Origin of the sequence: Roseovarius lutimaris, assembly GCF_900115165.1 — a bacterium.
GTDB classification, from domain to species: Bacteria; Pseudomonadota; Alphaproteobacteria; order Rhodobacterales; family Rhodobacteraceae; genus Roseovarius; species Roseovarius lutimaris.
In genome coordinates this window covers 1-51963 of record NZ_FOVP01000024.1, presented here as the reverse complement: position 1 = coordinate 51963, position 51963 = coordinate 1, and the positions used below count along the sequence as shown (strand labels likewise).

The following is a 51963-nucleotide window of genomic DNA, read 5'->3' as shown; positions in this document are numbered from 1 at the left end:
GGACAATGGGCCGGAATTTATCGCTCAGAAGGTGCGGGACTGGATCGCTGCCGTCGGTGCCAAGACGGCTTACATCGAACCCGGATCACCTTGGCAGAACGGATATTGCGAAAGCTTCAACGCCCGTTTCCGCGACGAATTGCTCAATGGCGAAATGTTCTACACCTTGCGCGAGGCACAAATACTGATCGAGCAATGGCGAATCCACTACAACACCGTCAGGCCGCACAGCGCATTAGGTCATCGACCGCCCGCGCCAGAAAGCATCGTTCCGATAGACCAGAGGCCCACAATGCACTAACAATTAACCTGGACCACCCGACGGGGGCACGCCAATAGCCCTTGGAAAGGTGCTTGGGCTTGATGGCAGTGATGATTGTTAGGTTTGCGGGCACTTTGGACGTGTTTTTCTCTTGGGTCATACCTTTACACCGAGTCGACGGGCTCGGCCCGCACGAGGTGACAGGTTCTGACGGCCATTACTCAAAGTAGGGGCGTGCGTATCGAATTGGCCGTAGCCAGTACAGAAAGCGGGTTTGCCGGTCATTGTCCGGCTCCCCAGATCAGGCCAGAGACCGTGTTCGCCTGCGCTTCGGTCAGACCATGGAGCCACACCAGAAGTTGGATTTGAAGTTTTGTCATTTTCTTATTGCCTCGGAATTCACCGAAAGCAACGGGCAGTGCTAAGTTCAGAGTGAAGGTGTCCAAACCTCAATCTTGCTAAGCCCCCGCGGTCGCTTCGGTGGGGGGGGTACTTGGCGGAAGCGGCGCGACGTGTTTCCCACGCTTCGATTTCCGACAACTTCCAGCGCGAGCACTGCGGCGACAGTTTCACCGGCTTGGGAAAAGTTGGGTCGGTGTTAGTCCAACGCCACGGGGTTGAGCGATGAACGTTATAGCGAGCGGAAAGGTGATGATCAGAAAGGTAGGTTTCGGCCATTGCGGCTCACTCCAATCAGTTGCGATTGGAGCCAACTTGGATCGTATATTATGCGCTGTCGTTTGTATTTACTTGCGACTGTTTTTACACAGATTCAGGGAAAGATAGCGAGCTATGCCCGAAAGTTGACGGGGCGGTAAAAAGTGGTCACCTGAGCGTTGGTTGTGCCCGCTTTTTGACTTTTCGATATTGCGCTTACCGTTTTCTTTCATGCCAGCGCCGAAGATCAGGGCGAAAGACAGGCTCGGCTTTACGCCTGAACTGCCGCACATCGGCGGACATTCAGGCTGAGGGCGCGCAGATTGACCGTGTATCGCATGGTTGGCATGCCCCGAACCCGCAAATACGCAAGGTTCATCTGGTGCTTCAGCCGTGACATCGTCGCTTCGATCCCGGTGCGCCAACGATAGGCCTCGCGGCAAGGATCGCGGCTTTCGTAAAGTCGTCGTTTCCGGTTTTTCGCCCGCGTTGGCGTGTATTGAAAGCGAGCGAATTGCCCGTCATGTTTCTCGGCCTGCACAGGACAGCGTGCCCTGTCGGGGCATTCTCTGCAGGTGGCAAGATCGAAACGCGCCAGTAGTTTCGCAGTTGACGCAGAGGTCGAGACCGATGCGACGCTGGCACAGCGTGACGCTTGCTGGTGCGATCCACAACGCAGATACAGGCATGAACCCGGAAGTCAGATCACTCATAGAAGGTCAGAAGGTCCTTCAAAAAGAATGCTTGGCACTAGATGCGTCTAATCCACATTGCTACGAAATCTGTCGTCGGGAAGACGATTTGGAGATCGAGTCCTTGGTTGGTGCAGTGCCAGAACTTAGGTTTGCTCGATGCGAGAATTATCGTTGGCTTGTAGTGAAGCGATAGATAGGGTGCGAAAACATTACGCAACCCGTAGCACGCAAGCGCAATCCAGATGGCGGGTTTTTCGACGGGTTGCGCCGAGTCCTCACATTAATATAGATTTAATAACAGACAGTTATAATTTTATTTGGAGCGGGCGACGGGAATCGAACCCGTATCATCAGCTTGGAAGGCTGAGGTCTTACCATTACACAACGCCCGCGCTCAGGCCGTTGTTAGGACAGTGCGATTTCATCGTCAAGCGGGTTATCGGGGCGCTAGTAATTCTGCGCGCGCCGGATCTTGGTCATCCGCCCCTCTTCGGCGATCGCCCCGCCAAGGGTGGTCACCCCCTTGGCCCGCAGCAGGCCAAGCATATGCACGAACACCTCCGCCGTGGCCAGGGTGTCGCCCATGGCGGTATGGCGGGCCTCGGGCGGGATGGTGATACCAAAGCGATCACAGAGCGCATCAAGCGTATGCGCACCGGTGTGATCGAACAGCCCCGCCGACATCAGCACCGTGCACAGCACCGGATTGTCAAAGCGGCGCTCCATCACCTCTTCCTTGAGTCGCAGAAAGGCCAGATCGAAGGGCGCATTATGGGCCACCAGAACCGAGCCTTTGCAGAAATCGTGAAACCGCTGCCCGGCGGATTTTATATCGGGCGCATCGACGACCATCTCGTCGGAAATGTGATGCACCCGTGTCGAGGCGACGGGAATCGCGCGGCCCGGATTGACCAGCGTGTCAAAGGTCTCGCCGCGCAGGATACGGCCATTGACGATGCGAATGCCCGCGATCTGCACGATCTCATCACCGCCACGCGGCGACAGGCCGGTGGTTTCGGTGTCAAACACCACAAACGACAGATCCGACAGCGCCCGTTCCGCCAGATCGCCAAGCGGTGCGTCGGGCAGGTTGAAATCATAAAACTCGGGGCGGGTATCGCCGGGGCCAAGCGGCGGTGCGCCCGACACCAGCGGCAGAACGATCCGGTGGCCGGTGGCTGTGGGTTCGCACCACAGATCGCTCTGATGCCCGCTCAGGGCATCGCGGCTTGTGTAATCGCCATAAGCCGTCGAGAGCGGGCGCGCCAGCCAGCCGGCGATCTCGCCGTCATTGACCGCCTGCCCCTGCCAGCCGAGGATCAGGCGGGTTTCCTCGCCCTCGACCTCGGCGGAAAGTGCAAGATCGTGGCGGGCGCCCGTCTCGGTCAACCCCACGATCACCTGCGCCAGAAGCGCGGTGATGGCAAAGCCGTCACAGATCAGCGTGGCGTCGGTTCGGGCCTGCGCCAGCGGCACATCGACCTGCGCGCTCAGCCCGTCAAAGATATGCGCGACCGCCACCGGCGACATCGGCCAGCGCCGCGATCTGGCCGCCGAATGGCGTTTGCCCATATCGTCAAGACAGGCGAACAGCCGCCCGACCTCATCCTCGATTCCCTGACGGAACCGCGCGCGGGCCTCGGGCGGCAGGTCATCTTCCGATTGCAACACATCCAGAAGCGCGCCAATGGTGGCGGCGGGACGGCGCACGCCCTCAAGCAGGCTGTTGAACAGGTGATCGTGATGGGCATGCGCGCTCAGGTCATCGGTGGCGTCACGAAAGATAAGCACATGCCCGGTCAGTTCTTCATCCGACAGGATCGGGCTGACGCGACCCAACAGAAACCGCGTGCCATCGGCACTCGCGGCCAGAAAGGTCTCGGCGCCGATCCGGCCCCGGACGCGGGCCTCCTGCATACGTTTGAGCGCGTCCATCACCGGCTCGGGGCGCAGGAAGGCCGAGAGCGGGCGATCCAGACCGATCTCACCCAAAAGCTGCTGCGCCATGCGGTTATAGAGCATCACCCGGTTGTCGGGCGTGGCCACCACCGCGCCTTCGCCAAGGTCGCGAAACAGGGCCTCAAACAGGGCCTTTTCACGGTTGATCCTTGCGGTTTCCCGCTCGACCGCGCGTTGCCGGGCGGCGCGGGCCTCGGCGAGGGCGGCGTTGATGGCATTGGCGGCGGGGGCCAGCGTGCTCAGGTGTCTGGCCTGGGATTCGTCAATCTCCAGATCGACATCGGCGCGCGCCCGCGTGGTCAGATCAGAGGCGAGCGCCAAAATGGGTTTGGCGACGTTTTCGTCAAACAACAGCCCGATCCATGCGGCAAGGCCCAGAAGGCCAAGCGAGGCGACAAGCCCGGCCAGGATATAGCCCCCGACATCGCCGCCGCTGCGCGCATGGCCGAACCACAGAGCCGCCACGATGATCGCCACCCCGCCAAGCCCGAGGGCCGCAAAGAAGAGCGCAAAACGCAGCCGCAGGCCCAACCGCTCAGCCATTCCTGACCTCGCCCAGCAATTGCCCGATCTGCGTACACAGATCGCGGGTGGCGAAGGGTTTGGTCATGAACGCATCCGCCCCCACCGCCAGCCCCTTGCGCCGTTCGATCTCGCCGCCGCCGGCGGTCATCATCAGAACCTTGATGCCCTTCAGCGCGGCATCGTTGCGGATCATCTGACAGATTTCATAGCCCGAGCGCTCGGGCAGCATCACGTCAAGCACCACAAGATCCGGCGGGTCTTCGGCAAGCGCGGCAAGGGCCGCATTGCCGGTCGCGACGCGGCGCAACCGATAGCCTTCGCGCCCCAGAAGATGTTCAAGGGCCAGCGCGATATTGTCCTCATCCTCGACCAGAAGAACCGATTTTTGGGACATGGGCAGGCCTCCTCCTGATGATTTAGGTACGCGTCATTTGGCGCAAAGCGCGGCAATCAGCGGGTCGCTGTCATCGACGTCGCGCCAGATCGCGGTGGCGGGATCGCTGAGCGCGCCCTTGGTAAGGTCGGCGCGGGCGGATGTGGCACAATTGACCAGCTGCGGGCGCTTGGCGGGCGGTGTCCAGCGGGCGAAAAAGTAAAGATCGGCGAGCTGCACATCGGGCGCATCCGCGTTGGTCTGCACGCCCGCGCGATCAAGCGCCATGATCCGCGTGGTTTGCGGCACCACATAGGTCCAGGGTTTCCAGAAGCGGGTCTCGGTGACGCTCACCAGAACCTCGACCCCCTCGGGCAAGGCGGCGGTGGTGCGCCCGGCCCAGGAATATTCCGACCAGATCGCATAGCCAAGCATCGCCGCGCCGGCCGCCACGGGAATGAACCAGCGCGGCAAACGCCCGCCACTCAGGTGCCCGGCGGCAAGCGCCATACCAGCGGCGGCAATGCCTGCGGCGAAGGTGGCGATCAGTTCAAAAAACATGTGCTATCCCGGTGTTCCGCGGCTCTGCTGAAGGGCCGATTGCATTGTCTTGACCACCATAAACGCATCGCGCAGGTGGTTGCGCTCTAATTCTGATAGATCCGTGGGCGCCATGAAATTGTCAGGCGCGCGCCCTGCCCTGATCTGGGTTGCCTGATGGCGCAGGCGGGTTTCGCCGATCAGGTCATAGGCATCCAGAAGATCGCGTGCGCCGCTCTCGGAAATTACGCCGCCCGCGCGCGCGCCTTCGATCCGGTCGCGGGTGCCCGCCACCTCAAGCTCGCCCAAAAGCGCATAGATCCGCCCCAGATCGACCACCGGCACCACGCCGGTATGCTTGAGATCAATGGTGTTCTTGTGCTCGCCCGATCGGATAAGGGCAAAGCCGCGAAACAGACCCAACGGCACCGTATGCTTGAGAGAATTCGAGATCATATGCGCCACGAAAATCGAGTTTTTGCGCGCCCGTGTCAGAACCTCGTTTTGCAAATCGTCAAACAGCGCCGCCTCGCCCGCGATCGGGCGCAGGTCGAACATCACCGAAGCCAGCATTTGCGCCTCATTGTCGGGTTGTCTGATCCAGCCCGCGAAATACTCGCGCCAGACATGGCGGGGCTGGCGCCATTTGGGGTTGGTGGCCATCATGTCGCCCGGACAATAGACAAACCCGCAGGCATCAAGCCCGTCCGAGACGACCTTTGCGAGGGCGGCGAAATAGGCGTCATGCTCGGGCAGGACCGCATCATCGAGGATCAGGCAGTTGTCCTGATCCGAAACGCCGGTCTGTTCGCGCCGTCCCTGGCTGCCGCAGGCGGCCCAGAGATAGGGCACGGGCGGCGCGCCCAGCTCGGCCTCGGCCAGATGCAACAGGCGGCGGGTGATCGCATCGGTGATATCGGTGATGCGGCGGGTGATGGATTGCGGCTTGGCGCCGCCATGCACCAGTTGCGCCAAAAGGCCCGGCACGCGCTCCATCACCTGCGCCATGGCCGTTGCGTCATCGGCATGGGCGATATCGGCGACCATATGGCTGGCAGTGGTGGCCTGCTGGCGAAACAGGTCGGTCTTGCCGATCATCCCCACCACGCGGCCATTTTGCGCCACCGGCAGGTGATTGACCCCAAGTTCCGACAGCTTCATCAGCGCATCAAGCCCAAGCTGATTGGGCGCGATGGTCACCGGGTCGGGCGTCATGATCTGCGCCACAGGCACCGCGCCGGTCAACCCTTCGGCCAGCACCTTGTTGGTCAGGTCATGCGCGGTGATGATCCCGGCAAGGCGCGCGCCCTGCATCACCACGACCGATGAAATCACGTGGTCGCGCATCAGGCGCGCAACATCCGTGATCGTCGCATCGGGCGCACAGGTGATCGGCGTCTGCGCCATCATGTCCGACACCTGAAGCGCCGTGAGGCCGGTGGCATAGGGGCCCTCGTCGCCAGAGGTCTCTGAGGGGCGGGCGCGCTCGAACCACTCCGCGACGGCGGGAGAGTGCTCCATCAGGTTCAGAAAGCGGTCCTTGGGGATCACCACAAGGCGGCTTGGCTCGACCGCGCGGGCGGTCAGCATGGCATTGCCATCCCGCAACAGCCCACGCTCGCCCATGATGTCACCGACCCCGCGCCGCGACACAAGATCGGCCTGACCGGTCTCGATATCAAGCGCGCCGCTTTCCACCACGTAAAGCCCGGCCAGCGGGCCGCCCTTTTGAAACAGAACCTCGCCGGTGGCGATCTCAAGCAGAGCCAGATGCGGGCCAAGCTCTGCGCGCAGGGCTGCGGACAATGCCGCGAAGGGTGCGTGACGGGTCAGCGCCTCAAGCGGGTCAGGTCTGGGATCACTCATGGCTTTCGGTATCCCTTTCGTCTCGTCAGGAAATCTATCTAAAAGCGCCCGTTGTCCGGAAATATCGGGGGCGTTGGAAAAGACGGGGGCGACAGATGCCGCCCCCACCGATGTGTTTAGTGGTCGGTCGCGGCACCCGCACCTTTGGGAACACGCACGCTTTCCACAAGATCCTTGATCTCTTGCGGGGTCTCTTTGGTCATGCTTGCCACCACATAGGCCACGGTGAAGTTGATCATCGCGCCGACTGCACCGAAGGATGTCGATTTGATCGTGCCCAGAAGCGGATCGGCATCGGTGAAGCTGTTGGTGTCAGGGATGAAGAACCAGCCCTTGTGCAGGAAAATATAGATCAGCGTCACGAGCAGACCGGCGAGCATGCCGGCAACCGCGCCGTGATTGTTGATCTTGGTCGAGAATATCCCCATCATCAGCGCCGGGAAGATCGACGCCGCCGCCAGACCAAAGGCCAGAGCAACAGTCTGCGCCGCGAAACCCGGAGGGTTGAGGCCAAGGTAAGTGGCCACGACAATCGCAACACCCATGGCAACACGCGCCGCCATCAGCTCGTTCTTTTCCGAGATATTCGGGTTCAGCTGACCTTTGATAAGGTCGTGGCTGACCGCCGAAGAAATGGCCAGCAAAAGACCCGCCGCCGTTGACAGGGCTGCCGCAAGGCCACCCGCGGCCACAAGGCCGATCACCCAACCAGGAAGGTTGGCAATCTCGGGGTTGGCAAGCACAAGGATGTCACGGTTGAACTTGGTAAGCTCATTGCCGGTCCAGCCGTTGGCGGTCGCTTTTTCCTGCATGGCAGCGTCTGCATCGTTATAGTATTGGATGCGGCCGTCGCCATTCTTGTCTTCCCAGTCCAGCAGGCCGGTTTTCTGCCAGGTCTGCATCCAGTCGTATTTGGGATCGCTTGCGATGTCTTCGACCGACACGGCCTGTGCATCGGTGCCATTGGGCCACATCAGCTCGGTGATGTTCAGCCGGGCCATGGCGCCCACAGCCGGAGCCGTGAGGTAAAGCAGCGCAATAAAGACAAGTGCCCAACCAGCCGACCAACGTGCATCGGCGACGCGCGGCACGGTGAAGAAACGCATGATGACGTGCGGCAGACCCGCCGTACCGATCATCAGCGACAGCGTGAACAGAACCATGTTCAGCGTGTCAGAGTGATGCGTCGTATATTCGGCAAAGCCCAGCTCGGCCACAATCGAATCCAGCTTGGCCAGAAGCGGCTCGCCACTGGCGACATGATCGCCAAACAGGCCAAGCGCCGGAACCGGGTTGCCGGTCAGTTGCAGCGAGATGAAGATCGCCGGAATGGTATAGGCCATGATCAACACGACATATTGCGCAACCTGCGTATAGGTCACACCTTTCATGCCGCCGAAAACCGCATAGGCAAACACCACACATGCACCGATCAACAGACCGCTGGTGTTGGAGATTTCAAGAAAGCGGCCAAAGGCCACGCCAACGCCGGTCATCTGGCCGATCACATAGGTGGTCGAGGCCACGATCAGACAGATCACGGCAACCATGCGGGCGGTCTTGGAATAGAACCGGTCGCCGATGAACTCGGACACGGTGAACTTGCCGAATTTGCGCAGGTAGGGCGCAAGCAGCAGAGCCAGCAGAACATAGCCGCCGGTCCAGCCCATCAGGAAGGTCGAGTTGTCATAGCCGGTAAAGGCAATGAGGCCCGCCATCGAGATGAACGAGGCCGCCGACATCCAGTCAGCCGCAGTCGCCATACCGTTGGTGACGGGGTGAACGCCGCGACCCGCAGCGTAGAATTCACTGGTCGAGCCTGCGCGCGCCCAGATTGCGATGCCGATATAGACCGCGAAAGACGCGCCTACAAACAGCAAGTTAAGTGTAAACTGATCCATCATTCCTGTCCCTGTTATTCTTCGCCGACGCCGTGTTCGGCATCAAGTTTGTTCATCCGCCAGGCGTAGAAAAAGATCAGCGCCAGAAAGACCAGAATCGAGCCTTGCTGTGCGAACCAAAAACCAAGATCAGAGCCGCCGACGGCGATCCCCGACAGCATGGGACGCAGCAGAATGCCAAAGCCGAATGAGACAATAGCCCAGATCAGCAGGCTCCACAGAATAAGACGCACATTGGCTTTCCAATAGGCGTTGGATGCTTCTTTATCGGACAAAGCGTGCCCTCCCTTTTTACAGGTTTCCTCCTGCCCGCGCGGGACCATCCCGGCGCGGGTTTTCCCTTACGCAAGCGTCGATGCGACGAGTGCGTTCAGTTCTTTGGCGACATCCCCGATCGGGGCCATCGCATCGACGCGGGCCAAGACCCCGCGCGCGTCGTAATAAGAAATCAGCGGCGCGGTCTGCGCGTGATAGGCCACAAGCCGCTGTGTGACGGTTTCGGCATTGTCATCGGCGCGCCGCTTCATATCGGTGCCGCCGCATTTGTCACATTTGCCATCCACCGCCGGGGTCTTGAAGCTGTCGTGATAGCCCTCGCCACAGCCGCCACAGGTGTAGCGGCCCGAAATTCGGGTCACCATCGCGGCGTCGTCGACCTCAAGGCTGATCGCGGCGCGGATGTCCTGACCGAGATCGGCCAGCAACCCGTCAAGCGCCTCGGCCTGCACGGTGGTGCGCGGAAAGCCATCAAGGATCACGCCACCGACGCAGTCAGGCTCGGCCAGACGGTCGCGCAGGATCGCGATGACGATCTCGTCGCTGACCAGATCGCCCGCCTCCATCACCGTCTTGGCCGCGCGTCCGGCCTCGGTGCCCGCGGCAACAGCCGCGCGCAGAAGGTCGCCGGTTGAAAGTTGAACCAGGCCAAAGGTGTCCTCAAGCATGCGCGCCTGTGTGCCCTTGCCGGCCCCCGGCGGCCCCAGCAGGACCAGATTGGCGGCGGTTTGCGGTGTCTCGGTGCCGTCCATCATCATCTTTCCCCCTCAGGCCAGTGCGGTGCGGTTGGTGATCAGATCGTCCACGACCGACGGATCGGCCAGGGTCGAGGTGTCGCCAAGGCTGTCGTAATCGTTCTCGGCAATCTTGCGCAGAATGCGGCGCATGATCTTGCCCGAACGGGTTTTCGGCAGGCCCGGCGCCCATTGGATGACATCGGGTTTGGCAATCGGGCCGATCTCGGTGCGCACCCAGGTGGCAAGCTCTGTGCGCAACTCATCCGTGGGTTCGACCCCGTCCATCAGGGTGACATAGCAATAGATGCCCTGACCCTTGATGTCATGCGGATAGCCGACAACGGCAGCCTCAGAGACGGTGGCATGTGCCACAAGCGCGCTTTCCACTTCTGCGGTGCCCATCCGGTGACCCGAAACGTTGATCACATCGTCAACGCGCCCGGTGATCCAGTAATCGGCATCTTCATCACGACGACAGCCGTCACCGGTAAAATAATAGCCTTTGAACATCTCGAAATAGGTCGAGACGAACCGCGCGTGATCGCCCCAGACGGTGCGCATCTGCCCCGGCCAGCTATCCTTGATGCAAAGTACGCCCTCGGTGGCACCGCTCAACTCGTTGCCCTGATCGTCAAGAATGACCGGCTCGACCCCAAAGAACGGCTTGGTGGCCGATCCGGGCTTGGGCTTGGTGACGCCGGGCAGCGGCGTAATCAGGATGCCGCCGGTTTCGGTCTGCCACCAGGTGTCAACAATCGGGCATTTGCCCTTGCCGACATTGTCATTGTACCAGTTCCAGGCCTCGGGATTGATCGGCTCGCCGACCGAGCCGAGAATACGCAGGCTGCTGAGGTCGCTGCCTTCAACCGGGCCGGTGCCCTTGCCCATCAGGGCGCGGATAGCGGTGGGCGCGGTGTAGAATTGCGTGACTTTGTGCTTTTCACAAACCTGCCAGAAGCGGCCCGCATCGGGATAGGTCGGCACGCCCTCAAACATCACCGTGGTCGCGCCATTGGCCAGCGGACCATAAACGATATAGCTGTGGCCGGTGACCCAGCCGACATCGGCGGTACACCAGTAGATGTCACCCTCGTGATAATCGAAAATGTATTCATGCGTCATCGCGGCATAGGTCAGATAGCCCCCCGATGTATGCACAACGCCCTTGGGCTGCCCGGTCGAGCCAGAGGTATAGAGAATGAACAGCGGATCTTCGGCGTTCATTTCCTCGGGCGGGCACTCGGCGCTGACCTTTTCGGCCTCTTCGTGCCACCAGAAATCAAGGCCGTCGCGCCATGCGATCTGACCGCCGGTACGTTTGACCACAAGGCATTTCACATCGTCCACATCATGCAACAGCGCTTGGTTGACGTTATCCTTGAGCTTGGTCGCCCGACCACCGCGCGGCGCGTGATCTGCGGTGATCACAACCTTGGCGTCACAGCCATTGACCCGCGCCCCAAGCGCATCTGGGCTGAAACCGGCGAAAACGATGGAATGAATGGCACCGATGCGCGCACAAGCCAGCATCGAATAGGCGGCCTCGGGGATCATCGGCAGATAGATCACCACCCGGTCGCCTTTGCCCACGCCCATGGATTTCAGGACATTGGCCATCTTGCTGACCTGGCTGTGCAGCTCTTTATAGGTGATGTGCAGCGCCTCGTCTTCCGGGCTGTCGGGCTCCCAGATGATCGCGGTCTGATCGCCGCGGGTCGCAAGGTGGCGATCGACGCAATTGGCGGCGACGTTCAGCGTGCCATCCTCGAACCACTTGATCGACACATCGTCATAGGCAAAAGAGGTGTTCTTGACGCGGGTATAGGGCTTGATCCAGTCAAGCCGCTTGCCGTGTTCGCCCCAGAACGCAGCCGGGTCATTGATCGACTCCGCATACATGCGGTCATAGGCCTCTGGATCAATGTGAAAATCGGGTGCCTTTGCACCTGCGGTGTTCGATGATTGTACCATAGCTTGAATTCCTCCGTCCCAGTGTCCACTTGAAAGCCATTCAAGTTGAATTTTGTATTCCACGGCATACCTTACCTTGAAATGCGAAAAAAATTAACAGTTCCCGCCTATACACCTGTAAATCAGGTGAAAAGATTGCCTTTTTTATGGGCGAATCTGTAAATTACTTTACAATTCGCCGTTTTATTGAAGTTCCGAGCGGTTTAGCGCTATCACCTGTACGGCCACGCCGCGCCCCTCCCCCTGTCGATGCATGTCGTCAGGGCATGCTGCGGCAAAATGCCCTCCTTCACAACCTGACGCAGCGTCACATTCCCAACACCGCAGAACACCGAATCGCCTTAAGCGGGTGCTCGACGGCGCAAAACCAAAGTATGCGGGGTTTACGGCATGGCGTGAAGACTTAAACCGATCTATGCAGATACGATGGCGCGCTGACCGGACAGTCGACCGAAGCCACGCCCGTGTTTGGGGTTGAACCCCCGCGCAAAGATCACAAATGTGAATCCAGCCCGAGGATCGCCCATGCCCTATGCCCATTCCGATAAAACGCCCTCTGTTCTCAACAGTCCCGCGCCCGAGGCGGCCCGGCGCCCCAAGCTTGAGGGCGGCAAGCGCTTTGTGATGGCCACCGACTATGAGCCCGCCGGAGATCAGCCAACGGCGATTGCAGAATTGTCGCAAGGCGTGTTTGACGGGGAACGCGATCAGGTTCTGCTTGGCGCGACCGGCACCGGCAAGACCTTTACCATGGCCAAGGTTATCGAAGAAACCCAGCGCCCCGCAATCATCCTTGCGCCGAACAAGACGCTTGCCGCACAGCTTTACGGTGAGTTCAAGGGATTTTTCCCCGATAACTCGGTCGAGTATTTCGTCAGCTTCTACGACTACTATCAGCCCGAGGCCTATGTGGCGCGCTCCGACACCTATATCGAGAAAGAAAGCCAGATCAACGAACAGATAGACCGGATGCGCCACTCGGCCACCCGCGCGCTTCTGGAGCGCGACGATGTGATCATCGTCGCCTCGGTCTCGTGCATCTACGGCATCGGGAGCGTCGAAACCTACGGCGCGATGACCCAGGACCTCAAGGTTGGAAGCGACTATGACCAGCGCAAGATCATGGCCGATCTGGTTGCCCAGCAATACCGCCGCAATGACCAGGCATTTCAACGTGGCAGTTTTCGGGTGCGCGGCGACAGCCTTGAGATTTTCCCCGCCCACCTTGAAGATCGTGCCTGGCGGCTATCGTTCTTTGGCGAAGAGCTTGAGAGCATCACCGAGTTTGACGCTCTCACCGGCGAAAAGACCGATACCTTCGAACAAATCCGCGTCTATGCCAATTCGCACTACGTGACACCCAAACCGACCATGCAACAGGCCCTGATCGGCATCAAAAAGGAACTGCGCCAGCGTCTGGATCAGCTGGTCAACGAGGGCAAGCTCTTGGAGGCGCAGCGACTGGAACAGCGCTGTACGTTTGATCTTGAGATGCTTGAGGCGACCGGCGTGTGCAACGGGATCGAGAATTATTCGCGCTACCTCACCGGGCGCGCACCGGGCGAGCCACCCCCCACCCTGTTTGAGTTCATCCCGGACAATGCGATTGTCTTTGCCGATGAAAGCCATGTCTCGGTGCCCCAGATCGGCGGCATGTATAAAGGCGACTATCGCCGCAAGTTTACCCTGGCCGAGCACGGGTTTCGCCTGCCGTCCTGCATGGATAACCGGCCGCTCAAGTTCGAGGAATGGGATGCGATGCGCCCGCAATCGGTGTTTGTCTCGGCCACCCCCGCCAAATGGGAGATTGAACAGACCGGCGGCGTCTTCACCGAACAGGTGATCCGCCCCACCGGCCTTATCGACCCCGAGGTGGAAATCCGCCCGGTCGGCACCCAGGTCGATGATCTTCTGGATGAAATTCGCCGGGTCAGCGCCGAAGGGTATCGCACGCTTGTCACCACTCTGACCAAGCGCATGGCCGAGGATCTGACCGAATACCTGCATGAACAGGGCATTCGCGTGCGCTATATGCATAGCGATATCGACACGATTGAACGGATCGAAATCCTGCGCGATCTGCGGCTTGGGGCGTTTGACGTGCTGATCGGGATCAACCTCTTGCGCGAGGGGCTCGATATCCCCGAATGCGGGCTTGTGGCCATTCTGGATGCCGACAAGGAAGGCTTCCTGCGGTCTGAAACCTCGTTGATTCAGACCATCGGGCGCGCCGCGCGCAATGCCGAGGGCCGGGTGATCATGTACGCCGACCGGATCACCGGAAGCATGGAGCGCGCCCTGGGCGAAACCAACCGACGGCGCGAGAAACAGATCGCCTATAACGTCAAACACGGGATCACCCCGACGACGATCAAGAAAAACGTCGATGATATTCTGCAAGGACTCTACAAGGGCGATGTGGATATGAACCGGGTGACCGCCACGATCGACAAACCGCTTGCCGGCGCCAATCTTCAGGCGGTGCTGGAGGGTCTGCGCACCGACATGCGCAAGGCCGCCGAGAACCTTGAATTCGAAGAGGCCGCCCGATTGCGCGACGAGGTTAAGCGTCTTGAGGCGGTCGACCTCGTGATCTCCGACGACCCCCTCGCGCGGCAACAGGCGGTGGCCAAGGCCAGCGCCGAAGCGGTCAAAGGGCGGGGGCGCTCAACGGCTGGCAGGCCGGGGCAGCATGGCGGGAATGTGAAGCGGCGGGGGCGGTGAGGGTTTGGCAAGCAAAGTCCTGCGAAATCCATTACGGTTAACCCCACTTTAACCAACCGCACGGCATTTTGCCCGCATGCAAAACCGCAACTCTCCCCTATCACCCGAGGTCTGGCTGCACGACCTCTTCACGGCCAAGGCCGTGCAAGAGGGCGCCGTCATCCGACGCAAGGTGCGCGATGTTGAGCGCTTCGTGGGCATGGAACGGTTCATGCGTGAAATCCAAAGACGAGGTTACCAGGTGGTGGAGAATTCCGGACAGTTCATCATTTTCTGCAACCGCGCGCCGGTGCGCTGGCTCACCCCCGGCGACCCCTCGATTTCTTTAAAAGAAATCGGACCGAAATCTTTTAAAGATTTCGACGCGCGCGATCGGCATTGATGCTTAACTCGCCCGCCCTCTGCGACCGATACGGGCCGCGAGCCAGGCGCCCAGAAACGCCCCCAAACCATCCGCCAGCCAATCACCCCATTCGGCACTGCGCCCCACGTAGGGCTGGATAAGCTCGATCAGCCCGCCATAGGACGCCGCGACCAGAACGATCCACAACATGGGAAAACGGCCGGTATAGGCCATCGGCATCGCAAGCACCGCGAAGGTGAGAAAATGCATAAGCTTGTCACCCCCCGCAATCCCCGGCTCGGACGCACCTGGCGGGGTCAGGGTAAAGGCTGCGATCACCAAGGCAATGACAAGGGTAAGCTTCAACATCATGCCCTGCCCTTAGGCGGGACAGGCTAATAGATCAACCGCCCGAGGCCGCGCGTTGATCAGAAATCAAACAACTCCTCCAGAAAACCACCACGCTTTTTGCGCGGCTTTTGCCCTTTGTGATGCCCGTGATCGTCATACCCCTGTGGCGCTGCGGTAACGGCGGCCGAGCGGTCAATGATCTTGTCAAGTTCCCCTCGGTCAAGCCAAACCCCTCGGCATTGCGGGCAATAGTCGATCTCGACCCCGGCGCGCTCAGCCAGAACAAGCTGTCTTGGCGCCGCCCCGATACAAGGGCGGCGTCAACGCAGGCAAAAACCCGCCTGAAATCAACGGATCACATGCACCGCACATTTGGCGTGGCGCACCACCTGATTGGCGGTCGAGCCAAGCAACAGATCTTGCATGCCGGGGCGGTGGCTTGCGATCACGATGCAATCGGGTTTATTCTCTTCCGCCCAATCCAGAATTGTGCGCCCTGAATGCCCCTCAACCACATCTGCGGTAGCATTGGGCAGACTATCAGCCAGATCGGACAACTCCTTCACAACTGCCTTGCGCGCCTCGACCAGGTAATCCTGCGGCATGTAAGAGATTGCATAGGCCGGGATGTGCTCGATCACGTGAAGCAAGCTGATCCGGCCATCCTTTCCGGCGAGCACCTGAGCGGCGCTTACGGCGCCCGCTGCGTCGCGATCATTATCAAACGAAATCGGCACCAGAACATGCTTGTACATACGGTTTCCTTTCCTGTTGCGTTTCCCGAGGATTGCGCAAATCAAGACCATATGCCTTGATTCAGATCAGGTGCGCTGCGGCCACTATTGCAGTTCGCCCATCTGGCGGGCGATTTCGGCGGCCCATTCACCGATGATCGGCAAAAACTCGATCTGGCTCAGCGCCCAGACAAGAACCGACAGCAGCATCGACGCCCCCAACACAGTGCCAAGCCCGACCGCCAGACCGCGCGCGAAATTGAACGCAAGCATGCGCGGCATCGAATTATGGACCCGGATAAAGCGGTGGCGGTTGAGACGGCGCAACTCGACACGCAGCGCATGCACTTCTTTTGTCAGATCGTCAGAGGACGGCATGTCATCCTTCATGCAAATGTCGCCGCGACGTCATACATAACCGGCTCGAAGCTTTTGCACAGCTCGTTGATCTGGCGATTGCGCACGCGCATCTCATTGGTCCGAAGCATCGCCTGAAAATCCTCGCGTTTGCGCCATTGCGAATAGCTGGCGATCCGGGTCTGGGCATCGTTCACATGCAGGCCGACCGCAACAAAGCCCGGCTGTTTACAAATGAAATCCTGATAGGCCGCAGTCAGAAGATCAAGCAGATCCTGACAGGTGCCCGGGGTGACATCAAATGTGGTGATCACCGTCTGATGGCTGGTGTTTTGGGCGATTTTGGGCATGACGCACCTCCTTTGCCAAACCAGCCTATCACGCGCAGGCAGGGGGGTAAATTCTTAGCCGCCTTAACCGTCGCTTTACCCTTTTTACCGAGGGTTAACGCAGAGGTAACCATGCTGCGACGGCTCATTCTCACGTTGATCCTTTTGCCATGTCTGGCCATTATGGCACAGGCGGGGGCGTGGCCGCGCGAAAAGGGCAAGACCTTTCTCGCAAACTCCGGTCAGATCGAGGGCCCGGATGCCTTCGGGTTTTACCACCCATTTGTTACTTTATATGCCGAGCATGGATTGACCGACCGCGTGACGGCCGGGGCTGATCTGGGCGGGGATGGTGTGCGCATGTCCAAGGCTATCGGATTTCTGCGCTGGCCGCTCGGGCAAGCCGAACGGCCCCTGAAACTCGCCTTCGAACTGGGTGCCGGACAGATTGCAGGCAAGAACGCCCTGCGCCCGGGCCTATCGCTCGGGCGCGGCATTTCGCTTTGGGATCGCAATGGCTGGCTTGCCGTGGATAGCCGTGCGATTCTATTCAAGCATGGCGATATGGCCCTTGAAGGTGATTTCACCTTTGGCCTATCCACCACCCGCAAAACCAAACTGATCCTCCAGGTGCAGACCGGTCAACCGGATACCGGCAGCAGCTATGCCCGCTTTGCCCCCTCGTTCGTCTACGAGACAAAACCTGGCAAGCATATCGAATTCGGGATCAGCCAGATGTTTCATGGCGGGCGGGCGCATGGCGTCAAACTGGGGCTCTGGCAGAGCTTTTAACAGCGCCGCCAGAGCGCTTTTTCAGAGCGGGTCGTCGATCCGCACCTTGAGAATGACACTTCCCGAAACCGCCAGCGGCCAGCGCAGGTTGATCTGGTCATTGTCCGCGCCCTGATTGGCCTGGTAATAAGGTGTCACATATTGCACCGCATTGGCGCTACTGCGCAGCGGCCCGGCCGCCACAACCGATTCCACCACCTGCGCCCAGGCCCCGAACGGCAACCGTGGCGCTGGCTCCACCACCCATGTGCTTGCGGCGCTGGCCTCGGTATGTTCCATCACAAGCGGGCTGGCCGCAGGTGTCTGGATGTTGTGAAAGGCATTGTCGTCAAAGGTGACATTGCGGATCCGGTTGTAATCAAGATCGGCTAAGCTCGTATCCACCGTCTCGACCCGGTCGATGGTGCCGCCAATCCCGCGGAACGAATTGCCATTCACCGACACGCCATTCAGGAAATGCCCGGCCCCATGCGGCTTGACCAGAATAAAGGTGAACCACGGCGCCACATCGCTGGCCAGGAACACGTTATCGGTGATGCTCAACGCGCTGAACGAAAACTCACCAGAGAAACCGGGCGCCTGATCATGCTCATTGCCCCATTCGATAAAGCAATTGTCAATATAATTGCCGTTGATCGTGCCCCGATTGTTGGTGCGCGTCAGAACAAACCCACTGGTGCGAATGCCGTTAAGGGCGGAATCGCCCTGAAACACGTGGTTGCCTGAAATGATCGAACTTGACCCGCCAATCACCCCGAAATGCCGGAAATGCACCACGCGATTGTCGCGCACCTTGATGTCGTTTGCATTGGCATTGAACCCGATCGAAACACGCTCAGTCGACAAAAGCGGGCTTTCATCGGACAGGAACTGACAGCGGTCGATCATCATGCCCTGATCTCCTTCGCCGTGGCTGCTGACGCCACGGTCCTTGGGCCGGGTGATAAAGCAATCGCGCAGATGAAACCCGGTGCCCGTGGGCGGCAAAAGGATGGCGCTGCAATCACCACTGCATTGAAACTCGATTTCGGACATGACCATGCGTGAAATCTGCTCGAATCCGCTGAAATCAAGCATGTATTTGAAGCGCCGGAAGGTGAACACCTGCGTGCCTGCCGCATCGAACAGCGGTTGACTGATATCCAGCCGTTGCGCTGCGATGTTGCGATCAGTGACATAGACTTCGCGCCCCACACCGTTGCCGGTGATTACCGATCCGACAGGGATATTGGCAACATTCTCGACATTGACAAGCCGCTTTGAGTTACGCGGATCATATGTCGCCTGCGATGTCGCGACATCGGTCTCCCAGGCGGCACCGGGAAACACAGAAAACTGCCCGTTTTCAATCACATGACGCTGTTTGTAAGTGGTCTTGTTATTGACCGCCGCGGCCATGTCCACCGGCGCCCGCAGCGCCACCTTGCGCCCGCCCAGATCAAGCGTGACGTGCCCGGCATTGTTCAATAGCGCCTGATAGGCCTTCTTGAAGGCAAGCTCACTTTCCTCAAAGGCGTCAATATAGGCCGGTAGATCGAAATTCTTGGTGAGCGCCAGAATGCTGCTATCCGCCATTTCAAGCGTGCCCTCAAAACGGACACGGTTCTGAATGGTGGTGCTTTGGCCAAGAAAATAGGTGCCCGCCGGAACAATGATCTCACGCCCGTTTGCGGCGGCATCGGCGGCCTCAAAGGCTGCATGATCGTCGCGTACCCCGTCCCCCACGGCGCCAAAATCGCGCACATCCACCGCGCTGACAATATCACGCAGAAAGAACCGGCTGACATCTTCGATGACGATATCGTCGATGCGCACCACGCCGCCGCTCGGCCCGCTCAGGTCAAGCCCGAAGTGCCCGAAAAGCGCCTGCGTCCCCCAGGCCATATTGACCCCGTTGCGCGCGCCAGTGCCGACAATCGCCGTCACCTCAACCACATCGCCATAGGTGGTCAACGTGACCTGCGGACCAGTCAACGTCACCCCGGTAACCGCCACACCGCCGGCCCCGCCGGCCCATGCCGCAATCCGCACATTCGGCAGATTACCCGAAATTGCCTTGACCCGCGCCCGGACCTGAAGATAACAGCCCGGCAAAATCGGGGTTTCCCCCATATAGCGCAGCCGTTGCACTGCATCGACCTTCTGAAGCTCCAGCGCACCGCCAAAATCCTGATCGGCCGGCACAAAGGCCGCATTCACGGCATTCGCATAGGTATCCGATTGAGGCGTGCCATTGCCGCTGGACCATTGATCCAACCCCGCCGCAAAAGGTTGAGGCATGAAAACGATGCCGTCGGTAATTGCCTTGTTCATATGGTTCCCTTTCCACATCCCGCGTCACGCGCGCATGTCCCGTGCCTGTCCCGGCACGGCGCACCGCATCCGATGGAATAGGGAAGTATCAACAGGGGGTTAACCGGCTCTCACACCACCGTCACGGTGCCCTTCTCGCGCCCCGCAGATGCCGGTTTCTTCTGGCCATAAATATCCCAGGGGAATCGCCTCTGGGCGATGGGGGCAGCGCCCCCTGATCCGCACTCTCCTCAGACTGTACCGCCAGGCGTTTTTCGCACCCGCACGGCATTGATCTTCCAGCCGCCCTCGCCTTCGATCATCTGGTACTCGACCACGTAAAGCGCGCCACCGGCATCGCGAACGAGCACGTTTTGCCAGAGCTTTCCGGCAATCACCTCACTGTCCCAAAACGTTACCTCAGAGGGGCGCCAGACCATCGGATACCCCTTTCGGACCATGGTGCCAAATTGCGCGGACGATCCAAAACGTTGCTGAATGGTCGGGCTGGCATACCCCCATGCGCGGTCCACGTCATTGGCCAGGAAGGCCTCGATCTGGGCGGAAATCACCGCTTTTACCGCACTCTCATCGGCGCGTGCCGGTCCAGACAGGCCAACCGCCAGGATCAGGCTCGTTAACAAAAGTCGCATGGGGCACCTCCCTGTAAAAGGTATCTAGCGCCCGCAAGCCGCCCTTCAAGCACCCGCCTTAGCGGGTCTGAAGGCTTTGCAGATAAGCCAACAGATCGACCATCCGCCGACTGGTCTTGATCTGCGCGCCCTCGTCGATCTTAAGCACGACATCACGCCCCTCGAAGAAATCGCCATAAACCGGCATCGGCTCGCCATGGGCCACCATCGGATCGCGCCCGTCGATCTGGCGCACAACACGGGCCAGCGGAAAAGCCCCGCGATTGGTCTGGGCCAGAACCCGAAGGTCAGGCGGCGCCAGGGCCAGAACCGGGCGCATCGGGCCATTGCCGCTGGCATCCACACCATGACAGGCCGCGCAATAGCGCTCATAGGTCTTTTGCCCAAGGCGCAGATCCTGCGCCACCAAGATAGTCGGCAGCCATAGTACGGCCACTATACCGGCCCATATTCCAATCCGCATTTGCACCTCCCTTATCGCCCTGTCAGCCCATTCGATCCACATTTTCGACATCGCGCCATGATCTGCATCAGTCGCCCGACAGCCCAGCCCCTAACCGACCAGTTCCGCCACCTGCGCCCAAAGCGTGTCCGGCACCTCGACGGGATCGGCCTCGCGCTTGCCCTGCCCCGGCATGCGTGCGCCTTCGTCAAGCGCGACGCCTTCGGCGATTTGCGCAAGGCGGTCATAAAAGGCGCCCGAGGTATCGGGGTCCATCAATAGATAATACTGCCCAAGATCATGCGGCGCGCCTTCGGGCGCCTTCAGCGGTTTGACATCACGGCTGACCACACCCGCGGTCATGCCGGCGGTCAAAATCTCGGCCATCAACCCAAAGCCCCAGCCCTTGTAGCCCCCCATGCTGACCAGCGATCCGGCAAGCGCCGCTTCGGGGTCGGTCGTCGGCTGGCCGTTTGCATCCAATGCCCAGCCTTCTGGAATACGCTCCCCGGCCGCCTTGGCCATGGTGATCTTGCCAAGCGCCACGGTGGTGGTCGACTGGTCAAACTGCATCGCGACCCCGCCCTTGCCGTCGGGCACCGAAAAGGCGATCGGATTGGTGCCGATCACCCGGCTCTTGCCGCCCGGCGGCGCCACGATCGGCGAGGCGTTGGTCATGCCCAGCCCGACAAGCCCGCGTTTGGCGATCTGTTCGGTGAAAAATCCAAGGCTTGTGCAGGTATGCGCATGCCCAACCGCAAGGCTGGCCACGCCACAGGCGCGCGCCGCCTCAACCGCCCGGTCAAGCGCACGGGCAAAGGCGGGCTGGGCAAAGCCAAAGCGCGCATCCACAACCACCGCGCCGGGCCTCGGCTGGCTGACAACCGGCTCGACATCGCCTTTGACACGGCCAGTTTGCAACTGCTGACAATAGCTCTCCAGATAGTAAAGCCCGCAAATCCAGTTGCCGACGCTTTCCGCCTTGCGCACCGCAAGGCCACCTCGCCCGCCACCCGATCGACCGCGCCATGGCGCATCAGCGCCGCTTTGGTTCGTGCTTCGATCTCGTCAAGCGATACCTGTGCCATATGGCCTCCGTCTATTCGCGCGCAGTGTGTCTGCACGGCGCAATATGGTCAATCGCAACCGATCTGAAATGGCTGCGTAGGGTGGGTGAAACCCACGCTCCGTCCTTGGCTCGCGTCAACAAGACGACCCTGATCAAGTCGCAGCACCCGGTCCATTTTCGCCGCCAGTTCAAGGTTATGCGTGGCAATCAATGCCGCAAGGCCGGTGCCGCGCACCAACCCTTCCAAGGCGCCAAACACCTGATCCGCAGTGCCGGGATCAAGATTGCCCGTCGGCTCATCCGCCAAAAGAACGCTGGGGCTGTTGGCAAGCGCCCGGCAAAACGCCACCCGCTGTTGCTCGCCGCCCGACATCGCCGAGGGGCGATGTCCGGCGCGCGCGCCAACCCCGACCTGATCCAGCAACTTCTGGGCCCGTTCTTCGGCGGTTTTGCGTGCCACCCCATCGGCAAGCTGCGGCAAAACGATGTTTTCCAATGCGCTGAATTCGGGCAGAAGGTGGTGAAACTGATAGACAAAGCCCACCTCCTGGCGTCGCAGCGCGGTGCGCCGCCGGTCACTCAGCCCGGTCATATCCTCGCCCGCGATCGCGACCCGCCCCGCATCGGCGGTGTCAAGCAATCCGGCGATATGCAACAACGTCGATTTCCCGGCCCCCGAGGGGGCCACAAGCGCCACCATCTCGCCGCGCGCAAGCGCAAGATCGACACCGGCCAAAACCCGCACTTCGCCGGTTTCGCCCTTGTTATAGGTCTTTTCAACCCCCGAAAGGCGCAGCATCACATCACTCATAGCGCAGCGCCTCCACCGGGTTCATCCGTGCCGCGCGCCGCGCCGGAAAGATCGTCACCACGAACGACAGCCCCAGCGACAACGCGACCGCCGACATCACATCGCCCACCTGCAACTTGGCCGGCAAATGATAGATCCCCCGGATCGACGGGTCCCAGACCTGCCCACCCATCAGCACATTCACAAAGCTGAAAATCGGGTCGATATAAAGCGCGAAAAGACAGCCCAGAACAACACCCATCGCCGTGCCGATCAGCCCGGTAAAGGCGCCACAGATGAAAAACACCCGCAGGACCGAGCCCTGGGTCAGACCCATCGTGCGCAGGATGCCAATATCGCGGCCCTTGTTCTTGACCAGCATGATCAACCCGCTGGTGATATTCATCGCCGCGATCAGCACGAGGATCGACAGGATGATGAACATCACGTTATCCTCAACCTCAAGCGCGCGCAGAAAAGAGCCGCTGGCATCCTGCCAGGTCCAGACCTGCGCCCGCTCGCCCGCCGCGCGCAACAGCGGCAGGGCAAGTTCATCCACATTCTCGGGCGCGCGCACCATCACCTCAAGCTCATCGGCGCGTCCTTCGCGGTTAAAAAAGCTCTGCGCCTCTTCAAACGGCAGGTAAACCCGCACCCGGTCGATGTCATAGCGCCCGGCGGAAAACACATAGACCACGTCATAAGCGTTGATCCGCGGGCTGGTGCCAAAGGCGGTCTTGACGCCATTGGGTGAGATCAACTTGATCCGGTCACCAAGGCCGACGCCAAGCTCCTGTGCCACGCCCGAGCCAATCGCGATGCCTTGGGGAAAGCTGGCGATATCGCCCCGGCTGGTTTCGGGGTCGGCGACGCGCGGAATGCCGCGCAGATCCTCCGGCGCGATGCCAAAGACCTGCACCCCGGCATTGCGCTCGCGGGCATTGGCCATCACCTGCCCCTTGATCAGCGGCGCGGCGCGGGTCACGCCCGGCACCGCGCGCACCCGCTCGGCCATCGCCTCGTAATCCTGAATGGTGCGGTCGATCCGTCCGCTCTGCGCATCGACCTCACCGGCGTTATAGATCGTCACATGCGCATTCGCCCCTAGGATCGTGTCGACGAATTCGGCCCGAAACCCCGACCGGACCGCAAGCGTCGCGATCAGGGCAAAGACCGCCAGGGTGATGCCAACAAGGCTGATCCATGTCATCACGCTGACACCGCCCTCGGCCCGCTTGGCGCGCAGATAGCGCCAGGCGATCATCCATTCAAACGGGGCAAAAGGGGCGGGCGTTCTGGCCATTCTGACACCTTGGTAAATTTGCGCGGACAGTGGGGTTTTAGGGTACGGGCGTCAAGGGAGGCGTTGGCCCCAGGCGATGAGCCGCGCGGCCCGTCCGAGGGGGCGGACGCAAGCCGCGCGGCGGCGCATTGGTGCTTGGGATAAACGTCCGCTCAAGACCCTCTTCTACAGGCTTGGCCGCAACACATGCCCCGCATAGATCAACGCCAGCCTTTCCACTGCCTGTTCGGGCGGCAATTCTTCGCTTTCCCCGGTGCGGCGACAGGTCAGCTCAACCACCCCGTTCTTGAGGCCGCGCGGCCCCACGGTGATCCGCCAGGGCAGGCCGATCAGGTCCATCGTGGCAAACTTGCCGCCTGCCCGCTCGTCGCGGTCGTCATAAAGCGGCTCTAGGCCTAGCGCGTTCAGCGAGGCATAGATCGCCTCACAGGCCGCATCGGCCTCGGCGTCGCCCTGTTTGACGTTCACGATACCCGCGTGATAGGGCGTCACACCCTCGGGCCAGATGATGCCCTTGTCGTCATGGCTCGCCTCGATGATCGCGCCTACAAGGCGGCTGACGCCGATGCCGTGACTGCCCATATGCACCGGCGTGGATTTGCCATCGGGGCCCTGAACCGTGGCGCCCATGGCATCGGAATACTTGGTGCCGAAATAGAAAATCTGACCCACCTCGATGCCACGGCTGGTCTTGCGCCGGGCCTCGGGGATGGCGTTGAAGGCCGCCGCGTCATGGGTCTCGTCGGTGCGCGCATAGGGCGTGGTCCATTCCTTGACAATGGCCGCGCAATCCTCCCAGCTATTGTAATCCACCGTGCGCTCGCCAAGGCTCAGATCGGTGATCGCGCTGTCATAGAACACCTCGGATTCGCCAGTCTCGGCGAGCACCAGAAACTCATGCGTGTCATCGCCGCCAATCGGGCCAGAATCGGCACGCATCGGGATCGCCTGCAATCCCATCCGCTCATAGGTGCGCAGATAGCTGACCATATGGCGGTTGTAAGCATGCAAAGCATCCTCTTTGGTCAGATCAAAGTTATAGCCGTCCTTCATGAAAAACTCGCGACCGCGCATCACCCCAAAGCGGGGGCGTACCTCGTCGCGAAACTTCCACTGAATATGATAGAGCGTCAGCGGCAGATCCTTGTAGCTGCCGACATGGGCGCGGAAAATATCGGTGATCAGCTCTTCGTTGGTCGGCCCATAGAGCATATCACGCCCATGCCGGTCGGTGATCCGAAGCATTTCATCGCCATAATCATCATAGCGCCCGCTTTCACGCCACAGATCGGCGGATTGCAGCGTCGGCATCAGCATCGGGATATGGCCCGCACGCACCTGCTCTTCATGCACGATATTTTCAAGCTTGCGCAGGATCTTGAAGCCCAGAGGCAACCAGGAATAGATCCCAGCAGTCGCCTGCTTGATCATCCCCGCCCGCAACATCAGGCGGTGCGAGGCAATCTGTGCCTCGGCGGGGGTTTCCTTGAGCACGGGCAGAAAATAACGGGACAGGCGCATATGAGACCTCTGGCAAAGGATATTTGCCCCCGTTTATGGCTTTGCGGCGGTCCAGACAAGGGAGGATCACGCTTTCGCCCCCCGCCCCCTTGAAACCGGGGGCTGCATGGGCAATGTGAAAGGGTCAAAGGGTTCGGGACGTATCACATGGCACTACCGGTCAAACAACAGCTTGGATATTGGGGCATCGCTACGGCGGTGTTCCTGATTGTGCTGTGGTTTCTTGGCGATGTGATCCTGCCGTTCGTTCTGGGCGGGGCGATCGCCTATTTCCTTGATCCGGTGGCTGACCGGCTTGAACGCCTGGGGCTTGGCCGCGCCGCCTCGGTCGTGGTGATCACGCTGGTGGCGCTTTTGATCTTTGTGCTCATGGCGCTTTTGGTGGTGCCAACGCTGGTTGAACAATCAATTGCCCTTTTCGACATCGCCCCCCAGCTTGCACGCGATTTGCAAGGCTTTCTGTCAGGTCATTTCCCCTCCATGTTCGAGCCGGAGTCGACGCTGCATAAAATGCTGTTGTCGCTTGGCGAGACGATCCGCGATCGCGGCGGTGAGGTCCTTCAAACCGCGCTTAGCTCGGCCGCCTCGCTCCTTAATCTGGTGCTGCTGTTCGTGATCGTGCCGGTGGTGGCCTTTTACCTGCTTTATGACTGGGATCACATGGTTGAGAAAATTGATGGGTTGCTGCCGCGCGATCATGCGCCGGTGATCCGCGATCTTGCTCGCCAGATCGACCGAACCCTCGCCAGCTTTATTCGCGGCATGGGCACGGTTTGTCTTGTGCTGGGCACCTTCTACGCCGTTGCGCTGATGCTTGTGGGGCTGCAATTCGGCCTTGTGGTGGGGGCGTTTGCCGGGCTGATCACGTTCATCCCCTATGTCGGCTCGGTCGTCGGCGGGGTGCTGGCGGTGGGGCTCGCCCTTTTTCAATTCTGGGGCGACTGGGTCAGCATCGGGCTTGTCGCGGCGATTTTCGTCTCGGGTCAGGTGATCGAGGGCAATTTCCTGACGCCCAAACTTGTCGGCTCATCCGTTGGCCTGCACCCGGTCTGGCTTATCTTCGCGCTTTCGGCCTTTGGCACGCTGTTCGGCTTTGTCGGCATGCTGGTGGCGGTGCCAGTTGCGGCCTCGCTCGGGGTGATCATGCGCTTTGCGATCCTGCAATACAAGGACAGCCGCCTTTATCGTGGGCTAGACGCACAGGATCCTGACTGATGGGCGAACAGCTTAGCTTTGATCTGCCCGTGCGCGCCGCCCTGGGCCGGAATGATTTCTATGTCGCACCGGCCAATGCCCAGGCCGTGGCGATGATCGAAGACTGGCAGGGCTGGCCCTCGCGCAAGCTGGTTCTGGTGGGGCCGCCGGGGGCCGGTAAAACCCACCTGACCCATGTCTGGGCCACACTGAGCGGCGCCACGATCATCGCCGCCACTGACCTTGCAATGGCCGATATCGCAGGGCTCGCCACCGGCCCGGTCGCGGTTGAGGACGCCGATGACATCGCGGGCGACCAAGCGGGCGAAGAGGCGCTGTTTCATCTCCATAACCTGACCCTCGCCGAGGGGCATTCGCTCTTGCTCACGGCGCGAAACGCGCCGAATTTCTGGTCCCTCACCCTGCCCGATCTGGCAAGCCGGATGCAGGCCACGACACTGGCGCATCTGCGCGCGCCGGATGATACGCTTCTGGCGGCGCTGTTGATGAAGCTGTTTGCCGACCGGCAACTCTCGCCTAACCCCGAGATCCTGCCCTACCTTGCGCGGCGCATGGACCGCTCGTTTGACGCGGCCCGCAGTGTGGTGGCTGCACTTGACGCAACCGCCCTGTCAGAGGGGCGCCCGATCACCCGCGCCATGGCGGCGAAGGTGCTGGACAATATGGCCGAATAGCGGCACCCTGCGTCACCCCGCCGTTACACCGCAACGCCATAAGGTCGCTATGACAAACGCTGATTTCCTCAAGTCTCCTATGCCCGAGCCGGTTGACTTTCCAGATCTGGACATCACCGGACCGGGACGGTTTTATAACCGCGAGCTAAGCTGGCTTGGCTTTAACTGGCGCGTACTCGAAGAGGCCAAGAATCCGCGCGTGCCTTTGCTGGAGCGGCTGCGTTTCCTGTCGATTTCGGCCACCAACCTGGACGAATTCTACAACGTCCGCGTCGCGGGCCTTCGCGAACTGGCGCAGGCCGGCAATGTGACCCCGGCCGCCGACGGGCTTACCCCCGCCGAACAGCTTGTGCTGATCAACGAAGACGCCCGCAACCTCCTGGATGCGCAACAGAACACCTATGAAACCCTGCGCCAGGAGATGGAACAGGAACAGATTTCGATCCTCGACAATGCAAGCCTGACAGAGGATGACAAGGTATTTCTGGCGGATGTGTTTTTGCACAGGGTGTTCCCGGTGCTGTCGCCGCTGGCCATCGACCCGGCGCACCCGTTTCCCTTTATCCCCAACCTTGGCTATTCCCTCGCCCTCCAGATGGAGCGCAAATCGGACAAGCGCCCGCTTCAGGCGCTCTTGCCGATCCCGCAGCAGATTGACCGCTTTGTCACCCTCCCCGCCCCCGAGGGCACGTTTCGCGTACTGCCTCTGGAAGAGCTGTTGCTGTTGCATCTGCACAGCCTGTTTCCGGGCTATAAATACAAGGGCCATTGCGCGTTTCGCGTGCTGCGCGACAGCGATCTTGAGGTCGAGGAAGAAGCCGAGGATCTTGTGCGCGAATTCGAGGTTGCCCTCAAACGGCGGCGCCGTGGTGAGGTGGTGCGCCTGAAAATTTCCGCCGAGGCCCCCGATGCGCTGCGCAATGTGATCATGGAAGAATTGCACGTCACCCCTGATGAGGTGGTCGAAGTGAACGGCATGATCGGGCTTGCAGACCTCAAGGAGTTGGTGCTTGAGGCGCGCGCCGATCTGTTATGGCCCCCCTTCACCCCGCGCGTGCCCGAACGCGTACAGGATCACGACGGCGATATGTTCGCCGCGATCCGCCAAAAGGACATGCTGCTGCATCACCCCTATGAAACCTTTGACATGGTGGTGCGCTTTCTCGCGCAGGCCGCGCGCGACCCGGATGTGGTGGCGATCAAGCAGACGCTTTATCGCACCTCGCGCAATTCGCCGATTGTTGAAGCCCTCTGCGAGGCCGCCGAAGATGGCAAATCGGTCACCGCCCTGGTCGAGCTAAAGGCGCGGTTTGACGAGGCCGCCAATATCCGCCAGTCGCGGCGCCTTGAACGGGCCGGCGCGCATGTGGTCTATGGCTTTCTCGACCTCAAAACCCACGCCAAGATCTCGATCGTGGTGCGCCGCGAGGGCGAGAATCTGGTGACCTACACCCATTTCGGCACCGGCAATTACCATCCGATCACGGCCAAGATCTACACCGATCTGTCGTTCTTTACCTGCGATGTCACCCTGGGGCGCGACGCCACCAAGGTGCTCAACTATCTCTCGGGATATGCGCAACCCGACAGCCTTGAAAACCTCGCGATTTCGCCGATCACCCTCAAATCCCGCCTGCTTGAGATGATCGCCGCCGAGGCCGGATATGTCGCCCAAGGCAAGCCTGGGGCAATCTGGGCCAAGATGAACGCGCTGATCGACCCGGATGTGATCGACGCGCTTTACACCGCCTCGCAGGCCGGCGTGCAGATCAACCTTGTGGTGCGCGGCATCTGTGGCTTGCGCCCTGGCATCAAGGGGCTGTCGGAAAACATCCGCGTGAAATCCATCATCGGGCGCTTTCTGGAACATTCCCGCATCGTCTGTTTCGGCAATGGCCATGGCCTGCCGTCGAAAAAGGCGCGGGTCTACATAAGCTCGGCCGACTGGATGGGGCGCAACCTCGTGCGCCGGGTCGAAACCCTGGTCGAGATCGAAAACCCAACCGTCAAGGCGCAGATCGTCGCCCAAGTGATGGCCGCCAATATGGCCGATGTCGCCCAAAGCTGGGTCATGGCGCCCGATGGAAGTTTTTCACGCACCGTCAAACCCGAGGGCGAGTTCGCCTTTAACTGTCACCGCTTTTTCATGGAAAACCCGTCGCTTTCGGGGCGCGGATCGGCGGGGGCGTCGGATGTGCCCAAGCTGACCCATACGGATGATTGACCAAGAGGCCCCCCTGTCGCATAGAGGGAAGGCACCACAACGGGGCGAAGATGGACCGCAATAACGATCCTTTGGAACTTGACGGCGGCCCATTTGGTCGGCCGTTGTTTGACAAACCCTCGGCGCGCGCGCTGGCGCGGGTTGGCGTGGTTGATGTGGGGTCGAACTCGGTCCGCCTTGTGGTGTTTGATGGCGCGGCGCGCAGCCCTGCCTATTTCTACAACGAGAAAATCATGTGTGCGCTTGGCGCCGGCATGGCCGATACCGGGCGTCTAAATCCGCAGGGGCGCGTGCGCGCGCTTGAGGCCCTCAAACGGTTTCAGCTCTTGGCCGAGGGCATGGGCACCGGCCCGCTTGTCACCGTTGCCACCGCCGCGGTGCGCGATGCCGAGGATGGCGCCGAATTCTGCGCCGAGGTGCTGGCCGCGACCGGCCTCAAACTCTGGGTGATCGACGGGCGCGAAGAGGCCCGGCTTTCGGCGCAGGGTGTGCTCTTGGGCTGGCCGGGCGCTTACGGGCTTGTCTGCGACATTGGCGGCTCGTCGATGGAGCTGGCCGAGATTGACGCGGGCACGGTTGGCGCACGGGTCTCATCGCCGCTTGGGCCACTGAAACTTCGCGATATCAAGGGCGGCAAAAAGGCCCGCAAGGCGCATATCAAAGACACCCTTACCGCGATGCAGGCCGAGCTTGGCGAACAGCGAAACCGACTTTTCCTGGTGGGCGGCTCCTGGCGGGCGATTGCCAAGATCGACATGGCACGGCGCAAATATCCGCTGCATGTGCTGCACGAATACCGCATGACGCCGGCCGCCGTGCGCGAAACGATCAAATATATCGCCGATCATGATCTTGACACCCTGCGCGCGCAATCGGGCGTGTCATCGGCGCGGATGTCGCTTGTGCCGCATGCCGCCGAGGTGCTGCACGAAATCCTAAAGACCTTTCGCCCGCGCGATATCGCGGTGTCAAGCTATGGCATTCGCGAGGGCATGCTTTACGAACAGATGCCCCAGCAGTTGCGCGACCGCGATCCCCTGATCGAGGCCTGCCGCTTTGCCGAACATAAAGACGCCCGCGTGCCGGGGTTCGGCAAGGTGATCTATCATTTCATCCAGCCGCTGTTCAAATCTTCCCCGTCAGAGCGTCGTCGGCTCATTCGCGCCGCCTGTCTCTTGCATGACGTAAGCTGGCGCGCGCATCCCGATTACCGCGCCGAGCTTTGTTTTGACAACGCCACCCGTGCCAATCTTGGCGGGCTGAAACATTCCGAACGGGTTTACATGGGGCTGGCGCTCTTGCATCGCTATTCCAACAAACGCGACGGAAGCCGTTTTGCCGACCTCGACCCGCTGCTTTCCGAGCGCGATCGCCAAGAGGCCGAGGTGCTTGGCAAGGCGATGCGGTTCGCCGCCATGCTCTGGCTCAAAAAGAATGCGAAGCTTGGCGAAATCCGCTGGTTTCCCAAGAAAAAACTTCTGGAATTGCGCCTTTCACCCGAGGCGGCCCCGCTGTTTGGCGAAGTGGCGCGCGCACGATTTGACTCGTTGGCGGCCTCCTTGTCGGCAACCGCCGTGGTCAAGACGCAACGCTAAAGCTCTATCTCACCCTCGGGGACCGGGTCGATCTCTTGCGGGGTCTTGCGGCGGATGATGATATCGCCATTGGGCAGAACCTCAGGCGCGTGATAGGCACTCAGATCGCCGACCTTGCCCATCAATTCGCTCAGGGCCGGGCCCATTTCCTCGACAAACTGGCGCAGGGCCGGTTCCATCTCTTCGGTCATGCCACGCAGATCCTCAAGGGCCGGACCCATTTCACGCTGAATCCCCTCAAGGAACAGACGCGCGCCCTCTTCCATAAGCGATCTGCCCTGCTCTTCTTCCACCTCCTGCGCGGAAAGCGGCAGCGCGCCAAATGACGTGACAAACAGGGCGGTAACAAGCGGGCGTATCTGTTTCATAGCCATGATATAGGCACTCACCTCCGGGGTTTTAAGATCACAGGTCAATATCCAGCGTCACCGGAAAATGATCCGACGCCGTCAAAAGCGCATTGCACAGATCGGGCATCTGCCAGCATTCGGGATCATCGAACGGATGCCATATCCGCCAGGTCGGCCCGCGCGCCATGAGGTCAGGCGAAATCAGGATGTAATCCAGCAACGCCTGCAAATACCGCTTTTCATGGGTCAGGTAGAACCGCGACGTGCTATGCACCTCGCCGATCCGCAGGGTCAGGGCACTGCGAGCATGCGGATCATGCAGCATCACCCCGGTTTCGCCGCCCTCGCCCATGATGATCTCGACCGACGAGCGGCCAAAAAGATGCTCGTATTCGTCAAGTCCGGGACCATCATTGAGATCACCCAACACAATCAGCGAGTCGCCCCGCGCAAGGGTTTCCTCGATCCGCTGGCGCAACCAGACCGCCTGGGCCAATTGCTTGCGGCGATTGGCAATCGACATGCGCATCGCCTCGTCGCGCCCCTTCGCGCCATGCGGCGCCTTGGATTTGAGATGCACGCCGATCATGCGCAGCCTCTGGCCGGTGGCGGTGGTGATCGCCATTTCAAGCGGGGGTTTGGAAAAGCGCACCTGATCGGCAGTGTCGTCAATATCAAGATCAATCTTGAACACCCCGTCAAACCGCGGGGCGGTGGTGCTGTCCTTGCGACCAATTAGCTCGCCTTCCGGGTCATGCTCTGCCGCGATGACATCCGGGTCATACATCAGGGCAATTTCCTGCTGGGTGTCATTGGTGAAGCCAACCAGCACCTTGCGCGCCCGCAGCTTCATGGCGCGCGCGAAAGTCTCAAGCGCGGTCACCGTGGTGCGCCGCCCGTTATGATCCGGGGCCTCAATCACCATCACCGCATCGGCATCCAGGGCGGTCATGACGATGCCAATCGCCGCCAATTGATCGGCGCGCGTCACATTATAGCGCGCCGACCAATTGTCATCATCCAGAAGATGCCCCTCATCATCAAAAAGCGCGTTGAACCATTCCACGTTATAGGTGGCGATCCGCATCTACGCCCCCTTTGCCACGTTCGTTCTGGATCTCTTCCCAGGCGCGGTTGATATAAACAAGCCGCTTTTCCGCAAGCTTGACCGCCTCTTGCGGCACCCCGCGCGCCATTATTTTGTCGGGGTGGTTGTCACGCACCATCTGGCGCCAAACCTTGCGAACCTCATCCAGCGGCGTATCCTCGCTGACCCCCAGTATCGAATAGGGATCGGGCCGGGCCTCGGGCACGAAGCGCGCCCGAAGCGCGCGAAAATCCCTGTCCTTGACGCCGAAAATCGCCGCCACCCGCGTCAGGAACGCATCTTCCTTGGGGTGATACACCCCATCGGCCATAGCGATGTAAAACAGCCCCTCGAGCAGAACACAAAGCGTGCCCGGTTCGCCCTCGAACATCCGCTGGATACGCGCGGCATACTCTTCAAACCCGGCGACATCCTGACGGGCAAGATTGAACACCCGCGCGGCGTCCGCCTCATCCTCGGTCGCGATCTGAAACACCTCGCGAAATGCCGTTACCTCGTCGCGGGTCACCAGACCATCGGCCTTGGCCATCTTGGCCGAAAGTGCAATCACCGCAATCGTAAACCCGACGCTGCGTTCCGGCGCAGTGCGCAGACGGTCAAAAACCGCACTCAGACCCTCGCCGCTGGCAAGGGCCGCCAGGGCCTCGGTGATGCGGGTCCAGATCGACATGGCGTCAGACTATCGGCTTTCCAGAGGCTTGTCAGCGCCGCATTCACAGAAGTTTCTGCAAAAGCACAAGGTCGATCCAGCGCCCGAACTTGCGCCCGACCTCGGGCATATGCGCCACGTGCTGAAACCCGATTGCGGTGTGAAAGGCAATCGCGTCCGCGTTCTCGCCGCTGACCCCGGCCACCAGTGCATGAATTCCCTGCGCGTGCGCCACGTCTTCAAGGCGCGCCATCAGGGCCCGGCCCACGCCCCGACCTTGCGCTGCCGGCGCTAGAATGACCGTATGCTCGGCCGTGCGGGCATAGCCCGGCCCTGAGCGAAAGGCGCCGTAGGTCGCAAAGCCCAGAACAGCGTCGGCCTCCTCCATCACCAGAAACGCCGCGCCGCGGGCCGCGATATCCTCGGCCAGGGCCTGGGGCGTTTTTTCGAGCGTGGTAAAGGTGACCGTTGTCTCGCGGATCAACGGGTTCCAGATCGCAAGGATCGCCGCAATATCGCCCGGCCCGGCGGGGCGGATGATCATCCCAGGGCCCGAGGCCCGCTCGGCGTGGCGAACTCGGCGCGCAGACCCGCCGCACCGCTTTCAAACACGACCCGCGCATCATCCAGCACCGGGGCAAGCGCCGCCTCAAGCGCCCCGGCCTCTGGATGACAGACCACCAAACGTTCCAATCGCGCGCCCGAGGGGGCCAGCCGCGCACTTGGGTGCGTGTTCCCCTGCCATTCGATCACCGCCGGAAACATGTTGTCATAGGGCAGGACCCCATCCTCGGGCACCGCCATCTGCCAGCGCAGATCCCCCCGGCTGAGCGGCACAGGTCGCCCGGCCTCCGGGTATCGCGCCACCAGATCCGCCAGATCCTCCACCTGACAAATCCAGGTGTTCAGACGTGGCGCACCCTCAAAACGATCAAGATCAAACCAGCGCGGATAGGCCGGGGCCTCGGCGCCCGGATCAATCGCGATCACCTCAAGATAAAGCCCGTCCTCAAGCCCCAGCAAAAGATTGTGGGTGCCAAAATGCGCGTGATACCCACCGGGCTGCAAGCGCACCCCAAGATGCTCTTCAACCCAGTCACGCCCCGCCTCAAGGCTCTCTGCCGCCACAGCCAGATGATCAAGCTTCATATCCGTCCCCTTCCCTTGACCAATGGGGATCGTCCTTGTCGCCCCATTGGTCAAGGGATAAATGCATGCGGATGTGGCGCGGCCATGCCCCCCCCTCAAGGTTTGCCGACCGCGTTCGGCCACCGCCCTGATGTCAAAAAGCCCCGCACGCCAATCCGATCAGGCGCGCGGGGCTTCATGGTCACCCTACTCTCTCGGAGCGATCTTTGGATAAGGGCCCTAGGCGGTTAGCATCTGATAAAGCTCATCCTTCAGCGCCGCCCGTTTTTTTCGCATTTCAACCTCGGCCAACTCCTCCATCGGCTCCACCAGCGTTTCGGCGCGGTGTACGGCCCGGTTGACCTCATGATACTCATCGGCAAGCTTGCCAAAATGCGGATCACTTTGCTTCATTTCAGTGATTTTACTGGAAAGTTCCGGGAATTCTTCGTGAAGCTCATGGGGGGTGTGGGACATTGCGCATTTCTCCTCGTTGTTTGCTTGCCCTAAATCTAGAAGCCAACCAAGGCGACTTCTTTGATACGGATCAAAAAGCCCAGTCTGTCTTTCATCTTTCCATAAATACTCAAATCCACCGCCCGCCGCGCGGCGCAAACCTGGCGTTTGGCGCGCCGCCACCCCGCCGCACGCGCCGCCGCCTCAGAGCAGAACCAGCGCTCACCTCTTGAGGTGCGGATCGACGTGCGGCCGTAATCCTTCTGGCCCGGCATATAATAGATTCGGCGCCCCTTGCCGCTGATGTTGTCCTAGATCGCACAGGCCGGATCGGGAGGCATCAAGCAAAATTCAACCCGCCGGGCGCGCGCAGGGTTAACGTCGTTAGCGTTGCTGCGTTTGCCAGTTGGGATGCATCCAGGGCTCTGCATTTTCCGACGCCAGAGGCGCGCGGCCAAGCACATGATCGGCAATCTTTTCTCCCACCATGATTGAGGGCGCATTGAGATTGCCATTGGTGATGCGCGGGAAAATGCTGCTGTCGGCAACACGCAGGGCCTCGACCCCGATCACCCGGCCCTGTGGGTCAACAACCGCGTGCCGGTCATCGGCGCGCCCCATCCGACAGGTGCCACAGGGGTGATAGGCGCTTTCGGCATGCGCGCGGATGAAGCTGTCAATATCGGCCTCGCTGGTCACATCTGCGCCGGGCTGAATTTCATGGCTGACAAAGGGCCTGAAGGCGTCCTGCGCAAAAATCTCGCGGGTGAGGCGGATGCATTTGCGAAAATCAATCCAGTCGCTTTCCTGGCTCATGTAGTTGAAGCGGATCATCGGCGCATCCGAGGGATCATTGCTGCGCAGGCTGACCGCCCCGCGCGAGGCACTGCGCATCGGGCCGACATGGGCCTGAAACCCGTGGCCTTCGGCGGCGGCCTTGCCGTCATAACGCACCGCAATAGGCAGAAAATGAAATTGGATATCGGGATAGCTGACGCCCGCATCCGAGCGGATAAAGCCACCGCTTTCAAACTGGTTGCTCGCGCCCAGCCCCCTGCGCCCCAAAAGCCAGCGCGCGCCGACAAACCCCTTGCCCAGCAGGTTCCAGTACTTGAAAAGACTGACCGGCTGGCTGGCGGCCATCTGGATATAAAGCTCCAGGTGATCCTGCAGATTCTGCCCGACACCGGGGCGATCGGCCTTGACGGCAATGCCATGCTCGGCCAGATGCGCCCCCGGACCGACGCCGGACACCATCAAAAGCTTGGGCGAATTGATCGACGAAGCCGCAAGGATCACCTCGGCACGGGCGCGCACAACCTCTCGCCGCCCCTTGCGGAGCGTCTCGACCCCGACCGCGCGGCCCTCTTCGATGATCACGCGCGTCACCAGAGCGCGGATCAGATTGCAATTGTCGCGCTTCAGGGCCGGGCGCAGATAGGCATTGGCCGCCGACCAGCGCCGCCCCCGCCAGACAGTCATGTCAAACGGGCCGACCCCCTCTTGCTGCTCGCCGTTGTAATCGTCCGTGCGCTGATATCCGGCCTGGGCACCGGCCTCGACAAAGGCACGCGTCAGAGGGTTGTCGCGCGGACCCCGGCTGACATGCAGCGGCCCATCGGTGCCCCGCCAGCCCGGATCGCCGCCATGCCCGCCGCCGTGCCAGCTTTCCATGCGCTTGAAATAAGGCAACACATCGCCGTAGCCCCAGCCGTCGGCCCCCTGATCGCGCCAATGGTCATAATCACAGGCATGGCCGCGCACATAGACCATGCCGTTGATGCTCGATGAGCCGCCAATAACCTTGCCACGCGGACAGGCAAGACGGCGGTTGCCCAGATGCGGTTCCGGCTCGCTCTGATAGCCCCAGTCATAGCGCGCCATGTTCATCGGATAGCTGAGCGCGCCGGGCATCTGAATGAATGGCCCCGCATCGGTGCCGCCATGCTCGATCACCAGCACCGAATGCCCGGCCTCGGAGAGGCGATAGGCCATGGCGCAGCCTGCGCTTCCGGCGCCGACGATGACATAATCCGCTTCCATGTCACGATCTCCTTTCTGCGCCGCATGCGCCACTCGCCGCCCTGGCGCGACGGGGTGGGTGGGTGGGCGTCGCGCCAGGGCGGCGGGCCATCACAAACAGGTGGGGTCTGGTTTCAATCGGATAGGTCATTGCAGCTGTCTTAGGTTGGAATCTGAGTATTTTCAGAATGGTGAAAGGATCATTCGCCCCGGGGGAAGCGCTTGTTTTCTTCAAGCACGTTAAGATCCATGTGGTTGCGCATGTAGCGTTCGCTGGCTTTTTGCAGCGGTTGATAGTCCCAAGGGTAATAGCCGCCCTTGCGCAGCGCTTCGTAAACCACCCAGCGGCGCGCCTGGCTTTCGCGCACCGCCGCATCGAAGTCCTCCAGGTTCCACCGCGCCTCGGCCTTGGCCTGAAGCTGGGCCAATGTACCCGCGTGGGCCGCATCCCCGGCCAGATTGCAAAGCTCATGCGGGTCCGCCTCAAGATCGAAAAGCTGATCGGGGTCGAGCGTGCAGCGGTTGTATTTCCATTTGCCATAGCGCAGCGAGACCAGCGGCGCTTGCGAGGCCTCGGCGGCATATTCCATCGCCACGGGCGCGCTGCGCGCGATGCCCTGCCCCTGTGGCACAAGGCTTTGGCCCTCGGTCCAGGGCATGACTTCGTCCATGCTGACGCCCGCCAGATCGCAAAGCGTCGGGCAGACGTCGATATTGCTCACCGGATCGGTGACCACTCCGGGCGTCATGCCGGGTGCCGCAATCATCAGCGGCACCCGCGCCGAGCCTTCGTAAAAGCACATCTTGAACCAGAGCCCGCGTTCACCCAGCATATCACCGTGATCGCTGACAAACAGGATCACCGCCTCCTGGCGCGTCGTCTCCAGCGCCTCAAGCACCTCGCCGATCTTGTCGTCGAGATAGCTGATATTGGCGAAATAGGCGCGACGCGAGCGGCGGATATCCTCTTCTGAGATGTCAAACGAGCGCCAGTCGTTGGCATCAAAGATGCGTTTGGCATGCGCGTCGTGATCGGCGTAATCCATCGCGGGCACCTCGGGCAAAAGATGCTCGCACTCCTCGTAGAGATCCCAGTATTTCTTGCGCGCCACATAGGGATCATGCGGATGCGTAAAACTCACCGTCAGGCACCAGGGCCGCGCATCAAGCCCGCGCGCCAGATTATAGACTTTGGCGCGCGCATGATAGGCGACCTCATCGTCATATTCCATCTGGTTGGAAATCTCGGCCACACCAGCGCCGGTGACCGAGCCCATGTTGTGATACCACCAGTCGATGCGTTCGCCCGGCTTGCGATAATCCGGCGTCCAGCCGAAATCGGCGGGATAGATATCGGTGGTCAGCCGTTCCTCAAATCCGTGCATCTGATCGGGGCCGACGAAATGCATCTTGCCCGAGAGGCAGGTCTGATAGCCCGCGCGCCGCAGGTGATGGGCATAGGTCGGGATATCGGCGGCAAATTCGGCCGCATTGTCATAAACCCGGCTGCGCGAGGGCAGAAGGCCGGACATAAAGCTCGCCCGCCCCGGCGCACAGAGCGGCGAGGCCGTATAGGCATTGGCAAACCGGGTCGAGCGCGCCGCCAACGCCTTGAGGTTGGGCGCATGAAGCCAGTCGGCCGGCCCGTCGGGAAACAGCGTGCCATTCAGCTGATCCACCATGAAAATAAGGATATTCGGCGCAGTCATTGGCTGTCCTTTTGGGCCAGGCTTGTGTCGAGGTAATGCAGCAGGACATCGACTGCGGCGGCGGGCGGCATCGGGCCCTCGCGCAGAGCCTGACGGATATACATGCCGTCAATCATCGCCGCCAATCCACGCGTCAGGGTGCGTGCCTGAGCAGGATCAAGACGGCGAAACGCATCGTGCAGGTTTGAGCGCAGCCGCCGCTGATAGATATGGAGCAGACGGCGGGCATCGTCAGAACGCTGCGCCTGAACATAAAAATTCAGCCAGGCCGAGACCATTTCGGGCCTGAATTGCGCGGGCGTAAAGCTGGCGCGGATAATCGCCTCGATGCGTTGACGGGGGCTGCGGGTCATCAACAGCGCACCGCGCACCTCGGCGCCATAAATCGCAAGGATATGGCGCATCGCGGCAACAAACATCTGTTCCTTTGAGCCAAAGTAGTGATGCGCCAGAGCGCTTGACATGCCCGCCCGGCGCGCGATCTGGGCCACGGTCACATCCAGTGATCCGCGCGCGCCAATCTCGGAAATCGTGGCCTCGACCAGAGCGGAGCGCCGGATCGGTTCCATCCCAAGCTTGGGCATTGTCATCCTCCGGTGAAATCTTGCCATATTGGCCTAATCGTGTTTAATTGACTCGTCAATCAATAAAAATCCACCCAAAGGACCACACCCACCCGGACCAGAATAGCGTTGTAATTCACAGCGCCGTTATATTAGCCTTGTTAGGTAGCAAACATCTGTCGGGCCGATTTGATCGCACGACCGAAGATACCCGCGACCCTGCCGCCTGTCGGCACTGAGGGCCGGGCAAAAACAAAAACCAAAGGGAGAGACCATAAATGACACTCATCAACACCGGTCGGCTGAACCGCCGCGGATTTCTCGCGACCACAGCCGCCACTGCACTTGCCGCCTCGTTGCCAATGGGCGGCGCAATGGCCGCGCCGAAACGTGGCGGGCACCTTCGGGCCGCTATCGGTCATGGCCAGACCACCGACACGCTGAACCCCGGCACCTATGAAAACAGCTTTTCCACCTCGCTGTCCTTCGCGATTCACGGTCGCCTCACCGAGGTCACGAATGAGGGCGCGCTTGTCCCCGAACTGGCCGAAAGCTGGGAGGCGTCCGACGATGCCTCGGTCTGGCGCTTCAAGATCCGCAAGGGCGTGACCTTTCACTCGGGCAAGGAACTCACACTTGAGGACGTGGTCAATTCGATCAACTTCCACCGCGGTGAGGGGTCAACCTCGGCAGCTGGTCCGATCGTGGCCCCGATTCAGGACATCACCACAGAAGGCAGCGACACGGTTGTCTTTACCCTTGATGGCGGCAACGCCGACTTCCCCTTCATCCTGAGCGATTATCACCTGACGATCTGCAAGGCCGAGGGTGACAGCATCGACTGGAAATCCGGCGACGGCTGCGGCAGCTATGTCCTCAAGGATTTTCAACCCGGTGTTTCATACTCCGTTGAACGTAATGCCAACCACTGGCGCAGCGACGTTGCCTGGTTCGACAGCGCCGAGATCATCGCCATCGTTGACCAGAACGCCCGCACCACCGCGCTTGTCTCGGGGGACGTGGACATGGCCGACCGGCTTGACCTCAAGACCGTGGGCCTTCTGGCGCGCCGCCCCGACATTCAGATCAACTCGGTCGCGGGCACGCAACATTACACTTTTGCCATGGATACCCGCGCAGAGCCCTATAGCAACGTGCATGTGCGCCATGCCCTGAAATTCGGCGTCAACCGCAAGGAACTGGTCGACAAGATCCTGTTCGGCTATGGCTCTGTCGGCAATGACCATCCCATCGGTCAGGGGCAGCGGTTCTACAACAAGGATCTCGAACAGACCGCCTATGATCCTGACAAGGCAAAATACCACCTCAAATTGGCTGGACTTGAAAGCGTCGATGTCGCCCTTTCGGCGGCGGATGCGGCCTTTGTCGGGGCGGTCGATGCGGCTGTGCTCTATCAGAACTCGGCGGCGGCCTGCGGGATCAACCTCAAGGCCGTGCGCGAACCCAATGACGGCTATTGGTCCGATGTCTGGATGAAGAAACCCTTTACAGCGGTCTATTGGTCGGGCCGCTCTGTCGAGGATCAGATGTTCTCGACCGCCTATCAATGCGGCGCATCCTGGAATGACAGCTTCTGGTGCAATGACCGCTTTGATGAGCTTATGGTCAAGGCCCGCTCGGAACTTGACGAGGCCAAGCGCCGCGAGATGTATTACGAAATGCAGGCAATCTGTAGCAGCGATGGCGGTGTTGTCGTTCCGATGTTTGCCAACTATGTCTTCGGCAACTCGACCAAGATCGCCCATACCGAGCAGATGGGCTCGAACTGGGATGTGGATGGCATGCGGTTCATTGAGCGCTGGTGGTTCGCGTAACCCTCGCCACGGCATGAAAAACGGGGGCCCGGGCGCAGACCATGCTCCGGGCCCCTTTTTCGACACACCGAACAAGAAAGACTGTCATTATGACCCTCAAACCAACGCTTTCCGCCATGGCCCTAGCCGTGGCCACCGGCCCCGCCCTTGCCAATTGCGACGAGGTGGTCTTTGCCGATGTCGGCTGGACCGATATCACCGCCACCACCGCCGCCACCACCGAGGTGCTGCGCGCGCTTGGCTATGAGCCCGACATCAAGGTTCTGTCGGTGCCCGTGACGTATACCTCGATGGCCAAGGGCGATATCGACGTCTTTCTGGGCAACTGGATGCCCACCATGGAAGGCGACATTGCCCCCTACCGCGAGGCCGGCACGGTTGACACTGTGCGCGCGAATCTGGAAGGCGCGAAATACACGCTTGCCACCAATGCCGCCGGCGCGGCGCTTGGCATCACCAGCTTTGAGAGCATTGCCGCGCAGGCCGATGCCCTCGACGCGACCATCTACGGCATCGAGCCGGGCAATGACGGCAACCGCCTGATCATGGATATGATCGCGGCCGATGCGTTTGGCCTGAAAGAGTTTGACGTCAAGGAAAGCTCTGAACAAGGCATGCTGGCGCAGGTCAGCCGCGCCGATCGCCGCGAAGAGCCGATTGTCTTTCTCGGCTGGGAACCGCACCCGATGAACGCCAATCACGACATGACCTATCTCACCGGCGGTGACGAGTGGTTCGGCCCCGATCTTGGCGGCGCGACGGTCTATACCAACACCCGCGCGGGCTATGTGGCGGAATGCCCCAATGTGGGCAAGCTGTTGCAAAACCTCTCGTTCACCCTCGCCATGGAAAACGAGATCATGGGCGCGATCCTTGACGACGGCGAAAAGCCCGAAGAGGCCGCAACCGCATGGCTTGCCGCCAACCCGGGCGTGCTTGCCCCCTGGCTTGACGGCGTCACCACCCGCGATGGTGGCGATGCCATGGCGGCGGTCAAAACGGCGCTTGGTCTCTGATCGCCTGACCTGACCCCGGTCTGCCCCGCCCCTCACCGGACGGGGCAGACCCGCAGGCCCGCGCGCCTGCCCCAACCACCCTAGAGGAACAAGGGCGCGCCCATGGACTGGCTCAGCGATCATAAAATCCCCGTCGGCGAGGCCGCCGAACGGTTTTTCCTTTGGCTTCAGGACAACGCCGCGTGGTTCTTTGACATGCTCTCGGCCCTGATGGAGGGGCTGATCGACGGCTTTCTCTGGCTGCTTCAGACGCCGCATCCGCTTGTGATCATGGCGATTTTCGTCGGCCTCACCTGGATGCTGCAACGCAACTGGAAGACCTGCCTCTTCGTGTTTCTCGGCTTTCTCTTCATCCACAATCAGGACTATTGGGAGGAAACCACCGAAAGCCTGACGCTGGTGCTGTCGTCCTGTATCTTCTGCATGGTGATCGGCGTGCCCATCGGCATCGCCGCCGCGCACCGCCCACGCCTTTACGACTGGCTGCGCCCGGTGCTCGACCTGATGCAGACGCTGCCGCCGTTTGTCTATCTGATCCCGGCCATCGTGTTTTTCGGCATCGGCATGGTGCCCGGCCTGATCGCAACGGTGATCTTCGTGGTGCCCGCGCCGATCCGCCTGACGCATCTCGGCATTTCGTCCACGCCCAAACCCCTGCTTGAGGCCGCGCAGGCCTTTGGCGCCACCGCGCGCCAGACCCTGTTCAAGGTCGAACTGCTCTATGCCCTGCCCCAGATCATGGCCGGGCTGAACCAGACGATCATGCTGTCGCTCTCGATGGTGGTGATCGGCGCGCTTGTCGGCGCCGACGGGCTTGGCGTGCCGGTTCTGCGCGCGATCAACACGGTCAACATCGCGCTTGGCTTTGAATCCGGGCTGATGATCGTGGTCGTCGCCATCGTCCTGGACCGCATGCTGCGGATGGGAGAGCGCAAATGACCAGGGCAGCCGACACCCAGACCATCGTCGATTTCCAGAACGTCTCGATTGTCTTTGGCGACACGCCGCAGACGGCTTTGCCCCTCATGGATCGCGGCATGACGCGCAGCGAAATCCAGACCCAGACCGGCCAGGTGCTGGGCGTGCATGATTGCAGCCTCTCGGTCGCGCCCGGCGAAATCCTTGTGCTGATGGGGCTGTCCGGCTCTGGCAAATCAACACTGTTGCGCGCCGTAAACGGCCTCAATCCGGTGGCGCGCGGCAAGGTCGAGATCTTTGACGGCGAGCAGATGGTCGATGTGACCGGCGCCGACGCGCCCACCCTGCGCCGGTTGCGTCAGCATCACGTCGCGATGGTGTTTCAGCAATTCGGCCTGCTGCCCTGGCGCTCTGTACGCGAGAATGTCGGCCTCGGGCTGGAACTGGCCGGCCTGCCCAAACCCGAGCGCGAAACCCGCGTGCAAAAACAGCTTGACCTCGTCAGCCTCTCGGACTGGGCCGACCGCAAGGTGGGCGAACTTTCGGGCGGAATGCAGCAACGCGTCGGCCTGGCCCGCGCCTTTGCCACCGACGCCCCTATCCTCTTGATGGACGAGCCGTTTTCCGCGCTCGACCCCCTGATCCGAAGCCACCTTCAGGATGAATTGCTCGACCTGCAAAAAACCCTCGGGCGCTCGATCATCTTCGTCAGCCACGACCTCGACGAAGCCTTCAAACTCGGTGACCGGATCGCCATAATGGAAGGCGGGCGGATCGTACAATGCGGCACCCCGCAGGATATCTTCACCAACCCCGCAACCGGCTATGTGGCCGAATTCGTCGCCCATATGAACCCCCTCGGCGTGCTTTGCGCACGTGACGTGATGGAACCCACCAGCGGCACGCCTGACCACTGCGTTGGCCCCGACGCCACCATTCAACAGGTGATGGAACAGGCCCAGGGCCACGACAAACCCGTCGGCGTAAGCGATGAGGGCAAAGTCATCGGCCAGATCACCCGCAACCGGATTCTCGCCAAACTGCTTGATCCACGCGCCTGATCGCCCTTTCACCGTTCGATAAATACTCCGGGGGAGTCGCGCCTTGCGCGACGGGGGCAGCGCCCCCGCCTCAGACCTTGGTGGCCGAAACCACAGGCGTGATCGCGCGCCGCTTGAGCACCGACTCGCGCCAGCTGATGAAACTGATCGCCGCCACGATCACCGTGCCGCCCAGCACCACGAACACATCCACCCCCTCGCCAAAGACCAAGGCCCCAAGCGCCACCGCCCAGACCAGTTGCAGGAAGGTCACCGGCTGTGTCACCGCCAGCGGGGCCGCCCCGAACGCCAGCGTCATCGTGTAGTGCCCCGCCGTCGCGAGGCAAGCCACCGCGGCCAGGATTGCAAGTTCGCCCAGCGTCGGCGTCACCCAAACCGCCGCCGCCAGCGGCGCCAGCCCGATGGTCACCGTGATCGACAGCATCGCCACCACGATCCCCGCGCTACAGCGCCCCGACAACACCTTCGCCGTCAGGTAGGACGCACCGAAAAACACCGCCGTGAACAGCATGGCAAAATGCCCCGGTCCAACCTCGCGAAATCCGGGCCGCAGGATGATCAGTGCCCCGATCAGGGCCGCCACCACCGCCAGCACCCGGCGCAGCGCCAGCGTTTCGCCTAGAAAAAGCGCCGCGCCGAGGGTCACGTAAATCGGCGAGAGGTAATTCATCGCCGTCACATCGGCGATCGGAATGCGCGCCATGGCAAAGAACCACAGCGCCACAGCGACCGTATGCACCGCCCCGCGCGCGCCGAACATAAGCCAGATCCGCCGCTCAAGCCGCAACCGCATCAACGGTCGCAACATCGGCAGCAGAAACACAAGCCCCATCGCATATCGCAAAAAAGCCGCCTGTGGCGCCGGAACCCGCGTGCCAAGCACCTTCACAAGCGCCGTCACCCCAACAAAAAGGATACCCGTCACCACCATCCAGAAGATGCCCAATCCCGGCTTTGGGGTCGTCTCTGGCGTAAGGGTCGGTTCTGCGCGCATCCTGCCATTAACTCACGGGAATCTCTCGCTGTCGAGCGCCCGGCGCCGCATTTGCATGCATTTTACGCAACCCTGAATCCCACCAAACGCATGGCATGACCTGGTTTGAGCCGACAAAACGGGTCTCACCCCGTGAGCAACCGCGCGGCAATCACCCACATCACCACGCCGATCCCGGCGTCCAGCACCCGCCAGCTTAGCTCGCGGCGAAACAGCGGCGCCAATAGCCGCGCGCCATAGCCAAGGCAGAAAAAGAACACAAAGCTTGCGCTGACCGCGCCGAGGCCGAACCCGAGCCTGTCACCATATTGCGACGACACCGACCCGAGCAGAACCACCGTATCGAGATAGACATGCGGATTGAGCCAGGTCAGCGCCAGACAGGTCAGCACCGCGCGCCGCAAGCTGCCGGCGCCCGCGCCCGCCTCAAGCACCTCGCCACCGCGCCAGGCGGTGAGAAAACTGCGCGCGCCGTACCAGATCAGAAAGGCGGCCCCGCCATAGCGCATTACCCGCTCTAGCCCCGGCACCCGCTCGGCCAATGCGCCAAACCCGGTCACCCCAAAGGTGATCAGCGCCGCATCCGAGAGCGCACAGACCAACACGACGGCCAGCACATGCTCGCGCCGCAACCCCTGGCGCAACACAAAGGCATTCTGCGACCCGATCGCCAGAATAAGGCTCAGGCCAAGGGCAAATCCTGCAATTTCTGCCTGCATGGGTCGGGTCCCTGTCTTTTTGGGTCAATAATGCCCGCTTGCGTAACGTCGTGCGCGTCATTACTCAAACGTATAATCCTCATCTGGCATAAGAAATTCTAATGCACCTCGATCCACAACACCTCGCCGCGCTCTCGGCCATTTTACGCCGCGGAAGTTTCGACGCCGCCGCCGCAGATCTGGGCCTGACCCAATCGGCAATTTCCCAACGTCTCAAGGCGCTTGAGGCCCGCGTCGGCGCACAGCTTGTGCATCGCGGCCAACCCTCGACAGGCACTGCGGCCGGGTTGCGCCTTGCCGCCCATGCCGATCAGATCGCCCTGCTTGAGGCGCGGTTGGCGAAAGATTTTACCGCCCTTGGCCCCGCGCCGCACACCCGGCTGCGCCTTGCGGTGAATGCCGATAGCCTTGCCACATGGTTGCCCGCCGCCCTGGCCGACCTGCCCGATCAGCTGTTCGATCTGGTGATAGATGATCAGGACGCCGCCCATGACCGGCTGACGCGCGGCGAGGTGCTTGGCGCGCTGAGCACCCGCGCAAATCCCCTGCCCGGCTGTGATGCGGTTCCTCTGGGCCGCCTGCGCTATATCGCAACCGCGAGCCCGGCCTTCATGGCTCGTCACTTTGCGGATGGGCTCACGGCCAAATCGCTCGGCGCGGCACCGATGCTGCGTTTTGACGCCAAGGACCGGCTTCAGGAAACATGGATGACCCGGCATCTGGGGCGGACGATTGCGCCGCCCTGCCACATGATCCCGTCCTCGCAGGGCTTTGTCGCCGCCGCCCGGCTTGGGCTTGGCTGGGGCCTCAACCCCGAGCCTTTGGTCGCCGATGCGCTCGCCTCGGGCGCGCTCGTGCCGCTGATGACGGACAGCGCGCTTGATACGCCGCTCTATTGGCAATCAAGCCGGGTTTTGGGCGCGGCCCTGACACCGCTCACCCGCGCCTTGCGACGGGCGGCGCGCGAGACGCTCTATCCGCCCGCCTGAGCCGAAAACATCGCTCTCAATCGCCCGTAGGGTGGGTGAAACCCACGCCCCGCCGGACCTGCGCCTTACTCCGCGCCAAGCTGTTCCATGACCTCGTCGGAGGCCTCGAAATTGGTGGTGACGCGCTGCACGTCGTCGTCATCCTCAAGCGCGTCGATCAGCTTCATCAGCTTTTGCATGCCCTCAAGGTCCATCTCGGTGGTGGTCACCGGTTTCCACACAAGCTTGGTCGAGGTGCTCTCGCCAAGCTCGGCCTCAAGCGCGGTGGCAACGTCATTGAGATCGCTGTCGACGCACCAGATCACATGACCATCCTCGGTGCTTTCCACGTCCTCGGCACCGGCCTCGATCGCGGCCATCATCACCGTGTCGCCATCGCCCACTTCGGCGGGATAGCTGATTTCGCCCTTGCGTTCGAACATGAAACCGACCGAGCCGGTTTCGCCAAGGTTGCCGCCGTTCTTGGAAAAGGTCGAGCGCACGGTGCTGGCGGTGCGGTTGCGGTTGTCGGTCATCGCCTCGACGATCACCGCCACGCCATTGGGGCCATAGCCCTCATAGCGGATTTCTTCATAATCCTCACCCTCGCCGCCCATCGCCTTCTTGATGGCGCGTTCGATATTGTCCTTGGGCATCGACTGGGCCTTGGCCTCTTTTATCGCAAGACGCAGGCGCGGGTTCTTGTCAGGGTCCGGGTCGCCCATTTTCGCGGCAACCGTGATCTCTTTGGAAAATTTAGAGAAAAGCTTGCCCCGCACGGCGTCCTGGCGCCCTTTACGGTGTTGGATATTTGCCCATTTTGAATGGCCGGCCATTATGACGTCTCCTGCAGGTCCGGAAAAATTTGGCTTGTCATATCCGCTTGAGACACGCAGGGCAACGCCTTGCGGCAAAGACCGTCTCAAAGCGGCCAGATCAGCGGGATCAGCGCCGAGGCCAGGAGGCCGACGCTCAGATTCAGCGGCACCCCGACGCGCAGGAAGTCGGTAAAGCGATAGCCCCCCGGCCCATAGACAAGCGTGTTGGTCTGATAGCCGATGGGCGTGGCGAAACTCGCACTTGCGGCGACCATCACCGCCACCACAAGCGGGCGTGCATCAAACCCCATGGCATCGGCAAGACCGATGGCAATCGGCGTAACAACTACCGCCACGGCGTTGTTCGACACCAGTTCGGTCAGGACCGAGGTCAGCAGGTAAATCATCCAGATCACCAGGAAGCCAGGTAGAACCGACAGCGCGGGCGCAATCGCCCCGACGATCAATTCGACCGCCCCCGAGGCCTGAAGCGCCGCGCCAATCGCCAGCATCGCAAAGATGAGCGCAAGCAATTGCCCGTCGACGAATGAAAATGCCTCATCCGCATCAATGCAGCGCGCCAAAAGCACAACCGCCACCGCAATCACCGCAAGCGCAAGGATTGGCGCCACGCCAAGCGCCGCCATGATCACGATCCCCAGAAGGGCAAGCACCGCCAGCGGCGCGTGGCCACGGCGAAACGCCCGCGCCGAGGGGCGCGAGACATCGACCATATCCATTTCCCGCGACAGGCGCTGAATATCCTCGGGCGCGCCTTCAAGCAAAAGCGTATCGCCGACCCGCACCACGAGATCGTCAAGCTGGCGGCCGATATTCTGGTTCCGCCGGTGCACCGCCAGCGGATAGACCCCATAGCGCCGCCGCAGGCGCATGCCGCCAAGCGAGCGGCCCACCATCTTGCAGCCCGGCGTGATCAGCACCTCGACGGTGCTGGTCTCGACCGCCGACACCTGATCGACCCGCTTGAGGCTTTTGTCGCGTTGCAGGCTGAGCAGTTCGGTCATCTGGGTGCGCAGAACCACGCGGTCGCCGACCTGAAGGGTCACGCCGCTAAGGTTGCGACGCAGCGACAGATCCCCCCGGATCACGTCGATCAGGCGCACGCCCTCGCGTTTAAAAAGCTGAACCCCGGCAACCTCGCGCCCGATCAGGTTGCTTTCGGGCGGGATCACCGCCTCGGTGAAAAACTTCATCCGCGAGCGATCCGACAGCATATCGGCCATGCTGTCGCGCACCGGTAACAGGAACGGCCCGAAAAACCGCAGATAAATCGCCCCCCAGATCACCAGGATGATGCCAAGCGGTGTGATCTCGAAGATGGTAAAGGCCTCCATCCCCTGCGTGCGGGCCACCCCATCCACCAGCAGGTTGGTCGAGGTGCCGATCAGGGTGGTCGTGCCCCCAAGGATGGCCGCGTAAGAAAGCGGAATCAAAAGCTTGCTGACCGGAATCTGAAGCGTGCGCGCCAGTTGCACAAACACCGGGATCATCACCACGACCACGGGCGTATTGTTCATGAAGGCCGAGGCGACAACCACCGCCGCCAGAAGCATGCCGATGGCGACACGCGGGTTGACCTGCGCCTGGCGATCCGCAAGCGAGGTAAAGGCATCAAGCGCGCCGGTGCGCACAAGCGCGCCCATCACGATGAACATCGCCGCAATCGTCCAGGGCGCGGGGTTGGAAAACACCGTTAGCGCGGATTGATAGGGCAGAATGCCAACCGCCAGCAAGACCGCCACACCGGCGATGGCCACCACTTCGGTCGGATAGGTTTCACGCACAAACAGCACGAACATCGCCGCGACGACCGCCAGTGCCAGAAATGCCTGTCCGGTCTGGGACAGACCCAAAAGTTCGATCACGTATCAGAGCCCTCATGTGGTTTCACGTCAGTGTCCCCGATGACAGGCACAGGGGCAAGCCCGATCCGCGCCCGCGGCTGTACCAGAAATATCCCGCCCAGCATCAACCCGAGGGCCGCCCAGATATAGGGCGAATAGACCTCCTGCAAAAGCCAGATTGACCAGAGCACGCCAAAGCCGGTCACCAGATAGCTGGTCTGCGCCGCAAAGACCGATCCGGCCCGCCCCACCATCCAAACATACCCCGCATAAACCAGCGCATGAATGACCGCGCCAGCCACAAGCGCCGCCTCGGGCGCGCCGAACCCGGCCAGCGGGTCGATCCACTGACCGCTGAGCAGGGCCAGCGGCAGCATCAGGACCGCCCCGATCAGCGAAGCCGCCAGCAATGTCTGAACGGAATCAAGCCCCTGCGTGCCCCAGCGGGCCACAAGATTGCCCTCGGTCGCATAAAGCAGCGGCGCAACAAGCGCGAGCGGCACAAAGGCGGCCATGGCGCGATCCGGCAGGCTTGCCTCGGGGCCGATCAAAAGCGCGATTCCCGCCAGCCCGAGGCACAGCCCCAGCATCCGGCGCCACACGAAGCTTTCGTTTCCAAGCAGAATCGCAATCGGCAGCGAAAACATCGGCACCGTCGAGATAACGATCGCCATGACACCGCCGGGCAGACGCGCCGCCGAGGCGTAAAAAAAGATATCCGGCAGAACCGCGCCGAACAGGGCCACCATGATGAACAATCGCCAATAGGCGTGTCCCAGCTCTAACCGCTTGCCGCGTGCGCGGGTGATGGCGCCAAGCACCACCACGCTGATCACCAATTGCCAAAAAATAAGGCCAAAGGGCTGATGGCCGGTGCTGACGGCGATCTTGGCAAGCGCCACCGACAGGCCCCAGCCCGCCCCCATCGCCATAAGTGCCAGCGTCAGACCGGCGCGGTCCCTCACGGGCCTGCCTGCTCCAACCGGCCGCCTTGCCGGACCATCGACACCCTGGTGGCCTTGCCGGTCTTGTCGTCGGTTTCCACGTAAACGCCCGACACGGTCGCCGCGCCAAGCGCCGGGGTAAAGCGTTCCTTGCCCATGCCGGTCACGAAGCGGCGCATCGGCTCGGTCTTGTCCATGCCGATCACGCTGAGGTAATCGCCGCACATGCCCGCATCGCCCTGAAAGGCGGTGCCACCCGGCAGGATCTGGGTATCGGCGGTCGGGATATGGGTATGGGTGCCGACCACAAGGCTGGCGCGCCCATCGCAGAAATGCCCCATCGCCATCTTTTCCGAGGTCGCCTCGCAATGCATATCGACGATCGCCGCCTGCACCGCGCCGCCGGGGGGATGGGCGCGCAGCACCTCGTCGATGGCGGAAAACGGATCATCAAAGGCGCGCTTCATGAACACCTGGCCCAACACCTGCGCCACCAGAACCTTGCGCCCGCGCGCGTCAGTAAAAACCCGGTGGCCACGTCCCGGTGCGTTCTTGGCAAAATTCAGCGGTCGGATGATGCGGGTCTCGTTGCCAATCGCCTGAAGCATGTCCTTTTGATCAAAGGCATGATCGCCAAGCGTGACGCAATCGGCGCCCGCTTCGAAAAGCCCCCTGGCATGGGCGCCGGTCAGCCCCATCCCGCCCGAGGCATTCTCGCCGTTGACCACAACGAAATCCAGCCGCCACTCTGTGCGCAAGCGCCGCAGGGTCTCGGCCACCGCCGCGCGTCCCGCACGGCCCATCACATCGCCTAGAAACAATATCTTCATGGCATCGGTGTTATTGGCGCAAATCGCGAAGGGCAAGTCTCAAACCGCAAAGCGCAGGGCAAGTCATGCGCGCGGGACGCCTCCGGCGGGAGTGTTGTCAAGTTAGAAAGTTGATACTTATCAGTACTATAATAGAAGTATCAGTTATATGATCTACGTTGCCATCAACATCTCGGGTTCGGACTGAAAATTGCTTTCGGCCAAAAGAGCGCATCAGGCTCATAACCTGAAGGTCGTAGGTTCAAATCCTACTCCCGCAACCAGTTTTACTAAATAATATCAGAGACTTATTGATCGCCTCCGGGCGATTCTTTGCATTGGAAATTTGGGCGTGGAAGCACTGTGGAAGCAACCGAACCACGGTCATCGGTGTGGCAATTTTGCTGCATGAAATCCGCAGAGCTTTGACGACTCCCTGCCCATACCCTCCATTCTTAGCGTGAACAGGTTCTGCATTGCAGATTTCCCAAGATTTCTTTGGCTGGAGGAACATATCCCCCAGCCAAAGTTTGGTTTAGCTTAAGCTTCCGCCTTACGATCTGCTTGAACAGAGAGGTGGTCCTGCTTTTTCGACCAGTTTGCAGCCTTGTTAAGATGGATCAGGGTTTCACTTCAGGCTGCTAATCTCATTGGTTCTGTTTTGTTGGCGTATACCTCATCGGGGGTCAATAACCCGTGCGTCGAATGGGGGCGCTCAGAGTTGTAGTAGGTCAGCCATTTACCGATGCCCGCCCGCATTTCTGAGCCGGTCTCAAAAGCGTTGAGGTAGACGCATTCATATTTCAGTGACCGCCACAGCGCTCAATCATCCGATTGTCGCGCCAAGCGCCTTTGCCGTCC

General features: G+C 61.0%; 51 protein-coding genes, 1 tRNA gene and 2 pseudogenes. 13 read left to right on the top strand and 41 right to left on the bottom strand.

Features of this window, described 5'->3' with window-relative positions; genetic code table 11:
• The coding region (locus BMZ91_RS18025) for an integrase core domain-containing protein (protein ID WP_143076387.1) at positions 1–301 on the top strand (301 nt) is incomplete at its 5' end.
• Positions 302–543: 242 nt separating this feature from the next.
• On the opposite strand, the gene BMZ91_RS21535 is transcribed toward BMZ91_RS18025, so the two are convergent.
• The 12 genes from BMZ91_RS21535 to acs form a co-directional block, all read right to left on the bottom strand.
• Positions 544–708, bottom strand: a complete 165-nt coding sequence (locus tag BMZ91_RS21535; protein WP_177193908.1) for a hypothetical protein — start codon at positions 706–708, stop codon at positions 544–546.
• On the bottom strand, positions 662–940 hold the full coding sequence (locus BMZ91_RS22105) for a helix-turn-helix transcriptional regulator (RefSeq protein WP_092841793.1): 279 nt from the start codon (positions 938–940) through the stop codon (positions 662–664). The genes BMZ91_RS21535 and BMZ91_RS22105 overlap by 47 nt, the downstream gene beginning before the upstream one ends.
• 250 nt (positions 941–1190) lie before the next feature.
• Complete coding sequence (locus BMZ91_RS22100; RefSeq protein WP_425441601.1) at positions 1191–1598, bottom strand: transposase; 408 nt, start codon at positions 1596–1598, stop codon at positions 1191–1193.
• Positions 1599–1932: 334 nt separating this feature from the next.
• Positions 1933–2006, bottom strand: a tRNA-Gly gene (locus BMZ91_RS18010).
• Between the two features lie 55 nt (positions 2007–2061).
• Positions 2062–4116, bottom strand: a complete 2055-nt coding sequence (locus BMZ91_RS18005) for an exonuclease domain-containing protein (RefSeq protein WP_092841789.1) — start codon at positions 4114–4116, stop codon at positions 2062–2064.
• A complete protein-coding gene (locus BMZ91_RS18000) occupies positions 4109–4492 on the bottom strand; it encodes a response regulator transcription factor (RefSeq protein WP_092841788.1) in 384 nt (127 codons plus the stop codon). The genes BMZ91_RS18005 and BMZ91_RS18000 overlap by 8 nt, the downstream gene beginning before the upstream one ends.
• A 33-nt stretch (positions 4493–4525) precedes the next feature.
• Positions 4526–5032, bottom strand: coding sequence for a hypothetical protein (locus BMZ91_RS17995; protein ID WP_092841786.1), 507 nt, complete (start codon positions 5030–5032; stop codon positions 4526–4528).
• Between the two features lie 3 nt (positions 5033–5035).
• A complete protein-coding gene (locus tag BMZ91_RS17990) occupies positions 5036–6877 on the bottom strand; it encodes a DUF294 nucleotidyltransferase-like domain-containing protein (protein WP_092841784.1) in 1842 nt (613 codons plus the stop codon).
• Between the two features lie 116 nt (positions 6878–6993).
• Positions 6994–8778 (bottom strand): sodium:solute symporter family protein, encoded by a 1785-nt coding sequence (locus tag BMZ91_RS17985; protein WP_092841809.1) that lies wholly within the window; start codon positions 8776–8778, stop codon positions 6994–6996.
• Positions 8779–8792: 14 nt separating this feature from the next.
• Positions 8793–9053: a DUF4212 domain-containing protein gene (locus tag BMZ91_RS17980; RefSeq protein WP_092841807.1), complete on the bottom strand. Its 261-nt coding sequence runs from the start codon at positions 9051–9053 to the stop codon at positions 8793–8795.
• 66 nt (positions 9054–9119) lie between these two features.
• Positions 9120–9806, bottom strand: a complete 687-nt coding sequence (locus tag BMZ91_RS17975; protein ID WP_092841805.1) for an adenylate kinase — start codon at positions 9804–9806, stop codon at positions 9120–9122.
• Positions 9807–9821: 15 nt separating this feature from the next.
• Positions 9822–11762: an acetate--CoA ligase gene (gene acs / locus BMZ91_RS17970; RefSeq protein ID WP_092841782.1), complete on the bottom strand. Its 1941-nt coding sequence runs from the start codon at positions 11760–11762 to the stop codon at positions 9822–9824.
• A 525-nt stretch (positions 11763–12287) separates the two neighbouring features.
• Between acs and uvrB the strand changes: the two genes are divergently transcribed.
• Positions 12288–14486, top strand: a complete 2199-nt coding sequence (gene uvrB, locus BMZ91_RS17965) for an excinuclease ABC subunit UvrB (RefSeq protein WP_092841780.1) — start codon at positions 12288–12290, stop codon at positions 14484–14486.
• Between the two features lie 76 nt (positions 14487–14562).
• Positions 14563–14868: an aspartate aminotransferase gene (locus tag BMZ91_RS17960; protein WP_092841778.1), complete on the top strand. Its 306-nt coding sequence runs from the start codon at positions 14563–14565 to the stop codon at positions 14866–14868.
• 3 nt (positions 14869–14871) lie between these two features.
• Here the strand turns inward: BMZ91_RS17960 and BMZ91_RS17955 are convergent, their stop codons facing one another.
• The 5 genes from BMZ91_RS17955 to BMZ91_RS17935 form a co-directional block, all read right to left on the bottom strand.
• The gene (locus tag BMZ91_RS17955; RefSeq protein WP_245736461.1) at positions 14872–15198 is read right to left on the bottom strand and encodes a VanZ family protein; all 327 of its coding nucleotides are present in this window, start codon (positions 15196–15198) and stop codon (positions 14872–14874) included.
• Positions 15199–15257: 59 nt separating this feature from the next.
• The gene (locus tag BMZ91_RS17950; RefSeq protein ID WP_092841804.1) at positions 15258–15488 is read right to left on the bottom strand and encodes a TFIIB-type zinc ribbon-containing protein; all 231 of its coding nucleotides are present in this window, start codon (positions 15486–15488) and stop codon (positions 15258–15260) included.
• Positions 15489–15527: 39 nt separating this feature from the next.
• Positions 15528–15935 carry a universal stress protein gene (locus BMZ91_RS17945; RefSeq protein ID WP_092841775.1) on the bottom strand — a complete coding sequence of 136 codons (408 nt, stop codon included), beginning with the start codon at positions 15933–15935 and terminating at the stop codon, positions 15528–15530.
• 84 nt (positions 15936–16019) lie between these two features.
• Positions 16020–16304, bottom strand: coding sequence for a DUF5665 domain-containing protein (locus BMZ91_RS17940; protein WP_092841773.1), 285 nt, complete (start codon positions 16302–16304; stop codon positions 16020–16022).
• Positions 16301–16621 carry an antibiotic biosynthesis monooxygenase family protein gene (locus BMZ91_RS17935; protein WP_092841771.1) on the bottom strand — a complete coding sequence of 107 codons (321 nt, stop codon included), beginning with the start codon at positions 16619–16621 and terminating at the stop codon, positions 16301–16303. The genes BMZ91_RS17940 and BMZ91_RS17935 overlap by 4 nt, the downstream gene beginning before the upstream one ends.
• Before the next feature lie 111 nt (positions 16622–16732).
• Between BMZ91_RS17935 and BMZ91_RS17930 the strand changes: the two genes are divergently transcribed.
• Complete coding sequence (locus BMZ91_RS17930; RefSeq protein WP_092841770.1) at positions 16733–17392, top strand: hypothetical protein; 660 nt, start codon at positions 16733–16735, stop codon at positions 17390–17392.
• 21 nt (positions 17393–17413) lie between these two features.
• On the opposite strand, the gene BMZ91_RS17925 is transcribed toward BMZ91_RS17930, so the two are convergent.
• The 7 genes and pseudogenes from BMZ91_RS17925 to proS all read right to left on the bottom strand — a co-directional run bounded on the left by BMZ91_RS17925 (position 17414) and on the right by proS (position 25462).
• Entirely contained in the window at positions 17414–19705 is a 2292-nt protein-coding gene (locus BMZ91_RS17925) for a glycosyl hydrolase family 28-related protein (RefSeq protein WP_092841769.1), read from the bottom strand.
• 230 nt (positions 19706–19935) lie between these two features.
• Complete coding sequence (locus BMZ91_RS17920; RefSeq protein ID WP_092841767.1) at positions 19936–20337, bottom strand: DUF4864 domain-containing protein; 402 nt, start codon at positions 20335–20337, stop codon at positions 19936–19938.
• Between the two features lie 58 nt (positions 20338–20395).
• Positions 20396–20800 carry a c-type cytochrome gene (locus BMZ91_RS17915; RefSeq protein WP_092841802.1) on the bottom strand — a complete coding sequence of 135 codons (405 nt, stop codon included), beginning with the start codon at positions 20798–20800 and terminating at the stop codon, positions 20396–20398.
• Between the two features lie 90 nt (positions 20801–20890).
• Positions 20891–21867: pseudogene (locus BMZ91_RS17910) on the bottom strand (Ldh family oxidoreductase).
• Positions 21868–21915: 48 nt separating this feature from the next.
• Entirely contained in the window at positions 21916–22659 is a 744-nt protein-coding gene (locus BMZ91_RS17905) for an ABC transporter ATP-binding protein (RefSeq protein ID WP_092841765.1), read from the bottom strand.
• Positions 22652–23941 carry a lipoprotein-releasing ABC transporter permease subunit gene (locus BMZ91_RS17900; protein ID WP_092841764.1) on the bottom strand — a complete coding sequence of 430 codons (1290 nt, stop codon included), beginning with the start codon at positions 23939–23941 and terminating at the stop codon, positions 22652–22654. Before BMZ91_RS17900 ends, BMZ91_RS17905 begins: the two co-directional genes overlap by 8 nt.
• Positions 23942–24106: 165 nt before the next feature.
• Entirely contained in the window at positions 24107–25462 is a 1356-nt protein-coding gene (gene proS / locus BMZ91_RS17895) for a proline--tRNA ligase (RefSeq protein WP_092841762.1), read from the bottom strand.
• 147 nt (positions 25463–25609) lie between these two features.
• Between proS and BMZ91_RS17890 the strand changes: the two genes are divergently transcribed.
• From BMZ91_RS17890 to BMZ91_RS17875, 4 genes are read left to right on the top strand one after another with little or no spacing between them, the layout of a single operon-like run.
• Entirely contained in the window at positions 25610–26677 is a 1068-nt protein-coding gene (locus BMZ91_RS17890; RefSeq protein ID WP_092841760.1) for an AI-2E family transporter, read from the top strand.
• Complete coding sequence (locus tag BMZ91_RS17885; RefSeq protein ID WP_092841758.1) at positions 26677–27351, top strand: P-loop NTPase family protein; 675 nt, start codon at positions 26677–26679, stop codon at positions 27349–27351. The genes BMZ91_RS17890 and BMZ91_RS17885 overlap by 1 nt, the downstream gene beginning before the upstream one ends.
• Before the next feature lie 49 nt (positions 27352–27400).
• Positions 27401–29575: an RNA degradosome polyphosphate kinase gene (locus BMZ91_RS17880; protein WP_092841756.1), complete on the top strand. Its 2175-nt coding sequence runs from the start codon at positions 27401–27403 to the stop codon at positions 29573–29575.
• A gap of 50 nt (positions 29576–29625) precedes the next feature.
• The gene (locus BMZ91_RS17875) at positions 29626–31170 is read left to right on the top strand and encodes a Ppx/GppA family phosphatase (protein WP_092841754.1); all 1545 of its coding nucleotides are present in this window, start codon (positions 29626–29628) and stop codon (positions 31168–31170) included.
• On the opposite strand, the gene BMZ91_RS17870 is transcribed toward BMZ91_RS17875, so the two are convergent.
• From BMZ91_RS17870 to betI, 10 genes are all read right to left on the bottom strand, one after another.
• Positions 31167–31538, bottom strand: coding sequence for a hypothetical protein (locus BMZ91_RS17870; protein ID WP_092841800.1), 372 nt, complete (start codon positions 31536–31538; stop codon positions 31167–31169). The two genes, BMZ91_RS17875 and BMZ91_RS17870, sit on opposite strands and share 4 nt — an antisense overlap.
• A 37-nt stretch (positions 31539–31575) precedes the next feature.
• Positions 31576–32607 carry an endonuclease/exonuclease/phosphatase family protein gene (locus BMZ91_RS17865; protein ID WP_092841752.1) on the bottom strand — a complete coding sequence of 344 codons (1032 nt, stop codon included), beginning with the start codon at positions 32605–32607 and terminating at the stop codon, positions 31576–31578.
• Complete coding sequence (locus BMZ91_RS17860; RefSeq protein WP_092841750.1) at positions 32588–33298, bottom strand: molecular chaperone DjiA; 711 nt, start codon at positions 33296–33298, stop codon at positions 32588–32590. Before BMZ91_RS17860 ends, BMZ91_RS17865 begins: the two co-directional genes overlap by 20 nt.
• Positions 33299–33341: 43 nt before the next feature.
• Positions 33342–33821, bottom strand: coding sequence for a GNAT family N-acetyltransferase (locus tag BMZ91_RS17855; RefSeq protein ID WP_092841749.1), 480 nt, complete (start codon positions 33819–33821; stop codon positions 33342–33344).
• A complete protein-coding gene (locus tag BMZ91_RS17850) occupies positions 33818–34426 on the bottom strand; it encodes a VOC family protein (RefSeq protein ID WP_092841747.1) in 609 nt (202 codons plus the stop codon). Before BMZ91_RS17850 ends, BMZ91_RS17855 begins: the two co-directional genes overlap by 4 nt.
• Before the next feature lie 219 nt (positions 34427–34645).
• Entirely contained in the window at positions 34646–34882 is a 237-nt protein-coding gene (locus BMZ91_RS17845; RefSeq protein WP_092841745.1) for an HP1242/YdcH family protein, read from the bottom strand.
• A gap of 35 nt (positions 34883–34917) precedes the next feature.
• Positions 34918–35145 carry a sunset domain-containing protein gene (locus BMZ91_RS22095; protein WP_483880086.1) on the bottom strand — a complete coding sequence of 76 codons (228 nt, stop codon included), beginning with the start codon at positions 35143–35145 and terminating at the stop codon, positions 34918–34920.
• Between the two features lie 100 nt (positions 35146–35245).
• Positions 35246–36904 (bottom strand): choline dehydrogenase, encoded by a 1659-nt coding sequence (gene betA / locus BMZ91_RS17835; RefSeq protein ID WP_092841743.1) that lies wholly within the window; start codon positions 36902–36904, stop codon positions 35246–35248.
• Positions 36905–37083: 179 nt separating this feature from the next.
• Complete coding sequence (betC, locus tag BMZ91_RS17830; protein WP_092841742.1) at positions 37084–38592, bottom strand: choline-sulfatase; 1509 nt, start codon at positions 38590–38592, stop codon at positions 37084–37086.
• Positions 38589–39176: a transcriptional regulator BetI gene (gene betI / locus BMZ91_RS17825; RefSeq protein WP_245736459.1), complete on the bottom strand. Its 588-nt coding sequence runs from the start codon at positions 39174–39176 to the stop codon at positions 38589–38591. Before betI ends, betC begins: the two co-directional genes overlap by 4 nt.
• A gap of 257 nt (positions 39177–39433) precedes the next feature.
• On the opposite strand from betI, the gene BMZ91_RS17820 reads away from it, so the two are divergent.
• From BMZ91_RS17820 to choV, 4 genes are all read left to right on the top strand, one after another.
• Positions 39434–40990 carry an ABC transporter substrate-binding protein gene (locus BMZ91_RS17820; protein ID WP_092841740.1) on the top strand — a complete coding sequence of 519 codons (1557 nt, stop codon included), beginning with the start codon at positions 39434–39436 and terminating at the stop codon, positions 40988–40990.
• Positions 40991–41079: 89 nt separating this feature from the next.
• The gene (gene choX, locus BMZ91_RS17815; protein WP_092841738.1) at positions 41080–42006 is read left to right on the top strand and encodes a choline ABC transporter substrate-binding protein; all 927 of its coding nucleotides are present in this window, start codon (positions 41080–41082) and stop codon (positions 42004–42006) included.
• A 102-nt stretch (positions 42007–42108) separates the two neighbouring features.
• Complete coding sequence (gene choW, locus BMZ91_RS17810) at positions 42109–42945, top strand: choline ABC transporter permease subunit (RefSeq protein ID WP_092841736.1); 837 nt, start codon at positions 42109–42111, stop codon at positions 42943–42945.
• Complete coding sequence (choV, locus tag BMZ91_RS17805) at positions 42942–43985, top strand: choline ABC transporter ATP-binding protein (RefSeq protein ID WP_092841734.1); 1044 nt, start codon at positions 42942–42944, stop codon at positions 43983–43985. The genes choW and choV overlap by 4 nt, the downstream gene beginning before the upstream one ends.
• A 70-nt stretch (positions 43986–44055) precedes the next feature.
• On the opposite strand, the gene BMZ91_RS17800 is transcribed toward choV, so the two are convergent.
• Complete coding sequence (locus BMZ91_RS17800) at positions 44056–44979, bottom strand: DMT family transporter (protein WP_092841732.1); 924 nt, start codon at positions 44977–44979, stop codon at positions 44056–44058.
• A gap of 125 nt (positions 44980–45104) precedes the next feature.
• Positions 45105–45698 carry a LysE/ArgO family amino acid transporter gene (locus BMZ91_RS17795; RefSeq protein ID WP_092841730.1) on the bottom strand — a complete coding sequence of 198 codons (594 nt, stop codon included), beginning with the start codon at positions 45696–45698 and terminating at the stop codon, positions 45105–45107.
• A gap of 101 nt (positions 45699–45799) precedes the next feature.
• Between BMZ91_RS17795 and BMZ91_RS17790 the strand changes: the two genes are divergently transcribed.
• A complete protein-coding gene (locus tag BMZ91_RS17790) occupies positions 45800–46687 on the top strand; it encodes a LysR family transcriptional regulator ArgP (protein WP_092841728.1) in 888 nt (295 codons plus the stop codon).
• A gap of 65 nt (positions 46688–46752) precedes the next feature.
• On the opposite strand, the gene BMZ91_RS17785 is transcribed toward BMZ91_RS17790, so the two are convergent.
• From BMZ91_RS17785 to BMZ91_RS17765, 5 genes and pseudogenes are all read right to left on the bottom strand, one after another.
• Positions 46753–47502, bottom strand: coding sequence for a YebC/PmpR family DNA-binding transcriptional regulator (locus tag BMZ91_RS17785; RefSeq protein ID WP_092841726.1), 750 nt, complete (start codon positions 47500–47502; stop codon positions 46753–46755).
• Between the two features lie 86 nt (positions 47503–47588).
• On the bottom strand, positions 47589–49304 hold the full coding sequence (locus BMZ91_RS17780) for an SLC13 family permease (RefSeq protein WP_425441600.1): 1716 nt from the start codon (positions 49302–49304) through the stop codon (positions 47589–47591).
• A gap of 62 nt (positions 49305–49366) precedes the next feature.
• Positions 49367–50314 carry a DMT family transporter gene (locus BMZ91_RS17775; RefSeq protein WP_245736457.1) on the bottom strand — a complete coding sequence of 316 codons (948 nt, stop codon included), beginning with the start codon at positions 50312–50314 and terminating at the stop codon, positions 49367–49369.
• Positions 50311–51123 (bottom strand): TIGR00282 family metallophosphoesterase, encoded by an 813-nt coding sequence (locus tag BMZ91_RS17770; RefSeq protein ID WP_092841720.1) that lies wholly within the window; start codon positions 51121–51123, stop codon positions 50311–50313. The genes BMZ91_RS17775 and BMZ91_RS17770 overlap by 4 nt, the downstream gene beginning before the upstream one ends.
• A 612-nt stretch (positions 51124–51735) precedes the next feature.
• A pseudogene (locus tag BMZ91_RS17765) lies at positions 51736–51963 on the bottom strand (integrase core domain-containing protein); the annotation flags it as partial.

Excerpts from the sequence above, each read along its gene's own strand:
- BMZ91_RS17975 (WP_092841805.1), bottom strand. The coding sequence starts at position 9,806 with ATGGACGGCACCGAGACACCGCAAACCGCCGCCAATCTGGTCCTGCTG.
- BMZ91_RS17860 (WP_092841750.1), bottom strand. The coding sequence starts at position 33,298 with ATGTCGATCTGGACCCGCATCACCGAGGCCCTGGCGGCCCTTGCCAGC.
- BMZ91_RS17920 (WP_092841767.1), bottom strand. The coding sequence starts at position 20,337 with ATGCGACTTTTGTTAACGAGCCTGATCCTGGCGGTTGGCCTGTCTGGA.
- BMZ91_RS17935 (WP_092841771.1), bottom strand. The coding sequence starts at position 16,621 with ATGCCCAAAATCGCCCAAAACACCAGCCATCAGACGGTGATCACCACA.
- BMZ91_RS17945 (WP_092841775.1), bottom strand. The coding sequence starts at position 15,935 with ATGTACAAGCATGTTCTGGTGCCGATTTCGTTTGATAATGATCGCGAC.
- BMZ91_RS17890 (WP_092841760.1), top strand. The coding sequence starts at position 25,610 with ATGGCACTACCGGTCAAACAACAGCTTGGATATTGGGGCATCGCTACG.
- BMZ91_RS17795 (WP_092841730.1), bottom strand. The coding sequence starts at position 45,698 with ATGCAGGCAGAAATTGCAGGATTTGCCCTTGGCCTGAGCCTTATTCTG.
- BMZ91_RS17855 (WP_092841749.1), bottom strand. The coding sequence starts at position 33,821 with ATGATCATCCGCCCCGCCGGGCCGGGCGATATTGCGGCGATCCTTGCG.
- BMZ91_RS17785 (WP_092841726.1), bottom strand. The coding sequence starts at position 47,502 with ATGGCCGGCCATTCAAAATGGGCAAATATCCAACACCGTAAAGGGCGC.
- BMZ91_RS17940 (WP_092841773.1), bottom strand. The coding sequence starts at position 16,304 with ATGAAGGATGACATGCCGTCCTCTGACGATCTGACAAAAGAAGTGCAT.
- BMZ91_RS17845 (WP_092841745.1), bottom strand. The coding sequence starts at position 34,882 with ATGTCCCACACCCCCCATGAGCTTCACGAAGAATTCCCGGAACTTTCC.
- BMZ91_RS17955 (WP_245736461.1), bottom strand. The coding sequence starts at position 15,198 with ATGTTGAAGCTTACCCTTGTCATTGCCTTGGTGATCGCAGCCTTTACC.
- BMZ91_RS17850 (WP_092841747.1), bottom strand. The coding sequence starts at position 34,426 with ATGAAGCTTGATCATCTGGCTGTGGCGGCAGAGAGCCTTGAGGCGGGG.
- BMZ91_RS17995 (WP_092841786.1), bottom strand. The coding sequence starts at position 5,032 with ATGTTTTTTGAACTGATCGCCACCTTCGCCGCAGGCATTGCCGCCGCT.
- betA (WP_092841743.1), bottom strand. The coding sequence starts at position 36,904 with ATGGAAGCGGATTATGTCATCGTCGGCGCCGGAAGCGCAGGCTGCGCC.
- BMZ91_RS22105 (WP_092841793.1), bottom strand. The coding sequence starts at position 940 with ATGGCCGAAACCTACCTTTCTGATCATCACCTTTCCGCTCGCTATAAC.
- BMZ91_RS17780 (WP_425441600.1), bottom strand. The coding sequence starts at position 49,304 with ATGTTCGTGCTGTTTGTGCGTGAAACCTATCCGACCGAAGTGGTGGCC.
- BMZ91_RS17960 (WP_092841778.1), top strand. The coding sequence starts at position 14,563 with ATGCAAAACCGCAACTCTCCCCTATCACCCGAGGTCTGGCTGCACGAC.
- choX (WP_092841738.1), top strand. The coding sequence starts at position 41,080 with ATGACCCTCAAACCAACGCTTTCCGCCATGGCCCTAGCCGTGGCCACC.
- BMZ91_RS17925 (WP_092841769.1), bottom strand. The coding sequence starts at position 19,705 with ATGAACAAGGCAATTACCGACGGCATCGTTTTCATGCCTCAACCTTTT.
- BMZ91_RS17885 (WP_092841758.1), top strand. The coding sequence starts at position 26,677 with ATGGGCGAACAGCTTAGCTTTGATCTGCCCGTGCGCGCCGCCCTGGGC.
- BMZ91_RS17990 (WP_092841784.1), bottom strand. The coding sequence starts at position 6,877 with ATGAGTGATCCCAGACCTGACCCGCTTGAGGCGCTGACCCGTCACGCA.
- betC (WP_092841742.1), bottom strand. The coding sequence starts at position 38,592 with ATGACTGCGCCGAATATCCTTATTTTCATGGTGGATCAGCTGAATGGC.
- BMZ91_RS17900 (WP_092841764.1), bottom strand. The coding sequence starts at position 23,941 with ATGGCCAGAACGCCCGCCCCTTTTGCCCCGTTTGAATGGATGATCGCC.
- acs (WP_092841782.1), bottom strand. The coding sequence starts at position 11,762 with ATGGTACAATCATCGAACACCGCAGGTGCAAAGGCACCCGATTTTCAC.
- BMZ91_RS17820 (WP_092841740.1), top strand. The coding sequence starts at position 39,434 with ATGACACTCATCAACACCGGTCGGCTGAACCGCCGCGGATTTCTCGCG.
- BMZ91_RS18000 (WP_092841788.1), bottom strand. The coding sequence starts at position 4,492 with ATGTCCCAAAAATCGGTTCTTCTGGTCGAGGATGAGGACAATATCGCG.
- BMZ91_RS17875 (WP_092841754.1), top strand. The coding sequence starts at position 29,626 with ATGGACCGCAATAACGATCCTTTGGAACTTGACGGCGGCCCATTTGGT.
- uvrB (WP_092841780.1), top strand. The coding sequence starts at position 12,288 with ATGCCCTATGCCCATTCCGATAAAACGCCCTCTGTTCTCAACAGTCCC.
- choV (WP_092841734.1), top strand. The coding sequence starts at position 42,942 with ATGACCAGGGCAGCCGACACCCAGACCATCGTCGATTTCCAGAACGTC.
- BMZ91_RS17865 (WP_092841752.1), bottom strand. The coding sequence starts at position 32,607 with ATGCGGATCGCCACCTATAACGTGGAATGGTTCAACGCGCTTTTTGAT.
- choW (WP_092841736.1), top strand. The coding sequence starts at position 42,109 with ATGGACTGGCTCAGCGATCATAAAATCCCCGTCGGCGAGGCCGCCGAA.
- proS (WP_092841762.1), bottom strand. The coding sequence starts at position 25,462 with ATGCGCCTGTCCCGTTATTTTCTGCCCGTGCTCAAGGAAACCCCCGCC.
- BMZ91_RS17985 (WP_092841809.1), bottom strand. The coding sequence starts at position 8,778 with ATGGATCAGTTTACACTTAACTTGCTGTTTGTAGGCGCGTCTTTCGCG.
- betI (WP_245736459.1), bottom strand. The coding sequence starts at position 39,176 with ATGCCCAAGCTTGGGATGGAACCGATCCGGCGCTCCGCTCTGGTCGAG.
- BMZ91_RS18005 (WP_092841789.1), bottom strand. The coding sequence starts at position 4,116 with ATGGCTGAGCGGTTGGGCCTGCGGCTGCGTTTTGCGCTCTTCTTTGCG.
- BMZ91_RS17880 (WP_092841756.1), top strand. The coding sequence starts at position 27,401 with ATGACAAACGCTGATTTCCTCAAGTCTCCTATGCCCGAGCCGGTTGAC.
- BMZ91_RS17905 (WP_092841765.1), bottom strand. The coding sequence starts at position 22,659 with ATGAGTGATGTGATGCTGCGCCTTTCGGGGGTTGAAAAGACCTATAAC.
- BMZ91_RS17790 (WP_092841728.1), top strand. The coding sequence starts at position 45,800 with ATGCACCTCGATCCACAACACCTCGCCGCGCTCTCGGCCATTTTACGC.
- BMZ91_RS17915 (WP_092841802.1), bottom strand. The coding sequence starts at position 20,800 with ATGCGGATTGGAATATGGGCCGGTATAGTGGCCGTACTATGGCTGCCG.
- BMZ91_RS17930 (WP_092841770.1), top strand. The coding sequence starts at position 16,733 with ATGCTGCGACGGCTCATTCTCACGTTGATCCTTTTGCCATGTCTGGCC.
- BMZ91_RS17770 (WP_092841720.1), bottom strand. The coding sequence starts at position 51,123 with ATGAAGATATTGTTTCTAGGCGATGTGATGGGCCGTGCGGGACGCGCG.
- BMZ91_RS17800 (WP_092841732.1), bottom strand. The coding sequence starts at position 44,979 with ATGCGCGCAGAACCGACCCTTACGCCAGAGACGACCCCAAAGCCGGGA.
- BMZ91_RS17870 (WP_092841800.1), bottom strand. The coding sequence starts at position 31,538 with ATGAAACAGATACGCCCGCTTGTTACCGCCCTGTTTGTCACGTCATTT.